At 46.1% G+C, this 57,671-nt stretch carries 55 protein-coding genes (2 of these 55 cut by a window edge); 31 read left to right on the top strand and 24 right to left on the bottom strand.

Annotated elements, in window-relative coordinates; translation table 11 throughout:
- Positions 1–800, top strand: the 3' portion of a protein-coding gene (ctlX, locus tag FK220_RS02545; RefSeq protein ID WP_152572706.1) for a citrulline utilization hydrolase CtlX. The gene continues 130 nt to the left of window position 1, outside the view; only the last 800 of its 930 coding nucleotides appear in the window; its start codon lies off the left edge, out of view; the stop codon is at positions 798–800.
- Between the two features lie 45 nt (positions 801–845).
- Here the strand turns inward: ctlX and FK220_RS02540 are convergent, their stop codons facing one another.
- From FK220_RS02540 to FK220_RS02525, 4 genes are all read right to left on the bottom strand, one after another.
- Positions 846–3,107 carry a xanthine dehydrogenase family protein molybdopterin-binding subunit gene (locus tag FK220_RS02540; RefSeq protein ID WP_152572705.1) on the bottom strand — a complete coding sequence of 754 codons (2,262 nt, stop codon included), beginning with the start codon at positions 3,105–3,107 and terminating at the stop codon, positions 846–848.
- Positions 3,108–3,127: 20 nt separating this feature from the next.
- A complete protein-coding gene (locus FK220_RS02535) occupies positions 3,128–5,389 on the bottom strand; it encodes a xanthine dehydrogenase family protein molybdopterin-binding subunit (protein ID WP_152572704.1) in 2,262 nt (753 codons plus the stop codon).
- Positions 5,390–5,406: 17 nt separating this feature from the next.
- The gene (locus FK220_RS02530) at positions 5,407–5,874 is read right to left on the bottom strand and encodes a (2Fe-2S)-binding protein (RefSeq protein ID WP_152572703.1); all 468 of its coding nucleotides are present in this window, start codon (positions 5,872–5,874) and stop codon (positions 5,407–5,409) included.
- Positions 5,875–6,080: 206 nt separating this feature from the next.
- Positions 6,081–6,527, bottom strand: a complete 447-nt coding sequence (locus tag FK220_RS02525) for a nuclear transport factor 2 family protein (protein ID WP_152572702.1) — start codon at positions 6,525–6,527, stop codon at positions 6,081–6,083.
- Between the two features lie 215 nt (positions 6,528–6,742).
- On the opposite strand from FK220_RS02525, the gene FK220_RS02520 reads away from it, so the two are divergent.
- A complete protein-coding gene (locus FK220_RS02520; RefSeq protein ID WP_152572701.1) occupies positions 6,743–7,648 on the top strand; it encodes a helix-turn-helix domain-containing protein in 906 nt (301 codons plus the stop codon).
- 114 nt (positions 7,649–7,762) lie between these two features.
- Positions 7,763–8,854, top strand: a complete 1,092-nt coding sequence (locus FK220_RS02515; RefSeq protein ID WP_152572700.1) for a hypothetical protein — start codon at positions 7,763–7,765, stop codon at positions 8,852–8,854.
- A 31-nt stretch (positions 8,855–8,885) separates the two neighbouring features.
- Here FK220_RS02515 and FK220_RS02510 read toward each other — a convergent pair whose 3' ends face one another.
- Entirely contained in the window at positions 8,886–9,830 is a 945-nt protein-coding gene (locus tag FK220_RS02510) for a helix-turn-helix transcriptional regulator (RefSeq protein WP_152572699.1), read from the bottom strand.
- A gap of 141 nt (positions 9,831–9,971) precedes the next feature.
- On the opposite strand from FK220_RS02510, the gene FK220_RS02505 reads away from it, so the two are divergent.
- Positions 9,972–10,646, top strand: a complete 675-nt coding sequence (locus FK220_RS02505) for a DUF975 family protein (RefSeq protein WP_152572698.1) — start codon at positions 9,972–9,974, stop codon at positions 10,644–10,646.
- Between the two features lie 19 nt (positions 10,647–10,665).
- Here FK220_RS02505 and FK220_RS02500 read toward each other — a convergent pair whose 3' ends face one another.
- The 4 genes from FK220_RS02500 to FK220_RS02485 all read right to left on the bottom strand — a co-directional run bounded on the left by FK220_RS02500 (position 10,666) and on the right by FK220_RS02485 (position 15,136).
- Entirely contained in the window at positions 10,666–12,126 is a 1,461-nt protein-coding gene (locus tag FK220_RS02500) for a BCCT family transporter (RefSeq protein WP_238718874.1), read from the bottom strand.
- A 55-nt stretch (positions 12,127–12,181) separates the two neighbouring features.
- Entirely contained in the window at positions 12,182–13,108 is a 927-nt protein-coding gene (locus tag FK220_RS02495) for a hypothetical protein (protein ID WP_152572696.1), read from the bottom strand.
- Complete coding sequence (locus FK220_RS02490) at positions 13,108–14,532, bottom strand: SDR family oxidoreductase (RefSeq protein ID WP_152572695.1); 1,425 nt, start codon at positions 14,530–14,532, stop codon at positions 13,108–13,110. Before FK220_RS02490 ends, FK220_RS02495 begins: the two co-directional genes overlap by 1 nt.
- A gap of 178 nt (positions 14,533–14,710) precedes the next feature.
- A complete protein-coding gene (locus tag FK220_RS02485; RefSeq protein ID WP_152572694.1) occupies positions 14,711–15,136 on the bottom strand; it encodes a hypothetical protein in 426 nt (141 codons plus the stop codon).
- A 207-nt stretch (positions 15,137–15,343) separates the two neighbouring features.
- Here FK220_RS02485 and argS point away from each other — a divergent pair, with 207 nt between their 5' ends.
- Together argS and FK220_RS02475 are read left to right on the top strand one after the other, a co-directional pair.
- The gene (gene argS, locus FK220_RS02480) at positions 15,344–17,131 is read left to right on the top strand and encodes an arginine--tRNA ligase (protein ID WP_152572693.1); all 1,788 of its coding nucleotides are present in this window, start codon (positions 15,344–15,346) and stop codon (positions 17,129–17,131) included.
- Between the two features lie 49 nt (positions 17,132–17,180).
- Positions 17,181–18,020, top strand: coding sequence for a zinc-dependent peptidase (locus tag FK220_RS02475; RefSeq protein WP_152572692.1), 840 nt, complete (start codon positions 17,181–17,183; stop codon positions 18,018–18,020).
- A 21-nt stretch (positions 18,021–18,041) separates the two neighbouring features.
- Here the strand turns inward: FK220_RS02475 and FK220_RS02470 are convergent, their stop codons facing one another.
- Complete coding sequence (locus FK220_RS02470) at positions 18,042–18,776, bottom strand: bacteriorhodopsin-like (RefSeq protein ID WP_152572691.1); 735 nt, start codon at positions 18,774–18,776, stop codon at positions 18,042–18,044.
- Between the two features lie 87 nt (positions 18,777–18,863).
- On the opposite strand from FK220_RS02470, the gene FK220_RS02465 reads away from it, so the two are divergent.
- On the top strand, positions 18,864–19,766 hold the full coding sequence (locus FK220_RS02465) for a Brp/Blh family beta-carotene 15,15'-dioxygenase (protein WP_152572690.1): 903 nt from the start codon (positions 18,864–18,866) through the stop codon (positions 19,764–19,766).
- Here FK220_RS02465 and FK220_RS02460 read toward each other — a convergent pair.
- From FK220_RS02460 to FK220_RS02450, 3 genes are all read right to left on the bottom strand, one after another.
- On the bottom strand, positions 19,763–22,288 hold the full coding sequence (locus FK220_RS02460; RefSeq protein WP_152572689.1) for a TonB-dependent receptor: 2,526 nt from the start codon (positions 22,286–22,288) through the stop codon (positions 19,763–19,765). The two genes, FK220_RS02465 and FK220_RS02460, sit on opposite strands and share 4 nt — an antisense overlap.
- Positions 22,269–23,180, bottom strand: a complete 912-nt coding sequence (locus FK220_RS02455) for a FecR family protein (protein ID WP_152572688.1) — start codon at positions 23,178–23,180, stop codon at positions 22,269–22,271. The genes FK220_RS02460 and FK220_RS02455 overlap by 20 nt, the downstream gene beginning before the upstream one ends.
- A 118-nt stretch (positions 23,181–23,298) precedes the next feature.
- Positions 23,299–23,811, bottom strand: a complete 513-nt coding sequence (locus tag FK220_RS02450) for an RNA polymerase sigma factor (protein ID WP_152572687.1) — start codon at positions 23,809–23,811, stop codon at positions 23,299–23,301.
- A 220-nt stretch (positions 23,812–24,031) separates the two neighbouring features.
- Between FK220_RS02450 and FK220_RS02445 the strand changes: the two genes are divergently transcribed.
- The 5 genes from FK220_RS02445 to FK220_RS02425 all read left to right on the top strand — a co-directional run bounded on the left by FK220_RS02445 (position 24,032) and on the right by FK220_RS02425 (position 28,916).
- Positions 24,032–25,405 carry a hypothetical protein gene (locus FK220_RS02445; RefSeq protein WP_152572686.1) on the top strand — a complete coding sequence of 458 codons (1,374 nt, stop codon included), beginning with the start codon at positions 24,032–24,034 and terminating at the stop codon, positions 25,403–25,405.
- A 58-nt stretch (positions 25,406–25,463) separates the two neighbouring features.
- The gene (locus FK220_RS02440; RefSeq protein ID WP_152572685.1) at positions 25,464–25,934 is read left to right on the top strand and encodes a hypothetical protein; all 471 of its coding nucleotides are present in this window, start codon (positions 25,464–25,466) and stop codon (positions 25,932–25,934) included.
- 248 nt (positions 25,935–26,182) lie between these two features.
- Positions 26,183–27,520: a signal recognition particle protein gene (gene ffh / locus FK220_RS02435; RefSeq protein ID WP_152572684.1), complete on the top strand. Its 1,338-nt coding sequence runs from the start codon at positions 26,183–26,185 to the stop codon at positions 27,518–27,520.
- A gap of 80 nt (positions 27,521–27,600) precedes the next feature.
- Complete coding sequence (locus tag FK220_RS02430; protein WP_152572683.1) at positions 27,601–27,975, top strand: four helix bundle protein; 375 nt, start codon at positions 27,601–27,603, stop codon at positions 27,973–27,975.
- Between the two features lie 50 nt (positions 27,976–28,025).
- Entirely contained in the window at positions 28,026–28,916 is an 891-nt protein-coding gene (locus FK220_RS02425) for a bifunctional 5,10-methylenetetrahydrofolate dehydrogenase/5,10-methenyltetrahydrofolate cyclohydrolase (RefSeq protein ID WP_152572682.1), read from the top strand.
- A gap of 50 nt (positions 28,917–28,966) precedes the next feature.
- Here FK220_RS02425 and FK220_RS02420 read toward each other — a convergent pair whose 3' ends face one another.
- On the bottom strand, positions 28,967–29,122 hold the full coding sequence (locus FK220_RS02420) for a hypothetical protein (RefSeq protein WP_166204743.1): 156 nt from the start codon (positions 29,120–29,122) through the stop codon (positions 28,967–28,969).
- Between the two features lie 119 nt (positions 29,123–29,241).
- Between FK220_RS02420 and FK220_RS02415 the strand changes: the two genes are divergently transcribed.
- From FK220_RS02415 to FK220_RS02370, 10 genes are all read left to right on the top strand, one after another.
- Complete coding sequence (locus tag FK220_RS02415) at positions 29,242–30,978, top strand: alpha/beta hydrolase-fold protein (RefSeq protein WP_152572681.1); 1,737 nt, start codon at positions 29,242–29,244, stop codon at positions 30,976–30,978.
- A gap of 174 nt (positions 30,979–31,152) precedes the next feature.
- A complete protein-coding gene (locus tag FK220_RS02410; RefSeq protein ID WP_152572680.1) occupies positions 31,153–31,917 on the top strand; it encodes a LytTR family DNA-binding domain-containing protein in 765 nt (254 codons plus the stop codon).
- Between the two features lie 90 nt (positions 31,918–32,007).
- Positions 32,008–33,078 (top strand): serine hydrolase domain-containing protein, encoded by a 1,071-nt coding sequence (locus FK220_RS02405; protein ID WP_152572679.1) that lies wholly within the window; start codon positions 32,008–32,010, stop codon positions 33,076–33,078.
- A gap of 258 nt (positions 33,079–33,336) precedes the next feature.
- Entirely contained in the window at positions 33,337–33,957 is a 621-nt protein-coding gene (locus FK220_RS02400) for a DUF2306 domain-containing protein (RefSeq protein ID WP_152572678.1), read from the top strand.
- Positions 33,958–33,996: 39 nt separating this feature from the next.
- On the top strand, positions 33,997–34,320 hold the full coding sequence (locus FK220_RS02395; RefSeq protein WP_152572677.1) for a hypothetical protein: 324 nt from the start codon (positions 33,997–33,999) through the stop codon (positions 34,318–34,320).
- Positions 34,321–34,899: 579 nt separating this feature from the next.
- The gene (locus FK220_RS02390) at positions 34,900–35,949 is read left to right on the top strand and encodes a glycoside hydrolase family 43 protein (RefSeq protein ID WP_238718873.1); all 1,050 of its coding nucleotides are present in this window, start codon (positions 34,900–34,902) and stop codon (positions 35,947–35,949) included.
- Positions 35,950–36,019: 70 nt separating this feature from the next.
- Complete coding sequence (locus tag FK220_RS02385; RefSeq protein ID WP_152572676.1) at positions 36,020–36,877, top strand: alpha/beta hydrolase; 858 nt, start codon at positions 36,020–36,022, stop codon at positions 36,875–36,877.
- A gap of 21 nt (positions 36,878–36,898) precedes the next feature.
- Positions 36,899–38,842 carry a S9 family peptidase gene (locus FK220_RS02380; RefSeq protein WP_152572675.1) on the top strand — a complete coding sequence of 648 codons (1,944 nt, stop codon included), beginning with the start codon at positions 36,899–36,901 and terminating at the stop codon, positions 38,840–38,842.
- A gap of 26 nt (positions 38,843–38,868) precedes the next feature.
- Positions 38,869–39,057 carry a hypothetical protein gene (locus FK220_RS02375; RefSeq protein WP_152572674.1) on the top strand — a complete coding sequence of 63 codons (189 nt, stop codon included), beginning with the start codon at positions 38,869–38,871 and terminating at the stop codon, positions 39,055–39,057.
- 1 nt (position 39,058) lies between these two features.
- Positions 39,059–40,030: an aldo/keto reductase gene (locus FK220_RS02370; RefSeq protein WP_152572673.1), complete on the top strand. Its 972-nt coding sequence runs from the start codon at positions 39,059–39,061 to the stop codon at positions 40,028–40,030.
- Between the two features lie 65 nt (positions 40,031–40,095).
- Here the strand turns inward: FK220_RS02370 and FK220_RS02365 are convergent, their stop codons facing one another.
- Complete coding sequence (locus FK220_RS02365) at positions 40,096–40,521, bottom strand: VOC family protein (protein ID WP_152572672.1); 426 nt, start codon at positions 40,519–40,521, stop codon at positions 40,096–40,098.
- A gap of 80 nt (positions 40,522–40,601) precedes the next feature.
- Positions 40,602–41,465, bottom strand: coding sequence for an alpha/beta fold hydrolase (locus FK220_RS02360; RefSeq protein WP_238718872.1), 864 nt, complete (start codon positions 41,463–41,465; stop codon positions 40,602–40,604).
- 398 nt (positions 41,466–41,863) lie between these two features.
- On the opposite strand from FK220_RS02360, the gene FK220_RS02355 reads away from it, so the two are divergent.
- Positions 41,864–42,223, top strand: a complete 360-nt coding sequence (locus tag FK220_RS02355) for a winged helix-turn-helix transcriptional regulator (RefSeq protein WP_238718871.1) — start codon at positions 41,864–41,866, stop codon at positions 42,221–42,223.
- A 20-nt stretch (positions 42,224–42,243) separates the two neighbouring features.
- On the opposite strand, the gene FK220_RS02350 is transcribed toward FK220_RS02355, so the two are convergent.
- The 3 genes from FK220_RS02350 to FK220_RS02340 all read right to left on the bottom strand — a co-directional run bounded on the left by FK220_RS02350 (position 42,244) and on the right by FK220_RS02340 (position 45,468).
- Positions 42,244–43,206 carry a YybH family protein gene (locus FK220_RS02350; protein WP_152572670.1) on the bottom strand — a complete coding sequence of 321 codons (963 nt, stop codon included), beginning with the start codon at positions 43,204–43,206 and terminating at the stop codon, positions 42,244–42,246.
- Positions 43,207–43,347: 141 nt separating this feature from the next.
- On the bottom strand, positions 43,348–43,896 hold the full coding sequence (locus FK220_RS02345; RefSeq protein ID WP_152572669.1) for a hypothetical protein: 549 nt from the start codon (positions 43,894–43,896) through the stop codon (positions 43,348–43,350).
- 57 nt (positions 43,897–43,953) lie between these two features.
- The gene (locus tag FK220_RS02340) at positions 43,954–45,468 is read right to left on the bottom strand and encodes a helicase HerA-like domain-containing protein (RefSeq protein ID WP_152572668.1); all 1,515 of its coding nucleotides are present in this window, start codon (positions 45,466–45,468) and stop codon (positions 43,954–43,956) included.
- Between the two features lie 109 nt (positions 45,469–45,577).
- Between FK220_RS02340 and FK220_RS02335 the strand changes: the two genes are divergently transcribed.
- On the top strand, positions 45,578–46,210 hold the full coding sequence (locus FK220_RS02335; RefSeq protein WP_152572667.1) for a 7-carboxy-7-deazaguanine synthase QueE: 633 nt from the start codon (positions 45,578–45,580) through the stop codon (positions 46,208–46,210).
- Positions 46,211–46,260: 50 nt separating this feature from the next.
- On the opposite strand, the gene FK220_RS02330 is transcribed toward FK220_RS02335, so the two are convergent.
- Positions 46,261–46,638 (bottom strand): DUF7079 family protein, encoded by a 378-nt coding sequence (locus tag FK220_RS02330; RefSeq protein ID WP_152572666.1) that lies wholly within the window; start codon positions 46,636–46,638, stop codon positions 46,261–46,263.
- Between the two features lie 86 nt (positions 46,639–46,724).
- On the opposite strand from FK220_RS02330, the gene FK220_RS02325 reads away from it, so the two are divergent.
- Positions 46,725–47,063 (top strand): YciI family protein, encoded by a 339-nt coding sequence (locus FK220_RS02325; RefSeq protein ID WP_152572665.1) that lies wholly within the window; start codon positions 46,725–46,727, stop codon positions 47,061–47,063.
- A gap of 1 nt (position 47,064) precedes the next feature.
- Positions 47,065–48,324, top strand: coding sequence for an RNA polymerase sigma factor (locus FK220_RS02320; RefSeq protein WP_152572664.1), 1,260 nt, complete (start codon positions 47,065–47,067; stop codon positions 48,322–48,324).
- 7 nt (positions 48,325–48,331) lie between these two features.
- Here the strand turns inward: FK220_RS02320 and FK220_RS02315 are convergent, their stop codons facing one another.
- Together FK220_RS02315 and FK220_RS02310 are read right to left on the bottom strand one after the other, a co-directional pair.
- The gene (locus FK220_RS02315; protein WP_152572663.1) at positions 48,332–49,210 is read right to left on the bottom strand and encodes a hypothetical protein; all 879 of its coding nucleotides are present in this window, start codon (positions 49,208–49,210) and stop codon (positions 48,332–48,334) included.
- A 49-nt stretch (positions 49,211–49,259) separates the two neighbouring features.
- The gene (locus FK220_RS02310) at positions 49,260–49,961 is read right to left on the bottom strand and encodes a class I SAM-dependent methyltransferase (RefSeq protein ID WP_152572662.1); all 702 of its coding nucleotides are present in this window, start codon (positions 49,959–49,961) and stop codon (positions 49,260–49,262) included.
- 74 nt (positions 49,962–50,035) lie between these two features.
- Here FK220_RS02310 and FK220_RS02305 point away from each other — a divergent pair, with 74 nt between their 5' ends.
- On the top strand, positions 50,036–50,533 hold the full coding sequence (locus tag FK220_RS02305) for a YkgJ family cysteine cluster protein (protein ID WP_152572661.1): 498 nt from the start codon (positions 50,036–50,038) through the stop codon (positions 50,531–50,533).
- 215 nt (positions 50,534–50,748) lie between these two features.
- Positions 50,749–51,588, top strand: a complete 840-nt coding sequence (locus FK220_RS02300; protein ID WP_152572660.1) for a sterol desaturase family protein — start codon at positions 50,749–50,751, stop codon at positions 51,586–51,588.
- Between the two features lie 93 nt (positions 51,589–51,681).
- Here the strand turns inward: FK220_RS02300 and FK220_RS20320 are convergent, their stop codons facing one another.
- A complete protein-coding gene (locus FK220_RS20320; RefSeq protein WP_152572659.1) occupies positions 51,682–53,130 on the bottom strand; it encodes a family 43 glycosylhydrolase in 1,449 nt (482 codons plus the stop codon).
- Positions 53,131–53,175: 45 nt separating this feature from the next.
- On the bottom strand, positions 53,176–54,429 hold the full coding sequence (locus FK220_RS02290) for an exo-beta-N-acetylmuramidase NamZ family protein (RefSeq protein WP_152572658.1): 1,254 nt from the start codon (positions 54,427–54,429) through the stop codon (positions 53,176–53,178).
- A 3-nt stretch (positions 54,430–54,432) separates the two neighbouring features.
- Here FK220_RS02290 and FK220_RS02285 point away from each other — a divergent pair, with 3 nt between their 5' ends.
- The 3 genes from FK220_RS02285 to FK220_RS02275 form a co-directional block, all read left to right on the top strand.
- The gene (locus FK220_RS02285; RefSeq protein ID WP_152572657.1) at positions 54,433–55,674 is read left to right on the top strand and encodes an ABC transporter permease; all 1,242 of its coding nucleotides are present in this window, start codon (positions 54,433–54,435) and stop codon (positions 55,672–55,674) included.
- A gap of 74 nt (positions 55,675–55,748) precedes the next feature.
- Positions 55,749–56,729, top strand: a complete 981-nt coding sequence (locus tag FK220_RS02280; protein WP_152572656.1) for a PLP-dependent cysteine synthase family protein — start codon at positions 55,749–55,751, stop codon at positions 56,727–56,729.
- A gap of 120 nt (positions 56,730–56,849) precedes the next feature.
- A protein-coding gene (locus tag FK220_RS02275; RefSeq protein WP_152572655.1) for a CotH kinase family protein crosses the window boundary here: on the top strand, positions 56,850–57,671 show its 5' portion. 585 nt of this gene lie beyond the right edge of the window; only the first 822 of its 1,407 coding nucleotides appear in the window; the start codon lies at positions 56,850–56,852; its stop codon lies beyond the right edge, outside the window.

Here is a 57,671-nt window from a genome sequence, read left to right as displayed (position 1 = left end):
CGGAGTTCGATGCCTTTGTAAATGTCTTAAGAGCGCATGGCGTACATGTTATCGTGGTCGACGATACCAAGGAACCGGATACCCCAGATTCCATATTTCCCAACAACTGGATTTCTTTTCACGCCAACGGTACGGTCGTGGTCTACCCTATGTTTGCAGAGAATCGCAGAAATGAACGGAGGGAAGACATCCTTGACTTATTGGAGGCAGAGGGCTTCCTAATCGATACCGTAATGGACTATACTGCTGCAGAGGAAGAAGGGGTCTTCTTGGAAGGTACCGGTAGCATTTTGAAAGACAGGGTGCATCAGAAGGCTTATTGTGCGCTATCCGAAAGGGCCCATGAAGAATTGTTTATCGAGTTCTGTGAAGACTTTGATTGTTTCCCCGTTATTTTTACGGCCAATCAAACCGTAAATGGAGAACGACTTCCCATTTACCATACCAACGTGATGATGGCCATGGCAGAAAATTTTGTGGTTATCAACCTCGATGCCATCGATGACAAAAAGGAACGTGCCGAAGTAGTGGGCCATCTAAAAAGGGACGGTAAGGAAATCATCCCCATAAACGATGAACAGATGCATCATTTCGCAGGGAATATGTTGCAGGTCATCGGAGCTGATGACCAACGCTTTATGGTGATGAGCACGGCCGCCTATAATAGCTTGACACCAGATCAGATAGCGACCATTGAAAAACATTGTGCTATTATCCACAGTCCCTTGGATACCATCGAGACTTGCGGGGGTGGTAGCGCCCGGTGTATGATGGCCGAGGTATTTTTACCCCGGAAATAGGCGGGCCTGGGGAAATCTTTGGTTTGGTTTTATCTCCAAGGCAAATCATCCCATCAACGGTGATTTATTTGAAAGAAAAGGTTGATGGTAGTATCTGTCTCCTGTTGCCCGGTACAACGCATTCGCCAAGGCGGCAAAAATAGGTGGAAAGGTAGGTTCGCCCAGACCGGTTGGGTCGATTTCATTTTTAACGAAATGCACCTCGATTTCCTTTGGGGCCTCACGCATTCGAATCATGCGGTAGGTATCGAAATTACTCTTTTCAGGGATGCCGTCCTTAAAGGTCAGCTCACCAAAAAAAGCGTTGCCGATACCGTCCACGATACCGCCTTCGGCCATATTTTTAGCACTATCGGGATTCACCACGATTCCACAATCCAACGCACAAAACACTTTTTGGACTACGGGCTTCCCATTTTCCACAACCACATCGAGCACCTGTGCCGCGTAGGAATTATGGCAGAAATAGGCCGATACGCCCCTACTTACCTTAGGCGCTGCTTTTTCCCAATTTGATGTTTCCTTTACCAACTTCAACACACCGGCATACCGATCTGCTTCGTAGTCATTATTCTCCCCGACTGGCCTATTCTTGGCCCTATCCAACAATTCCAATCGAAAATCGATGGGGTCTTTACCGGCAGCCTCGGCAACTTCGTCCAAAAACGATTGCTCGGCGCTGGCCATGAAATTGGATCGTGGTGCCCGGAACGAGCCTACCGTCAAGTTGGAGTCTATGGTCCATTCCTCGGCCAAATAGTGTTCCACGGCACCTGCGGGAAAGCGGTTCTCGGCCAATGGACTTTCCGGAATACCGCCGGCATTGACGTGATAGGCTATAAGGTTGTTATTGGCGTCGAGTCCGGCCCTCATCTTTGCCAGGTACGCCGGGCGATAGATACCATCGGTCATATCGTCCTCGCGGGTATAGATTAGTTTAATGGGGGCCTTCATCCTTTGCGAGATGAGTGCGGCCTCAACCAGCCAATGGGCGTAGGAACGTCGTCCGTAGCCGCCGCCCAGACGTGTCATTTGAATGTCGATGTTTTCCAACGGCATCCCCAGTCTGGCCGACAAGGTTTGTTCGGTAAATTCCGGTTTTTGCAAAGGCCCAATGAGTTCCGCTTTTTCGCTGGTGACGTCGGCAAAAAAGTTCATCGGCTCCATGCAGTTATGGGCCAAAAAAGGCGCGGTATAGGTGGCTTCTACGATTTTGGCAGCTTTTTTGAAAGCCGCTTCGGGATCACCATCCCTACGTTTGACCACCCCACCCTTTACCGCCATTTTTTCCATCTGGGCAAAATGATCTGCGGTACTTTCCATACCGGCAGGGGTGTGTTGTTCCCATTTGCTTCCGAACCGGTCGCGGGTTTCCGTTGCGTCCTCGATGGGTTCGCACTCGATTTTCAACGCCTTTTTGGCGTTTAGGACTTCCCAGGTCGAATTGCCTACTACCACGGCGACCTCATTAAAACTTCGGGTATCGAAAAAGGTCTTTTCATAGTCCTCGTTAAACACTTTGATGGTAAAGATATCCTTGATGCCCGGGAGTTTTCTGGCCTCGGTATCATCGATAGATTTCAATCGCAGCCCAAAAGCGGGGGGATGTACGATCATGGCAATGAACATGCCCTCTCTATGGATATCGCTACCGAACAAGGGTTTGCCGGTTACGATTTTGAGTCCGTCGACATTTTTTTTGGAAGTACCGATGATGTCAAAATCGTCTATCGACTTCAATGGTACCTCTTCCGGTACGGGAAGTTTGGCCGCCGCCGCCGCCATTTCACCATAGCCTACCGATTTATCGCTTCCACGATGATACAGTACGCCCGCTTCGGTGGTTACTTCCCCAACGGGCACCTGCCAAGCCTCTGCGGCAGCCGCTATGAGCATCTGCCTTGCCGATGCCCCTGCCAATCGTAAACCCGACCAGCCTCTGCGTATGGCCTGGCTCCCACCTATGAATTGCCGCGTAAACGCATCGGTATTCAAGGGGGCCTGTTCCACGAGGACGTCGTTCCAGTCTATGTCGAGTTCATCGGCCACGATCATCGGCATAGAGGTCTTTACATTCTGCCCCCCTTCAGGATTGGGCGATAGGATGGTGACCAAACCGTTTTCACCGATTTTCAAATATCCGTTCATCTCAAACCATTCCTCGGGCATTTCCTTGGCCGTCATGGTTTGGGCCTGCCTATCGGTACATGAATTCAAAAAGCTAAAACCCAATACGAGCCCACCTCCGGCCAAGCTGGTGTTTTTGATGAAGGCCCTTCTTCCGATTGCGGTTTTTTTAAGTGGCATAAGTGCGATTAGTTTTAAGGTTATCCTACCAAGGGAGGTCTGTCCGAAACAAACGGTTGCCGATAATGCCGTCTTCCCGTCGCCTTGTAGAGCGCGTTTGCCAAAGCCCCGAAAACAGGGGGGAAGGGGGGTTCGCCCAATCCGGTGGGGTCGATTTCATTTTGTACAAAATGAACCTCGATGTGTTTCGGGGCCTCGCTGTGACGAATGATTCTATAGCGGTCAAAATTGGTTTGTTCCGTGCTGCCATTCTTAAAGGTAAGTTCCCCGTACATGGCGTTGCCCACCCCATCTACAATAGCGCCCTCGGCCATATTGGCCGCCGCATCGGGATTCACTACAATACCGCAATCAACGGCACAGACCACTTTTTCGACTTTCGGGCTGTCGCCTTCCATGACCACATCGACCACGTGGGCGGCGTAGCTATTATGACAGAAATAAGCGGATACTCCCCTATGGACTCCTGCGCGAGTTTCACCCCAGTTCGCTTTTTCACGTACCAGCTTCAATACCCCGGCCAAACGGTCTGGCTCATAATCGTTTTCTTGTCCCACAGGATTATTTTTGGCCCTTTCCAATAACTCCATCCGGAAATCGATAGGGTCTTTTCCGGCAGTTTCGGCCACTTCATCCAAAAATGCCTGTTCGACCCCGGCCATAAAATTGGAACGCGGAGCCCGGAATGCCCCGATGGTGATATTCGAATTGATTTCCCACTGTTCCGCCAAATAATTGTCGACGGCCCCTGCGGGAAAACGATTGGCGAACAAGGGTGTCTCGGGGATGCCGCCTGCCTTTACGTGAAAGGCCACCAAGTTGTTGTTTTCATCCAATGCGGCCCTATAGGTGGCGTAGTATGCCGGTCGGTAAATACCAAAGGTCATATCGTCTTCACGACTATAGACCAATTTCACGGGTGCTTTTACCTCTTTGGAGATGAGGGCCGCCTCTACGGCATAATGCCCATAGGCCCGACGTCCGAAGCCACCACCCATACGTGTCAGCTCAATGTCTACCTTTTCAACGGGTATTCCCAAACGGGCGGCCACGGTAGGTTCGGTCAGGCCTGGTGCCTGTAGCGGTCCTGCCAATTTCGCCCCTTCGTCGGTCACATGGGCAAAAAAGTTCATGGGTTCCATACAGTTATGGGCCAGGAAGGGACAGCTATATGATCGTTCGATAACTTTTGCGGCATTTTTGAAGGCGGCTTCGGGCTTCCCATCTTTACGTGCGGTTGTTCCCGTTCTCGTTGCCATTTCGGTCATTTTTTGGTAATGGGCTTCCGTGCTCTCCAGACCTTTGGGAACCTTCACTTCCATTTCGGTACCAAAACGATCCATTTTGAAGGTCGAATCGGCAATGGGTTCCCATTCCGCTTTCAGGCGTTTTTTGGCGTTCATCACCTCCCAGGTGGTTTTACCCACAATGGCGATGAGACTGGTAAAGGCATTGGTATCAAAATAGCCTCTTTTAAAACCATCCTCCATGGTCTTTATTTCCAATACGTCGACGATTCCCGGCATGGAACGTACTTCGCCGGCATCAAATGATTTCAACTGAAGGCCAAAGGCGGGTGGGTGTTCGACCATGGCGATCAATGCACCTTCGTACTGGTAATCGGTACCGAACAAGGGTTTTCCCGTTACGATTTTTTTGTTTTCCACGCTCTTTTTCGAAGTGCCGATAATGGTAAAATCCTTTATGGCCTTCAAAGTAACCTTTTCGGGCACGGCTAATTTTGAGGCGGCGGCTGCCATTTCGCCGTAACCCGCCGAATTTCCGGATGCATCATGACTCAAAATGCCCTCGGAGACCGTGATTTCGGCAACGGGTACCTGCCATGCCTGTGCCGCGGCTTCCTTTAGCATCTGTTTGGCGGTCGCCCCGGCCATTCGAAGTCCTTCCCAGCGACGACGGATGCCTTGGCTGCCTCCGGTGAATTGCCTTCCATACAGATTGGCGTCGAAAGGTGCTTGTTCTACCAACACATCTTCCCAGGCGACATCCAGTTCATCGGCCAGGATCATGGGCATGGAAGTAATGACTCCTTGCCCAAATTCAGGGTTGGGCGCCATGATGGTTACCAGTCCGTTCTCCCCGATTTTGAGATAGGCATTGATCTCAAACCATTCCTTGGGCATTTCCCGAACGGCCATCGTCTCTGCCTGTTTGGGTTTACAGGCGTTTAAAATGCTAAAACCCAAGACCAAGCCACCACTGGCCAAGCTGGTATTTTTAATAAACGCGCGTCTTCCAATTTTTGTTTGTATCGGTCTCATTGTTCCCGTTTTTTGGATTAGGCGTTCGTTTTGGTAGCTGCTGCGATTTTAACGGCTTTCTTGATACGCGTGTAGGTGCCGCAACGGCAGATATTGCCGTTCATCGCCATTTCGATTTCCGAATCGGACGGGTCCGGATTTTTATCCAGTAAGGCTGCCGCCGTCATAATCTGCCCTGCCTGGCAGTAGCCACATTGGGGAACATCCACTTCGAGCCATGCCTTTTGCACCGGATGGTCGCCATTTTCCGAAAGGCCTTCGATGGTGGTGATTTCCTGATTGCCTACGGAAGCCACCGTAAGCATACAGGCTCGAACGGCTACGCCGTCCATGTGCACCGTACAGCTACCGCACTGCGCAATTCCGCAGCCGTATTTGGTGCCGACTAATTGTAAGTGGTCTCGCAGCACCCAAAGTATGGGCGTGTTCGGATCTACGTCTACCTGCTGCGTTTTTCCGTTGATGTTTAAATTAAATGTTGCCATGATCGTAAAGATTTCCTTGAAGTTATAAATTATATTGAATGTCTGTGCTATTAAATTCAACCTTCATCGCATTTAATATGTTAAAGTTTTTACGGTATGCTTAATCTAAAGAATTCCTTGAACGCTCTGCCCGCCCCTGCCAGAATATGTTCGGGAGGGCGTGCCGCTCGAACCGGCCTCCAAGATAATCGGTTCCGAGAGTTTTTTTAGTGTTCGATTTCATGGGTGTCGCGCACACTGCTAAAGGTCAGGTCGAGCAATTTCCATTCGTCGCCTTCCTTTTGATAGAATTCCGTTACGGTAAACTCGTTTTTAACGTCATTTCCCCTAACGTGGGCGGTAAGCGTAATGCGGTTCCAGAGTACGGCGGTGTCATCCCCGAACGTTTCTACCGCTACGTCATGAACCTCGGCATTTTTATACCAAATGCTTCCCGATTCGATGATTTCGAGCTCCCGGTCCTTTTTCCAGGAACCGCTCATGTGCACAAATTTTGATTTGTCATGGAAAAGGGTTGCCAGTTGGTCCACATTTTTATCGGCCATCCATCGCCATTTTTGCTTGGAGAGTTCCTTGATTTCTTCTTTGATCCCTTGTGCAAAGGATGACGCACAAATTAGGGTCAAAAAAAATACGGATAGAAAATTTTTCATTTTTTATATGTTTAAAAAGTTACTACTGAATGATTTTTTAATTTGGCATGATCATGACTTTTCAACTCGTCATAAACAAGCTGTTCAAAGCTATGGAATAGTTAAGATAGTCGAGTTACCCCATTTACGGATTTACCTACCATTTTTACTGATTTGGACGTGCTATCGGTCTTATTTACAAAACTTTAACTAAATTCGGAAAAAGAAAAATGCGTATGGCTTCAACGAAAGATTTGGTAAAGGTGGATGACTATTGCTCCAAATTCAATCTGTCAACTTTGCATCCCCTAGTCAGTGTACATGACCTTTCGGAGGGCACCATTGATAGGCGGGAACATGTCGATGCTGTCCGATATCATTTCTACGGTATTTTCCTGAAACAGGGGGAGGGCTGTATTTTAAGATATGGTCGTCAGAACTATGATTACCAAGATGGGACCTTGGTGTTTTTGGCACCGGGGCAGGTAGTGCATGTCGGACATATCGATGCTAATTTTAAACCGTCGGGTCATGCGCTTTTGTTTCATCCAGATCTGCTTCATGGCACCCACTTGGCCAAAGCGATTAGCGACTACAGTTTTTTCTCCTATCTATCTCATGAAGCACTCCATATCTCAAAAAAGGAACGACAATTGGTGCTGGACCTCTTTGATACGATACGAACGGAACTTTCCCAAGGAATAGACAAGCACAGCAAAGAAGTCGTCGTAGCCACTATCGAACTATTTTTGAAATACTGTATGCGATTTTACAATCGGCAGTTCATTACCCGGGAAAAGGAAAACCTTGGAGTAATCCAACGGTTTGAGATTTCGTTGAATTCCTATATTCAATCAGGAAAAGCCAGAGAGCTGGGAACCCCTTCGGTCAGCTATTTTGCGGAGGAAGAGAATCTGTCTTCCAATTATTTTGGCGACTTGGTGAAAAAGGAAACCGGAAATTCGGCCCAGGAGTATATACAGGCCAAGCTTATCGATATAGCGAAGGAAAGGGTCTTCGACCCTGCTAAATCGATCAGCGAGATTGCCTATGAATTGGGATTCAAGTATCCACAACATTTTAGTCGTTTGTTCAAGCAAAAGGTCGGCTATTCGCCGAATGAATTTAGGAGTTTGAATTAAACGGCTATGTACATTAGCTCTTTTATGACAATAAAACCAAGCGTTTCTACGTTGGTGCATTAGGTGTTTTCAGTTATGAAATTCAGGTGTTTTCTGCTTCTTTTAATCTTGTTCGTGTCTTGTACAAACGGCGAAGTTGAAGTTGTTCAAGAAGAAGTTTCCGAGATTGAGCCCCGTTCATTTTATATGGGTTTTACCGGTTTCCCGTACGATCTGACCATAGAATCGCAGGTAGACACCTATGAGCAGGTAGCCGCAAATGGGGATATCTTTTTGAACCATTTAGATCATGGGGTTCCGTGGGACGAAGCACTGAACGATTTGCCCTTTCCGGAGGAAGTACAAAATACCCTGGAAATTACCCGAACCGGTTTACAACCGGGGACAAAGGTTTTACTTACCGCAACGCCTACCTCCCAAGATAGAAAAACCCTCTCAAGATATTGGAACAACGAGGGTGCCCATCAAGATTTGCCGGTAAATTGGCAGGGTAAATCCCTGGACGATCCCGAAGTGGTAACGGCTTACATCAAGTATTGCAGACGAATCATCGATGAGGTACGACCGGACTATTTTGCCTACGGTATTGAAACCAACGCCACTTTTAAAAAGGAGGATGCCGAGTTCAACGAATTCCTTTCCTTGATCGATACGGTGTATACCAGCTTAAAAACGGCTTATCCAAACCTACCTATTTTTTTGACCTTGCAAGATCAATCTTTTGAAAATACAGATGAGGAGTTGTTGGAAACCTCAAAAATGTTATTGGAATTCTCCGATTTTATAGCGATGAGTTCGTATCCGTTTTTAGACTATTCCGATTTACAGCGAGATGCAGACCCCGCATTGTTCGAAGACGACTGGTTGGCCGATTTCAGAAATCTTGATCCGAACAAGCCATTTGCCATATCGGAAACGGGTTTCTGTGCCGATGACCTACTCATCGAAAATTTAGGGATTGATATAAAGGCTTCCGAAGAATGGCAGGCCGAATATATAAACAAGCTCTTCAACGCTGCCAACGACTTGGATGCCGAATTCGTTCTTTGGTTCGTTTTTCGCGATTATGACGCCATTTACGATAAGACCCAGAATCCGCCGGATATTTTAAAGATATGGCGCGACAATGGGTTGTTGGACGGTGACGGAAAGCAGCGTCCCGCTTTTGCTCGGTGGCAAGAATGGAAAGCCCTATCGAAGGATTGATGGATTTCATTAACCGTTTTAGTCCTTTGGATTACCCATTGATCATCTGCACCAATTTAAGCCTGCTGTTGATGCCGATTTTGGTGTAAATTCTATGGGTATGGTCCTTAACCGTTTGTAGACTTATGAATAAGTCATCTGCAATCTGTTGATTGGTTTTACCTTGGCAGATTTGGTCGATTATTTCCTTTTCACGTTTTGTGATTTGATATTTCTGGAAAAGCAGGGCTCTCTTTTCCTCGTTCAGATATTCGACCCGTACGGGGGAGAACACAGCATCGGACGTAAGCCTTAGGTAAAAAAGTGGTACAAAGTTCGATAAAAAATAGAGCAGTAGCAAGGGAGCAAAGATCCATGGATCGGTATCGTGAAATATAAGAACAACGCATCTTAGGGTCAACCCTAATAGTACAAGCAGTGCAAATCTGGTGATGATATTCCTATAGGACATTCTGTACTTTTTTGAATGGTATACCACCATGCTTACAAAGAAAACTATAGGCACCGTGTCTAAAAACAATACCAATCCGATTTGGATATCTATCAGTTGATTTCCAAGACCCCAATAACTCGTATCCAAAGTCACCAATAAGCCCCCAAGGGCGATGATTATTGCCAATATGATGAAATGAATTAGCCAAAACTTTTTTTTTGGCTTCACCTCTACCAAGGAATATCCCATTTTAACAAGCATTATCCAAGAAATAATAAGAAAGGGAACTCCTAATATCGGCAAAAAGTTAGCGACCATTTCGATCATCTCACCACCTGTGTCTTTTGAGGAAAGAAAGCTTCTCATAAAAATCTGTGCCCAGATTCCATAGAATGAAAAACCAAAAAAAGTGATTAGATAATAGAAATAGTCCTTGTGGAATTTAGTATAGTAGGTAGTCGTAAACTGATGGCCGAACCAAATACTGGCAAAGGCTATTGCAATAGAAAAAACAAATACTATGAAGTAGGTTAGGTCTAGCAATTGGTATGGTTTATAACTTAAAAGTACCTAAATACCCTTAACAGGATTACATACCTTGGTAGTGATTTTAAAATCACTACCAAAGTTGGAAGGAATCTTTTCCTGGTCCCTTTATATTTACCGAAATAAAATACCAAAAAAATGGAAACAACCAAGGAAAGAAAGCCCGAGGCGAGCATTATAGGTAGTTATAGATTTGGTTGGCAGCAGTTGTGGAAGCACTTTTTGTACTTTTTTCTGATTCTGCTTATCGTAGCGCTTGCGGAATCACCGGCTTCTATGGCCCAGAAGTCCGAATTGGAAAATGGAGGCGTGTCGTTCGTTTGGCAAATGCTTTCCGCCGCCTATGCCCTGTTGTTGCTTCCTGTTATCACCTATGGGGGCAATCTTTTGTATTTAAGGGGGATTCGGGACGAGGAGATTGATTTTTCAGAGCTGTTTGTTGGGTTTCGGGAAAAGTACCTGCCCATCGTCTTGGCAAATCTCATAAAGTTCGCTCTGGTTGGTATCGGCCTTGTTTTTCTTATCATCCCAGGTGTCATCCTGCTCTGTCGCCTGGTCTTTGTTTCTTTATTGGTCATGGACAAGGATATGGAGCCCATTCCCGCCATCGAAAAAAGCTGGGAAATGACCAAGGGCCATGGATGGAAGATTTTTGGAATGGGGCTGCTGGCCATACCCGTGTTCATAATTGGTCTGGTCTGCTTTGTAGTAGGTGCCGTCGTCTCGGTAATGTGGATTTACGCGGCCTTTACCGCATTATATCATGCCATCGATTTAAAGGATCAGCAACGATTGCTGGAGGATGGCTTCTAGAACGGCGATAATTCATGTCTTACCGTTTGAGATTTTTAATCCCTTCAAACAAAAAAATTGCGGTCATGACTACCATAAATAGGGCAAACGGTAAGGAGGTAATAATGAGCAGTTTCTGAACTGCCTGCAATACATCGATATCCGGTTTTACATTTCCTAGAACCAGCAGGGCCATGGTGGCTAACAATACGAATACCGACCATAGCAGCCGATGTCGTTTGCTGGGATGCTGTTTTCCTTTATCGGTGAACATGCTTAGAACAAAAACGGCCGAATCGACCGAGGTGACCAAAAAGCTAATCAACAAAAAGATGGTAACGAAGTTCAGCACCGTGGCGAAAGGATAGTGTTCAAAGAACACAAAAATGGAAGAGAAGACATTCCCAAATTCATTCTGGTATGAGCCCCAACTTTCAATCAGTTCAAAGGCGGAGGCCCCGAATACCGAGAACCAGAAAAAGGTACCCAGTGAAGGGATGATCATTACCCCCAACAACAGTTGACGCAGCGTTCTTCCTCTGGAAATACGGGCGATAAAGATGCCCGTAAACGGCGCCCAGGCCAGCCAAAAGGCCCAGTAGTAAAAAGTCCAATCGGTCAAAAAGCCCATTCCCGGATCATACCTCCCTATTGCCAGGCTCATGGGCACAAAATCGATTACGTAATGAAAGGTGGCTTTGGCAAACGATAGAAGAATAGCCCCCATGTCACTGGCAAAAAACACAAAAAGTAAAATGATGAGGGTAACTAGGATATTGAATTTGGAGATGACCTTAATGCCCTTGTTCACTCCCTGCCAAGCCGAGTAAAAGGCAATCGATGAAATAACCGTTGCTAGCAGGAGGGTAGTGCCCAATCCAAAATCCCCGTCGAAAAGGTGGTTGAGGCCGCCGTTGATTTGGGCGGTACCCAATCCGATAGCGGCGATTAGACCAAAGACGGTAGTAATAATGGTCATGATGTCAATGCCATTCCTCGCCAGCTTATTGGTAATGGTATTGTCGATGGCCGAACTTACCAGCACTTTTTTCTTCCGTACAAACAGGGCGTACCCGATGACCATGGCAAAGAGGCCGTAAAAGGCCCAGGCGGTAAAACCCCACTGGTAAAAGGTGAATTCCAAGGCCAGGATTTCCGGTTCCAGGTTGGAAGGAAAAGGGGGGTTCTGCTGCATGAAAACGGGCTCTTGCACGGCACGTAACAAAATACCGGCTCCCATCCCTGCACTATAGAGCATGGCCGTCCACGCCCAGAGCGAATGTTCGGGTCGTTCATCGGGTTTCCCCAATTTTCGCTTGCCCAGGGGAGAGAAGGCAACCCCCAGTAGTAAGAGCACGCAACCCAAGCCTAGATAGAGATAATAATAGCCGAAATACGCCCGTACCCAAAGGGATGCCTGTTCAATCACTATATAGCTTGCTTCGGTCGCAAAGAATACCACGAGCGTAAACAAGAGGATGATTCCTATGGAAAGAAACAAAAGCGGGTTTTTGAGTTTTGGGAGTCCAGACAATGGTTCGTAGGGTTAGTTTGTTTTAACGCGGTTTGTAGATGAGGGTAAAATATTGGCTCTGACCCAAGTCCGACTCCAACACCGCCTTATATTCCTTGGAATCGCTTTCAATCAGGATGGCCGCAGTATTGGGTGCTACCTCCCCGAGATTTTCGGCATATAGGGTGATACTATTGGTGCCCGGTCGTAATCGCACCTTAAAACCTTGTTTCTTTCGCTTCAGGGGTAGTTTTTCTACGACAATCTTGTCGTTGAGGTAGATGGTAACCACATCTTTGTCGATGTTTCTGTGATCATAAAGACTAATAAGAACATCCCGTTGCCTAACCGTATAGCTTTTATTACTGTCGATTAGTTCCCGTTCCGCCAGCTTTTTGGGCCGCTCCGTTAGTGCCGAGACGGTCGAATCATCGGTCTCGTTCGTCTCGATCGGTTTTACAAAAACCCCCGTAACCGTCACATCTTTCCGAAAGTCGATCGGGACCCGCCCTAAGCCGTTTTTCTGAAGTGCAATGGTAATAAACTGATAGAGAGTATCTGGCCGAATGATAAACGTAAAATGCCCGCGTCCCGTAAAGCTTGGGGGTGGCCTTACTTCCAAGGTCGGTAAGACTGCATTCGATTCGACCAAATCAAAAATATCTTCTGACACCCTTTCCATATGTTTCGAAGGGAATATGTTGATAGGATACGAATACCCACGATCGTCGAGTTGCCTACCGATAATCCAAAAACCTACTTCGTACGCCCTATCTGGATACAAGGGGGTATCGAGCTCCACACTTAAAATGGACTCATATCCGTCGGGGGCCAATTTCGGGATACTCAGCTCGGTGATTTGAAATCTGTACTCCGTGGTATTCGATTCTTTTCGTTGGCTACGGACAAGGGATACCGAAATCGATACCACGATGAAGAGCAGAATGAAATTTTTTGATTGCAGAGGCATCAGGCTTTGGCAATATTGCGGATCATTCCGCCAAAGATAAAGTAATGAAAAGGAACGATGCTGTACCAGTACAATCTTCCCCGAAGACCCCTCGGCCTAAAAGTGGCGGTCTGATACAGAATGTTTTCCTCATCGATCTTAAACTCGAGCCAGGCCTCACCAGGGAGTCGCATTTCGGCGAACAGCAATAATCTACGCTCTTTTTTATCGGCCAACAGTACCCGCCAAAAATCGAGCGAGTCACCTGGGTACAATTTGTCGGGATGGGTACGCCCCCTTCGTAGGCCTACCCCGCCCCAGGCTTTGTCGATGAGCCCCCTTATTTTCCACAACCAATTGCCATAGTACCAACCGTTTTCGCCACCGATTTTCCAAATATTTTCCAGGACACGTTTTGGATCATCCACTTTTAACCTTTGCTCGTCCTTAAGGACCCCGAACTTGGGAACCTGAATGAATTTACCCAAGTCTTTATGAAAACGCCCACTGACCATGCTGTCTTTCCAACTACTGACCACCAAGTTTTGCTCGATTTTTCTAAAAGCCATTTTAATCGCCTCCATATAGGTATGGGGTTTAATTCCCAAAAGTTCCTGCAGCCGGGTATCCTTGGCGACCACTTCGACCTTCATACTATCGACCAGGTTTTTCGCCAGTTTATAGGAAGTGGAGGTCACAAAATACAACCAGTACGAAGAGAGTTTGGGGGTCATGATGGGTACGGTTACGATCCAATTTTTAAAACCCCTTGCCTTGGCATATTGCTGCATCATTTCTTTATAACTCAATACATCGGGACCGGCAATATCGAAAGCATCGTCATAGGTCTTTTCATTCCCCAATACACCAGTCAAAAAAGTGATGACATCGCGAATCGCAATCGGCTGGGTTTTGGTCAGCACCCATTTTGGGGTAATCATAAAGGGCAACTTTTCGCATAGGTCGCGAATAATTTCGAAGGAAGAGCTCCCCGAGCCCACAATGATCCCGGCTCTCAAGACCGTTAATGAAAACTTTCCATCGGAGAGAATGTCCTCCACATTTTTACGTGACTGTAAATGCTTGGAAAGATGCTCCTCGTTGGCGATACCGCTGAGGTAAATCACCTGTTTCACCTGTGTGTTTTCTAAATATGTATTGAAATTCCGGGCAGTGGTCGCTTCCATTTCGTCGAACTCCTTGGTCGAAGAGCTCATGGAATGAATCAAAAAATAGGCTGCTTCGATGTCTTTGGGAATCTTTCCATCGACCACTTCCTTCAAAAAATCGATTTCTACCACTTCGATTTTGGAACGGGTTTCCGCATCGACGGACAGTCGCTCCTCATCCCTGACTGCGCAAACTACCTCATGCCCCATTTCGAGTAGCTGGGGCAATAAACGCATTCCGATATAACCATTCGCACCGGTCAATAAAATCTTCATTTATTCTAGGTTTTGTTTAGGGACTCCTTGTTGTTTTACAGGACTTCCGGCCGATGATGCAATAGAGCGCTAAGAGCAAAGAAGGAATATCGATGGATAGCCATATTTTGCTTCATTTACCAGGAGTGTCATTTTGGTGCCACGTACCAGACCCCGGGTCTCGCGTCTGCTACGTATTTCACAAATCCTCAATAGAGGTCGGTGCGTTATCGGCTTTATAATCCAACATTTTTCGAAAAAATTTCTGCACCGCCTTGGTATCTGCCTGCACCTTGACGAAGTGATTGTCCCGGTACACCGAATAAATGGCCAAATCGCCTTTGTAAACCGTGAGTTTGTAATAGGGAATGATCAATGCAAAGGTTTCCAGCAGCGAACGAAACCGCAGGATGATTCCTTTGGGACGCAATTCTATGTTGCAGGAATCCCTATTGTTGTCCAAAATCAACAGATTTCTGATTTCCACGCTAGACTCCGTAATGAATAACTTGGGTGAACCGATACCCCCCATGGCCCAGCGTTCCTTGAGTGTGAAGGGTTTGCCCACCGCCTCGTCGATTTTTTTAGTGATTTCCTTATTGTTATAGGATACATTTACGAGCATTTTTTTCTTTCAGTAATTTTTTATAAAGTTAACCTAAAAAATGGGATTTTCAGGTCGCTGTACCTGGTACACTTATTCGTAAAGGGTTTCTTATACCTTGGTAGTTACTCCGCATAATGACAGATGAAATCGGTGCCGATTGCGGTCCTCTTTCGCGGGGAAAGCCCAAAAAATGATTAGTTTTGCAGGCTTATAAGTGTTGAAAATATGAACATTCAGAAGGTATTGGAAGCAAAGGTCAAGGAAGCGGTTCTTGCTGAATTTGACACGGAATTGCCAACGGTAGAGTTCCAACCTACCCGGAAAGACTTTGAAGGGGATATCACCGTCGTGGTTTTTCCCATGCTTCGTTTCGTAAAAGGAAATCCGGAACGGATCGGCGACCAAATCGGTACATTCCTGGTGAAGGAGGTCGAGGCGGTGGCCGACTTCAATACGGTAAAAGGTTTTTTGAACATTGTTATCAGTGATGCTTTCTATCTCCATTTTTTCAATTCGATCAGGGACCAAAACGACTATGGGTTCGCAAAGCAAATCGGGAAAGATGCTGTAATGGTCGAATATAGTTCGCCCAATACCAACAAACCGCTGCACTTGGGGCACATTCGAAATAACCTCCTAGGGTATTCGGTGGCCGAAATTTTGAAGGCTTCGGGAAAAAAGGTATATAAGACCCAAATCATCAATGATCGCGGCATCCATATCTGCAAAAGTATGCTGGCTTGGCAAAAGTGGGGCAATGGGGAAACACCTAGAAGTACTGGACTAAAGGGCGATAAACTGGTCGGAAACTATTATGTGGCTTTCGATAGGGCCTATAAGGAGGAGATGGCAAAAATGATATCCGAGGGTATCGACCGTCAAACTGCCGAAAAGGAAGCCCCGATTTTGTTGGAAGCCCAAAAAATGCTCCAGCAATGGGAGGCGGGAGACAAGGAGGTCGTTGCCCTTTGGAGAACAATGAATAGCTGGGTGTATGAGGGCTTTGACGAAACCTATAGGAATCTAGGGGTCGATTTTGACAAGCTGTATTACGAGAGCGACACCTATTTGTTGGGAAAGGATGTGGTGGCAGACGGACTCGAAAAAGGGGTTTTTTACAAAAAGGAAGATGGCAGTGTGTGGATCGATTTGACCGACGAGGGCTTGGATGAAAAAATTGTATTGCGTTCCGATGGCACTGCGGTCTACATGACCCAAGATATCGGTACCGCCATACAGAGGGTCAAGGACTATCCCGATATCGGGGGCATGGTATATACCGTTGGCAATGAGCAGGACTATCATTTTAAGGTACTGTTTCTAATCCTCAAAAAACTCGGTTTTTCCTGGGCGGAAAAACTATACCATCTTAGTTATGGGATGGTCGATTTGCCTAGTGGTAAAATGAAAAGTCGGGAAGGCACGGTGGTCGATGCCGATGATTTGATCGATGATATGACAGCGACCGCCGCCGGTATTTCAAAAGAGTTGGGGAAACTGGAAGACTACTCCGAGGAGGAAAAACAGCGACTGTACAAAATTATCGGTCTCGGGGCGTTAAAATATTTTATTCTTAAGGTAGACCCTAAAAAAAGAATTCTTTTCAATCCGGAGGAGTCTGTGGATTTTCAGGGCAATACCGGTCCTTTCATTCAGTATACCTATGCACGGATCCAATCGATATTGAGAAAGGCCCATCAGAACAAAGTGATTTCAACGGCCAAAATCGAAAAGCTCGATAAATTGCATCCAAAGGAAAAGGAATTGATCAAACAGTTACAACTATTTCCAGAAACGATTCGGTTAGCGGCCGAAAATTACAGTCCGGCCTTGATTGCGAACTATACCTATGATTTGGTGAAGGAATTCAATTCCTTTTATCAACAGGTATCCATTCTTGGGGAGACCGACGGACCAAAAAAAATCGTTAGGGTACAGCTTTCGAAGAAGGTAGGGGAAGTCATCCGCTCTGCTTTTCTACTCTTGGGCATCGAAGTACCCGAGCGAATGTAAGCAGTCGAATCGGTACAATTAAATCGGGTTTTCGAAGTTGTTATAGCATATGGTTGCCCCAAAGATCTTTGCCATCCTGGCAGGACTCTATATCATCGGTTATGTACTGTATATCATTTACTATGCGGTCGGGCTCTACCAGTTCAATCCTTTTGTGAAATTGAAACCGCTTACCCGCCAGGAGCAAGCCTTTTTAACGGAAAACTTCCCCATTTATGGTAGATTACCGTTAGAACTGAGGGAAAGATGTGAGAAACGAATCGTTTGGTTCCGAAGTAGAAAAAAGTTTGTTTTTTACGGAAAAGTCGCTCGACGGGCCGACGTTCCCCTGCTATTGAGCGGTACCGCGGTGTTGATGACCATGGGACTTAAAAACTATCAGATGCGGCGGTCGTTGTTGCGACTCATTGTTTATCCATCACGGTACTATTCCAGGATCAATAAAAGACACCATTTCGGAGAATATAATCCGCGGTTAAAGACCTTGATATTCTCGGCGGAGCAGTTATGGAAGGGCTTTGAAGTTCCACATGATAATGTGAACCTTGCGGTACACGAATTTGCCCATGCCCTTATTTTTGAAATGTACAAGAAGCGAACATGGGAGGCAAGGAAGTTTAGAGTGGGACTTCACAAGATAAAAGAACTCTTTCTGTTGGAAGGTTTCGTTGACCGGTTGGAGACTACCCAATATTTTCGAGAATACGGAATGACCAATTTACAGGAGTTTTTTTCGGTAGCCGTGGAACACTATGTGGAGACCCCGGAAAAATTTTATGAAGACTTTCCCGAATTATATGCGCTTATCAAAGGAATGTTGAAGTTTGAATTTAGACCCCTTGATACCAATAACGGAAAAAAGGCCGCTCCGGGGGGAGCGGCCTTTTAACAACCAACTAATTAACGATAATCAGGCTTCCACTTTCGAAGTGGCAATTACCGCTAAATTATAAACAACCAAACCAAATCCTATTTTATTTATGGCATCGCCTATGTTGTATATCACGTCCATATTAAGGCCAGTAAAGATACCTTCGTACCAGCCTGGGGTTCCTGCCATATATCCAATCGGATAAATAGCCCAACCTACCAACACAAACCAGCATAGGGTCTTGTGCGCACTGAGGACAGCACCTCCGGCTTCCACAGCCAATTTTTTGGCCGAACCGAACCAGATTTCGTAAACGATGATGAAGTAAGCGATACCGGAAATTAGCCCCCAGAACCACGCTTGATCACGATAAACGGCTTCACCGAAGTAGCCGGTTACCAGCATCACTACCGATAGGAATATCAGTCGCCACATCAACGACCTTTTGGCTCCGGCCACCTTAAGAATCAAATAGAACTCCACACACATTAGCGGTACGGTCAAAACCCAGTCCACATAGCGAAAGAAGGTAGGGGACTCACCAATGGTGGCCCAGTAGTCACGCATATACCAATAGTGTACTGCCGCGATAAAGGTGATAAGGCCCGATACCAGGATCGAAGTTTTCCACTTGCGGTCAAAATTGTTCATGGAAAGAAAGAAAAAAGCAGAGGCGGCCATCATGGCCATACACCCTACGAAGAAGGTGAAACCCACGTAATCATCCGTTGCCATTTTGGCAACGAGTGGTAAAGAAGTCATTAAATTTCCCATAATTTATGAATTAATTGTTTTTGTTTAAGTAAATTTACTAATACTTAAACATTATAGTTTAATTATTTTGTTAAAATTTTAAACAGAATGAAAAATGAACCTCTTTATTTTTCTAAATTGACCAATATTGCCATTGTGGCGACCTTCTTTGCCTTGTGGATAGCCATTTATTTCAGTAATCAGGTAGAAAACACCCTGGCCTATGTATTGATCCTTACTTTTGGGATGTTGCACGGGGCCAACGATTTGAAACTGATACAGAAGAGCACAAAGGAAGCCACGGGGGGAACCAGCTTTGCCGTGGCCCTTTCACTATATGTCTTGGTGGTTCTGCTAGGATTCGGACTTTTTTATTGGTTTCCGTCCTTTGCCTTTGTTTTGTTTATTGTGGTAAGTGGTTATCATTTTGGGGAACAGCATTGGGTTTCCAAGATAGACTCGACGAGCTTTTCGGTCCGGGTTTTTTATCTGTCGTACGGACTATTGGTACTCGGAATGCTCTTCGATGTGCACCAAGATGCGGTCACCGAGGTTATCGATAAGATTACGGGCCATCAAATACCTGCTGATGTATACCAATGGCTACTATGGATTTCCGCGGCTGTTTTCGCGCTCCTGTATTTGTTTCTATATACTAGGAAGAGCATCCATGCAAATTTGATTAAGCAATTGTTTTTCCTACTCGTTTTTTTCGTTGTTTTCAATACCGCCTCATTGTTATGGTCCTTTGCGATTTATTTTATTCTTTGGCATTCGCTTCCATCCATCGCCGACCAAATCATTTTTTTATATGGAAATCTCAGTAGTGACAGTTTTCTAGGTTATGTGAAGTCTTCTTTTATCTATTGGCTGGTAGCTGCGGTGGGCGCCGGCTTTTTATTATTTTTTCTAAAGGACGATATGGAGACATCGCTGTCTTTCTTCCTAGCTTTTCTAGCGGCCATAACTTTTCCGCATGTGCTCGTCATCGGTCGCCTAAACCACCATTAGAAACGCACCCTAAAACTAATATTGGGCGTCAACCCGAGGGAACCATTTTCCACTTTTTCGATTTCTTCCTCCGGGTTTAGTCGATAAAAGGTGTTGAAGATGTTTTGGCGGTCTGTAAAATTCAGTACCGATGCACCCACGGTAGCAGCGATACCTTCCCCGATCTCAAAATCGTATATCGCCGAAAAATCAGCTCTTACATATTCGGGAAGCCTACTAGTGTTCGGTTCCGAATAATTGATTCTAGCCGGAAAGAAACTCGAGTCGATGGGGTCGTCGACCAAGGGCTCTGTAAAGGGTTTACCCGTTCGGTAGTTGAGCCCTATGGCGAGCTTTACCTTCCCCAAGGTATAGGTTCCGGCAAGCGTAACGGTATGCCGCACATCCAAATTGTTCGGGAACTCCGGGGGTACCTCCGTTTGAAAATAATAATCATTGAGGTTATAGGTATAGCTTCCCCAAATACTATAGGTATCGGTTTTCTTGTTGATCAGAAACTCTAATCCCTTCACATCGTATTGACCGATCTCGCCGTTAAACTGGTTTTGGTTCTGAAAACCTTGGGTATCGGTACTGATCCCTTTTACTTCCTTATAGAAGCCCTCAAGCCCTACGAATAAGTTTTCCTCATCATAATTGACTCCGAAAGATCCCTGTTTGCTTCTCGTGACCGGGAGGTTCACCCCATCGGAAATGATCCATCTTCGTTTCTCGATGCCCAAAAAATTCTGTTCCAGATCGATAATTTGGTTCGTGACCTGACTTTTGAATTCGCCCAAGGCAATGAGTTTCCACGACCGGGCTATTTCGTAATTGATATTCAATCGGGGTTCTGGTATAAAATCCTCAAAACTTTCGGGATTTTGGTAGTAGTTGAGTCGCACCCCTGCCTTGGCAAAGAACTTTCGATTGGGAGACTTATAGGCAATCTCCGAAAAAAGGGCATGGGCTCGCATGATGCGTTTCACATTACTGTCAAACGGAGGCTGCGTCACAAAAGCTTGGTTGGTGATGCCCGTCTCGGTAAACTGATAGCCGTTGAGCCAATCAAGACCCCTATTTAGTTGAAGGGTGGTATTCATCCTGACTCCCGTCTCTTTTACCTGGTTTACCTGAATTAGTTGCTGTATGGGATTGGGATACCTATTTTGGGCCTCCAGATCATAACGCGTATGGTAGAGATTCAAATACGTGGAAAACTTCCCGTTCCAATCGCTTGAAAGGCTACCACCGAACGAAAGGTTGGTCTGATCGAGACTGCTATCGGTCGATAGGTTGGTATCCGTTGTGAGCCTCGAATAATCAAGGCGGTTATTGATATTGATAAAACTAAAGCGCGCTTTGTGCTTATTACCCAAGTCGTACAATAACTTTCCGGTGAAATCGTAGAAATAAAAATCGGCGTCCTGATCAACAACTTGGGTGTCCTGGAAAGCCCTACTCGAAAATTGGTTGTAAGTCGGAGTATCAAAAAAATCGGTGAGGGAACGGCGCGCCGAAATTTGAATGGCCAAATTATCGCGTAGGGGTATTTGTGCATATACGTCGCCGCTGATTAGGTTAAACCCGCCCCCGCCAAAAAAATCCGCTTCGATGGTGTCCTTGGTACGCATATCGATAATGCCGCTGACCCCATCGCCGTATGCGGCGCTCGAACCATTCTTAACAATCACCACTTCATCGGTCAAGTACGGATTAAAGGCTGATATCAGTCCAAAAAAGTGCCCGGATTGATACATTTTGATACCATCCCATAGCAACAGATTTTGGTCATTGCTACCCCCGCGAATGTTGATGTCCGAAACGGTTTCGTCGATACTCTTTACCCCGGGTAGTGCCTGCACCGTCTGTAACACATCCGGCTCTATTGACCCGGGAAGGATTCCGAAGTCCGCTGTATTCAGCAAGATACTCGCATCGGTCTGTTTGATGAGACCCGTAGTAAGGAACTTATAGACCACTACTTCTTCCAATTGGTTGTAAAAGGGAGCTAGCAAAACATTTTTACAGGGATTGCCCATTAACAGCTCTTCCGCCTCGACAAAGAGGGTCTTATATCCTAAATATTTAATCTGGAGGATGGCTTTTCTGGGGATGTCTTTCAGGGTAAAATATCCTTCCGTATCCGTGACGAGACCTATTTCGCTGTCCAATACCTCCACCGTGGCTCCAGGAATCGTATTCTCCTCAAAATTATCGAGGACCCTAGCGCAGATATCTACTGTCGTGCTTTTGGCAAGGGCGTAGTAGCGATCATTGAGTTGCTCGATCTTAATCTGGGTCTGCAAGGTTATGTGGTCGAGGATCTGCTGTAGTTCGGTGGCGCCGGGAACCGTGATTTCGATGGTTTGGATATCCTCGTCTACATAGGAGAACTTGATATCAAAATCTTCCTGCAACCGTTCGATGAACGAGATAAGCGAAGTACGGGTACCCGCTTCCTGTGCCCTTATCCCGAAGGAGACCAAAAAAAAGAGTAGATATACAAAAACCAGTACTGGTTTAAGGGGTGTTTTCGGCATAGAATAGCACTTTATTCCCCTCAAATTTAAACTTTATTCGGGAAGGAACGCTAATGCTCTGCAAGGCCAATTCAGCATCCATATTGCTAAACGTACCCGTGTACAATTGGTCAAGGTCAACATTTTCGGTAACGACCTTGATGTTGTGTTGTCGTTCAAATTCATCCAATACATAGCGAAGTGGAATACTCTTGAACGAGCTTTCGCTATTTACCCAGGATGGTACTTCGGTATTCGGGGAGTGGGTGTCTACAAGCGCCCCTTTTATGGCGACCAAGGAAGTACCAGCAGGAAGCCGCTTTTCCTGGCCTTTGAACAATACGCTTACCAACCCTTCAAAACAGGTGACCTCAAAAAAGTCTTTTCGGTGCTCTACATTGAATTGGGTGCCCAAAACGGAAACCGTTCCCGCGTCGGTAGTTACGGTAAAACGTTTTCCTTTTGCCACTTTAAAAAATGCTTCACCATCCAATTCGACGTTTCGTTGCGACTCCCAATTTTTGGAATTGTAAGAGATTTGTGAATCGGCATTAAGGATTACTTCCGAATTATCGGGAAGCACTACTTCTTTATGTTCGGCATATTGGGTCGTGACTTTTTCCCCCAGTGTGTTCAAATAGAAGTAGGAAGCTGTTATCAATACGGAGATGGCGGCCGCCACTTTCAAGAACTTTTTGAACGGATTTAGCTGCACTACTTTGGTTTCCTGCAACGTACGTTTGTTCTTGACGGCCATCAAGGCTTGTTCCCTGTCGAAATGGGGAGCTTCCAAACGCTCCGAAACCTCCCGGATACGGTGATAGGTGGCGTACGCTTCGGACTTTTTAAATTCCGCTAGCTCTGCCTCCGTAAGCTCATTGTTTAGCCATTTTGCCAAATAGTTATCTTGCATAATTTCCAGCTTTACTCTTTATGTAACAACCACTTTTCAAAAAACCCTACTTTATTTATTTGAGACTCAACGTTCAAGGTTCTAGATGGTATTGCTTACCCGGTGAAATTTGAACCTTTCAAATTCCATCAATTTTTTCCCTCAAGGATTTTAGGGCAAGATGCATTCGTTTTTCAATCGCTTTTACACTTACTCCTTCCAATTCGGCAATTTCTGCATATTTCTTTCCATCGATCCTATTTAATAGGAAAGTAGTTCGCTGATTTTCGGGTAGGCGGTTCAGGGCCCGGTCCAATTTTTGCTTGAACTCAGCCTCTTCCATCAAATACTCAGGGGACTCGTTCGTCGTCTTTAGGGTCTTATCGGCATATTTTAGGCGTACCTTTTCGGCCTTGATTACATTGAGATATAAATTATTGGCTACGGTATATACAAAAGACTTTGCTTTGGCGGGGGAGACCTTGGCACAATTCTCCCAAAGCTTTACAAATGCCTCTTGCACAGCATCATGGGCCTTTTCCTCATTGCCGAATTTATAATAAATATAGTTGAAAACCGTTTTTGAAGTATCGTTGAAGATGGTACCGAATACCGATTCTTCACAAACATTATCATGGTTTTTGGTTTCCAATGGAGGTTGGATTTTAGTTTCGTATCAATTAATTCGGCCCGTAAACCGATTATTTTTTCTGTTTTTTAGAAAAAGGCCCATGACCGATAAAATAGGGCATAGGACCCATTAGATAACGCCGGTTTTACCAAAGATATTTCAAAAAAGTTTAAGAATCTTGGTAGGGTGTTTTTCAGATGGGTTGTTTTAGGACTGAAGTAACAACAAATTCCAAATCATTATGAAAAAGTATTTTAAATCTGCGATGTATGCTGGCCTACTTGCTGTCGCTATGACCTTTACCGCCTGTCAAACCGATCCGGTGGATAACCAGGAACCTAACGAGGAAACCACTATGGTAGCGAGTTCGGCAACGGCCCAATTGATAGCGCGAACCGCCTCGAACGACGGCTCTTTTGACAATATTGTCGATGGTTCTAGTTGTTTTGATATCCGTTTTCCATATACCGTTTCAGTGAACGGTTTGGAAATCACCATTAATTCTGAACAGGATCTTTACTTAATTGAAAAGATTTTTGATGCTGTTGATGGGGATGACGATATTTTGGACATTATCTTTCCCGTTACGGTAACCTTGGCGGATTACTCTGAAATAACCATCGAGGGTGTCGAAGATCTTCGTGAACTTGCCGCGGAATGTACCGAGGGCGGTGACGATGACGATATCGAGTGTATCGACTTTATATATCCAATAACGCTGTTCACTTTTGATATCAATTCACAACAGACCGGTAGTGTTACCGTTGAGAGCGACAGGGAATTAAGACGATTCTTTGCTGGCTTGGGTCCGAACGACCTTATCGGTATCGATTTCCCGATCGAGCTCGAAATGTACGATGGCACCAAAGTAACGGTAGATAGCTATCAGGAGTTGGCGGATGCCTTGGAGAGAGCTAAAAATGCTTGTGACGAAGACGATGATGATGACTACAACGATGACGATTTCACCAAGGAGCGTTTGGATAATCTTTTGGTCGAATGCCCATGGTGGGTAAGGGATGTAAGAAGGGATAATCTGAACCAAACCGATCAGTATCTGGAATACCTCATGAACTTCACCGAGGATGGTACGGTTACGGTAACGGGTTCTGCGGGTGGAACGGTAACCGGAACCTGGGAAACACGAATTACCGATTGGCGTGTGGCGTTGGTTCTCGAATTTGAGACCATGATCGACTTTAACTTGGAGTGGTTCGTGTATGAGATCGATGAGGACAAGATCAAATTGTTCAAAGGAGACCATGATAGGATTGTCTTGGAAACTGCCTGTGATTACGAGGAGGAACCCTGTACCGACGACGACATTGTCGCTAATCTGTCTGAATGTATATGGATTGTCGCAAACGCGGAAGGTTCTTTCTTGTCGGAGTTGACCTTGGATTTCTCCAACATGAACATCCATGTGCGTAATCCCAATGAGATGGTGGTCGATGAAGGAAATTGGGAAATCGATAACGGCGTACTCTACTTTAACGATTTGAGCATGGAGATGGCCAATTACATAGGGGAATGGATAGTCATCGATTGTAGGAGCGATCGCTTAGAGTTAAAACGTGGCGATGAAATCCTAGTGATTGAAAGGGAATGTAACTAAAAGGTTTTGAACACCCGATGGCCTTTGGGCATCGGGTGTTCCCTAAAAGCAATAAAAGATGAAAAAGGAACTGATAAACCTGATGGCATTCTTGTTCATTGTGCTCGTCTTCAAGTCCTGTACCAGTGATGATAATGATACCGATACGATCAACGCGGCCGATATGGAAGCGGTAAAAACAGCGGTGACAGCCGGTGAATGGATGATTACCTACTATTTCGATTCCGATAAGGACGAGACTTCCGACTATACGGGATTCATCTTCACTTTCGGTTCCGACGGTGTTTTACAGGCCAGTGATGGTACTATGGCACTTACAGGAGCATGGTCGGTGACCAGTTCGGATAGTAGCGATGACGATAGCATTGAAGACGACATTGATTTTAACATCGTCTTTGCTTCGCCCGAGTTGTTTGAGGAACTCAGTGATGATTGGGATATTGTCAGCTATTCCAATACCAAGATCGAATTGATCGATATCAGCGGGGGCGACGGTAGCACCGACTACCTCACTTTCGAAAAGATGTAGATCTTTTACCCCACACCTTTTTTGCCCCACAACTTGAGAGCGTCCATTGAAAGATGGGCGCTTTTTTTGTCTCCTTCCCAACCTCCCAAGGGAGGTAACGGTTTCCCACCTCTCGGAGCTTGTTCGAAACGGAACCTGCGCACCCTTCCTTTCATGGGGGGCGGTGGAGGGACATATTTTTTGGGTAGTTTCCTCCTTGTTCCCATGGTTATTATTAAATTTGCTTTTCTTCAAAATCAAGCAAGACGATGTTCGATAATTTAAGTGAAAAGCTCGATAAGGCACTACATGTTCTTAAGGGACATGGGCAAATAACTGAAATTAATGTGGCGGAGACTACTAAGGAGGTCCGCAGGGCCTTATTGGATGCCGATGTCAATTTCAAGATTGCCAAGGAATTTACCAATCGGGTAAAGGAAAAGGCCTTGGGTCAGAACGTACTGACGACCCTACAGCCGGGCCAATTGATGGTGAAGATCGTTAAGGACGAACTTACCGAATTAATGGGCGGCGAAACCGAGGGGATCAATCTATCGGGAAATCCATCGGTCATTTTGATGTCCGGGTTACAAGGTTCCGGTAAGACCACCTTTTCTGGTAAACTGGCGAATTTCCTAAAGAAAAAGAAGTCCAAGAACCCCCTGTTGGTCGCATGCGACGTATACCGACCCGCGGCCATCGACCAGTTGCACGTGGTCGGGGACCAGATTGGGGTAGAGGTCTATTCCGATAAAGGTAATTCAGATCCGGTGGCTATCGCGAAAGCGGGGATCGACCACGCCAAACAAAACGGGTATAATGTCGTAATTATCGATACCGCAGGCCGTTTGGCCGTAGATGAAAAGATGATGGACGAGATTTCGGACATCCATAAAGCCATACAGCCCCAGGAAACCCTCTTCGTAGTAGATTCCATGACAGGGCAAGATGCCGTCAATACCGCCAAGGCCTTTAACGACATCTTGAATTTTGATGGGGTGATCCTTACCAAATTGGACGGTGATACCCGTGGCGGTGCCGCAATCTCGATTAAATCAGTAGTTGATAAACCGATTAAGTTTATCGGAACAGGGGAAAAGATGGAAGCCATCGATGTCTTCCATCCTTCTAGAATGGCCGATCGTATCCTAGGTATGGGCGATGTGATTTCATTGGTAGAACGGGCACAGGAACAGTTTGATGAAGAGGAGGCTCGAAAAATCCAAAAGAAGATTGCCAAGAATAAGTTCGGTTTCGATGATTTCCTGAGCCAGATTCAACAGATCAAGAAGATGGGGAACATCAAAGATTTGATGGGAATGATTCCAGGTGCTGGAAAAGCGCTTAAGGGATTGGATATCGATGACGATGCATTCAAGCATATCGAGGCCATTATACACTCAATGACACCCGATGAACGCTCGAATCCGTCAAAACTGAACGCAAGTCGTAAGAAAAGAATCGCAAAAGGGAGTGGCCGTACCATTCAAGAAGTAAACCAGTTGTTAAAGCAATTCGACCAAATGGGTAAAATGATGAAAATGATGCAAGGCGGCGGCGGTAAAAAAATGATGCAGATGATGGGAGGCATGAAGGGGATGCGGTAGCAGTTTGCATTTCGCAGTGGCAGTTGGCAGTGGTGGTATACATGAGCAGTGGCAATTATGACCTTATCTTATGCTGGGAAATGAGTTTTAAAACATTAGGGGGATATAAAAAAGCATTTTCATTGGCAATGAGAGTGTTTGAAGTTTCAAAAGCCTTCCCCAGGGAAGAGACATACTCGTTAACAGACCAAATACGAAGATCTTCGAGGTCTGTATGCGCAAATATGTCGGAAGCATGCAGAAAAAGGAGATATGTAAAGCATTGGATTAGTAAATTAACCGATTCTGATGGGGAGAATTCAGAGACCTTAGTATGGCTCGATTTTGTGAAGGCTAGTAAGTACATTAATGAAGAAACATACTACCAGCTTACTGAACAAAGTGAAGAGGTCGGTAAGCTCATTAACTATATGATCAATAATCCAGGTAAGTTTGGAGTAAAGCCGTTAGAATAAATTTACCTCTGACACAAACTGCAAACTGCCACTGCCAACTGAAGACTGAAATGAAAATACTAGACGGAAGAAAAATATCCAACCAGATTAAGGAAGAAATCGCTGCCGAGGTTGCGAAGATGAAAGAACGGGGTGAAAAAGTACCACATCTAGCCGCTGTTCTAGTCGGAAACGACGGGGCTAGCCTTACCTACGTGGGAAGCAAGGTGCGTTCCTGTAAAAAAATCGGTTTCGAATCGACCTTGATACAGATGCCGAGCACCACCTCAGAACTGGAACTCCTTAAAAAAATCGACGAGCTGAATCAAAACAATGACATCGACGGTTTTATCGTACAGTTACCATTGCCAGATCAAATCGATACCCAAGAAGTAATCATGGCCATTGACCCCGACAAGGATGTCGACGGGTTTCACCCAACGAACTTCGGGAAAATGGCATTGGACATGAGCACTTTCATTCCAGCGACACCCTTCGGTATTTTGGAACTATTGGAACGCTACAAGGTAGATACCAAGGGCAAGCATACAGTGGTCATCGGACGCAGCCATATCGTTGGGCGACCTATGAGCATCTTGATGTCCCGCAAAGGTTGGCCCGGCAATTCTACCGTTACCTTAACGCATAGTCATACCAAAAACATCAAGGACATCGTTTCCCAGGCCGATATCGTGATATCTGCCTTGGGGGTTCCCAACTTTTTGAAAGCCGATATGGTAAAGGAGGGCGCGGTGGTCATAGATGTGGGCATCACACGCGTTCCCGATGATACCAAGGAAAAGGGGTATTATATTACCGGAGACGTCGATTTCGAGGATGTAAGCAAGAAGGCATCCTTTATTACCCCGGTACCCGGTGGTGTAGGGCCTATGACCATTGCCATGCTCTTGAAGAATACCCTGTTGGCACGTGAACGCCATCGGAGTAGGGGCAAGAGCTGACCTGCCTTGGTAAGGACCACTGGAGCGATACTACATTGTTGATGGCATCGTCACTGCCTTTGTCCATATTCAATAGGGTTCTTTGAACTTGATTCGTCTTCTTCCGGAGTGAGGACCTCCAGATCGGTGTATTCCTCATCATTGATACAGCTCGAGGTCGAGAAGGTGAAAGTGAAGATAAGTAAGGCACAAAATAGCTTCTTCATCTTAGTGGTATTAGGAAGGTTAAAACAAGAATTCGGGTTTTTTCTACAACGCTCGAATTTGGATTTTGGTATTTGGAATTTCCCCGAAAAGCCCTACCTTTTCTACAAATAGCCAGACGATGAAAAAAGTCCTACCGCTTTGCACGCTCCTATTAATCGGTTTCATAGGGTGCCAACCCAAGACCAAAAAGAAATCCGAATTCGCTATAAAGGTTTCCTTTTCCGAGGCTGCCAGTGACCAGGCCAAGGACGGTCGACTGTTATTGATGCTCTCCAACAACGAGGAAAAGGAACCCCGTTTCCAGATTAATGACGGACTCAACACCCAATTGATTTTTGGTATGAATGTGGATGGCATGGTGGCAGGGGAACAGAAGGCATTTGACGATTCTGTCTTTGGTTTTCCCTATCCAAGCTTGGCCGAGGTACCCCCCGGTGAGTATCAAGTACAGGCCTTATTGCACGTGTATGAGACTTTTGACCTCTCTACCGGGCAGACCGTTAAATTACCGATGGACAATGGGGAAGGCCAACAATGGAATCGCTCCCCAGGAAATCTCTATAGCAAGCCTTTTAAGATAACCGTGACCGAAAGTGGTATACCGGATGTGGAAGTTGTTATGGATCAGATAATTCCTCCTATCGAAGAACCCGAGGACACCGAATGGATTAAACACATCAAAATCAAATCTGAAAAGCTATCGGAATATTGGGGTAGGGATATGTACCTGGGGGCCCATGTACTTCTTCCGAAAGGATTCGAAGAACATTCCGAGGCAAAGTATCCTTTGATGGTGTTTCATGGTCATTTCCCCTCCGACTTTGGCGGTTTCCGAACCACTCCGCCCGATTCGAACCTGGAGCCGGAGTATTCCGATCGCTTTCAATTGGAAGGCTATAACATCATACAACAGCAAGAAGCCTATGATTTTTACAAACGTTGGAACGAACCCGATTTCCCACGTTTTCTAATTATTGAGATTCAGCATCCCACCCCTTATTATGACGATAGCTATGCGGTCAACTCCGCCAGTCAGGGTCCTTATGGTGATGCCATCACCTACGAGTTGATCCCCTATATCGAAAAAGAGTTTCGGGGCATCGGTGAGGGCTGGTCCCGCTTCTTATATGGAGGTTCCACGGGAGGTTGGGAAGCTTTGGCCGTGCAGGTGAAATATCCGGAGGAGTACAACGGCTGCTTTGCCGCCTGTCCCGATCCCATCGATTTTCGCGCGTATTGCCTCACTAATATTTACGAGGATAAAAACGCCTATTATTACGACAGCGACCATAAGCAACTGGAAGTGCCCAGTCATCGTGATTACCTCGGTCATGTGCAATCGACCCTTCGGGAAGGCAATCATCTGGAGTTGGTCCTAGGCGATAAAAGTCGATCGGGACAACAGTGGGATATTTGGGAAGCTACGTATTCCCCTCAGGGCGAAGACGGTTATCCGGTGCGTATCTGGGACAAGATGACAGGCGATATCGACCACCAAGTGGCTGAATACTGGAAGGAGAATTACGATCTTCGATATATTCTTGAGCGCGATTGGGATCGATTGGGGGAAAAGCTTCGTGGCAAGATCCATATCTATTGCGGTGATATGGATAATTACTATTTGAACAATGCCGTTTACCTGATGGAAGATTTTTTGGAAAGCACTACCGACCCTTACTATGGGGGCGAGGTGTTATATGGGGACCGGGCCGAGCATTGCTGGAATGGCGACCCGGAATTGCCCAATGCCATCAGCCGCCTGCGCTACAACAGCATGTACGTTCCCAAGATCATGAAACGAATTGCGGAAAGTGCGCCTAAGGGGGCGGATCTGACCAGTTGGCGGTACCGGTAGTTTGTGCACAATACATACCAAGTATCGAAGCGGATATCTTAGACTGGCTATAGCTCGTGATGATAAATTTAGGTCTGTATCGAAGCTGGCGCTTTAGGTAATGGCCGCGTCATGATTTGACATTTTGTGTAAACCAAGTATCTTGCTGATTCAAAAGTATATAGTATCCTATACATGATGTCTCCCTTACAGTTGAATACCTCCTATAAATACCATGCTTTGGTCGCTTTTGGAATCAGCCTTTGGTTGGTAATTTTCCTAGTGGTGATTGCACCCTTCGATGCCGCCGACCTGTCTTTTCGAATTCGATTACAAATCTTGCCGTTTTATGGGGTTATTTCATTTTTGTGCTATATGCTGCTGGTTCCCCTGCAAAATTGGATTTTTAAGAAAAAGGGGAAATGGACGATCGTCTTGGAAATTCTATTTGTCGTCCTGTATAATTTGATTGCACTGTTCGGATGCTTTGCCTACTACCAATCGGATGTAATCAACGGCGATTATCCTTTTGAAAAGTTTACCTTCGAAGTATATTACCCCATTTTCTTTATCCTTTTGTCAATCCTTATTTTTGCGCGTTGGTTCTTAAATCGTAAAGTACGGGGTCTTCCAACCGGACAACTTATTATAAAAGGGGATAACAAGTTGGACGTTTTGAAAATCTGCCCTACCGATCTCGTCTGTGTTTCCAGTGCCGATAACTATGTAGAGGTCTGCTTCCTAAAAGAAAACCGAGCACAAAGAAAGTTGCTTCGAACTACCCTAAAGAATGTTCAGGCCCAAGTCCCCGATCTAGTGAGGGTGCACCGCTCCCATTTGATCAATCCAATCCATTTTAAAGAATGGAAAGGAACCAACACCATTGCCCTTACCCAGATGGAAGTCCCTGTTTCCAAAAACTATAAGGAAGCTATTTTGGACGTCGTCCTTCGTCCCTAAAAACCGCAAGTTTATCCCAAACCCCTTAAAATTTAGGACAAAATAAGCGCTCCTCTTTAGTTTTGATCATCAACAAAAAATAAATACGTGATGTCAAAGTATGTAGTGCTAGTAGTGGCCGTTTCCATTTTCCATTTCGGAACCGCCCAAAATAACGAAGCCGATAGCCTTTTACGGCAGCTGGTTTCCAAAAAGCATGTTGTAGGGGCTTCCGCGGGCTATTCGGTCGGTGGTGAAATCTTATGGCAACAGGCCGTGGGCTATGCAGACCGGGAGGCGGATAAGAAGTTTGAGCTTCAAACGATTACCAGGCCTGCTTCGATTGCCAAACCGATGACGGCCATTGCCGTGATGCAACTGGTAGAGCAGGGAAAGGTGGATTTGGATGCGCCGATTCAGACCTATATTCCGTCCTATCCCAAACAGCCCAAGACCCAGATTACCCCCAGGCAGTTGTTGTCGCATACCTCAGGGATAGATGGCTATAAGAATGTAAGGGAAGCACAGACTACAAAAAATTATGAAGACTTGACAGCGGCCGTTGCCGTCTTTCAGGACCGAAAGCTACTCTTCGAGCCGGGCACGCGCTATAGCTATAGCACCTATGGCTATGTAGTTTTGGGATTACTGATTGAAAAAGTCTCCGGGGACACCTATGAAAACTACATGAAGAAAAATATTTTGGACAAAGCAGGAATGCAGCACACGGGAGTTGAAAAATACGGGGTACCCGTTGAGAACAAATCGAAACTCTATCAGTGGGGTAAAAAAGGCAAAATTACCGAGGAAGCGCCCAACAATCTGAGTAATCGCATCCCGGCCGGAGGTTTTTATACGACCATGGGAGACCTATTGAAATTTGGCCATGCGGTGTTGAACCACACCTTGGTCAGTAAGGCTACCCTGGAGTTGATGGGGAAACACCATAGCTTGGAAAAAGAAAACAATGGCTATGGCTTTGGCTGGTTTTTGTACGGCAAAAAGCCAAACGAAGGGGCGATTTTAGGGCACAGTGGAACACAGACCGGATCCTCTTCCCAGCTTTTTATTGTTCCTAGCAAACAGGCGGTGGTCGTGGTACTGGCCAACACCTCGAGATCTTGGCAAGCGGTCATCGGAACAGCTGCCCAACTGATGAACTTGGCGCTACCAAAAGACTAAGCGTAGGTCTTCCAACATAGTTTTCCCGTTGCCAACCTAAGAGCCAATTTTTTGATGGGTACGAACTGAAGCACGGTGTGTGGTTCCAAGGTAATATTGCATTCATAAAGGACTGACCAAAAAAAAAGTCTAAATTCACTAACTTTAACTGGTGTTCTTGTACGCTTTACGTTTTTGCTAGGGCTCGAATCACAGGAAGTAGATGGGTCATGACCCACTGGTGAAATCATCCAGGCCGGGACCCAATAACCCTAAACCATGAATACCACTAACAAAGTAGCCTGGTTCGTTTTCGCGGTTTTGGCCATCTGTATCGGCCTGTATCCGACGATGTACCTTTTTATAGATAGGGATATCGGGTTGTTGGCTTCCAAGAGCGATGCCCTCTTGGCAAATCCGGCATGGAATATCGGTTTTTACGGTCATATCTTTTTTGGTGGACTGGCCTTGTTGGTCGGCTGGTCGCAGTTCAGTAAACGATGGCGAAATTCCTACCTGCAAGCGCATCGTACGATTGGAAAGATTTATGTGGTCGCTGCCTTGATCAGTGGTATTTGTGGGATATTCATCGCTTTCTATGCTACGGGTGGTATTATAAGTATGCTGGGCTTTTTATGCTTGGGTGTTTTTTGGGTATTCACGACCGGTAAGGCCTATTTGGCCATTCGAAAAGGGGATATTTCGCTACACCAAGGCTTTATGATCTACAGTTATGCGGCCTGTTTTGCCGCGGTCACCTTACGCATTTGGTTGCCATTGCTGACCATTGCCCTCAGCGATTTTGTCACCGCCTATCGCATTGTGGCCTGGCTCTGTTGGGTGCCGAACATAGTTTTCGCCTTTGTTTGGATACGTAGAAAAGGTCTTATCATTGGATAACCGTTATAGAAATAGGTAGACTTTGGTAAAGAAAACGGTATGTGGAAAGAAAAACTAAAAATCTACGACGCCCTAGTGGCCAAATGCCCCCGATTTGAACGCAAGGGAAAGACAATGCCCTATACCTCGGCCAACGGTTATATGTTTTCGGCACTTAACAAGGCAGGCGAAATCGGCATCCGATTTGATAACGAACGACAGGAACAGCTGATGAACGAATGGGGCAGCACGCTCTACAAATCCTATGGAGCGGTAATGAAAGGCTATGTCCTGGTGCCCGAGTCGATGCTGGCCGATTTGGATGCCCTGGCAGCCTACCTCGATGAAAGCTACGACTACGTCATGACCCTGGAACCTAAATAACCTGACCTTCCCAAGAGGCTTTTTGGCTACTAACCGCCCAACAAGTTTAATGATGGGCATTAGTCTGTTTCAGGAACGATTCGCCATAGAGCCGTCTGAGGGGCCATCGGTAACTTAGGCAACGGTACGATTTTTCCCGAATTACGATATAGAAGGCGTTTCTTATTTAAAAACCCGATGATAAAGGGTCCTAAGTACTTTGTAAAACCGGTTGTCGTGGTTCGTCTTATTCCAATAATCGGTCAAATCGAAGGAAAAAGGAATCGTCTGATATATGGATGGATGATATTTATACTCTTTCATTTGGGGGTACAATTTATTTGTGCTGCAAAGTTCAAACAAGCTTTTTGGAAGAAGTGCAACAGAATTTTCCAAAATATGTGCTATTTTACCCCTTCTTCCTATAAATAGCCAATTTATAGTTAAAATAGAACGTTTGTGGTCTTGGGATAAAAAAATATGGTCTTAAAGGAGTGTTTGCCCTTAACGTTTCAAATCGACGAAACTAAGGTAAAGAAAAAACGAGGTGAATTCATACCTTTAGCACGACAGTAAACCTATCAAACAGAAAATTTCCGGATGAAATACATCACTTTGCTATGCTTGGGTATTTTGGTTTTGGATGGCTGCAAAGAGACTCCAAAAATGCAAGAAGCGAACAATCCTGCCCAAGAGGATGGCCTAACGGCCGGGAATCCCATCTTCCCAGGGTGGTACGCCGACCCCGAGGGTGTGGTTATCGGTGACGAATACTGGGTGTACCCTACCTATTCGGATGACTTTGAAAAACAGGTGTTTCTCGATGCCTTTTCCTCCGAGGACCTTGTGCATTGGCAAAAACATGCCCGCATTTTGGATACCACCATCATCAAATGGGCGCGGCAAGCGCTTTGGGCTCCCTCGATGATTGAAAAGGAGGGTCGCTATTTTCTTTTTTTTGGCGCCAATGACATACAGCGTCCCGGTCGACCTTCGTACGATCAGAACAACGATATCAATCATTTTGGAGGCATCGGGGTGGCCGTCGGGGACTCCCCTGCCGGACCTTTTACCGACTATTTGGGCAAACCTTTAATTTCCGACTTTTACAATGACGCCCAACCCATCGATCAGTTCGTTTTTAAGGATAAGGATGGTACCCATTACCTGTTTTACGGTGGCTGGGGTCATTGCAATTTAGGGAAGCTAAACAATGACTTTACCGGTTTTATCCCTTGGGACGATAGTTCCCTTTTCAGGGAGGTGACCCCGGAAGGTTATGTGGAAGGTCCTTTTCTATTCCTACGAAACGATATCTATTATTTTATGTGGTCCGAAGGCAATTGGACCGATGGCAGCTATAAAGTGGCCTATGCGATGGCCGATGCGGCTACTGGTCCATATACCCGTGTCGGTACCATCTTGGAATCCGACCCCAGGATAGCAACCGGTGCCGGGCACCATTCCGTCATCAATATCCCGGATACCGATGAGTGGATCATGGTATATCACCGTCGTCCGATTCCCAATAAGGACCGCGACCATCGCGTTACCTGTATGGACCGGATGGAATTCAATTCCGATGGTACCATCCGACCGGTACAAATGACGTTCGAAGGGGTCACATCGGCACTGCTTCCCAGGCGATGATCAGTACAGCCATTTGTTTGCCCGATAGGATTTCTTATCTTGTATTCCGCATAGATTAACCCGCTACAAAATGAAAAAGTTTGTGCTCACCTCCTTCTTGGCCCTAGGGATATGTTTTATGGTATTCGGACAGACCGGAAAAGTCTATGATAACCTTTCACTCACCAGTAAGATCCTCGGTATGGAACGGAACTATGCGGTGTACCTCCCTCCCGATTACGGGACCTCGGAACGCAGTTATCCGGTTTTGTACCTGCTACACGGTGCCACTGACGACCACACGGGATGGGTGCAGTTTGGGGAAGTACTGCATATTGCCGACAAGGCCATTCAAGAGGGAGCTGCGACCCCCATGGTCATTATAATGCCCGATGCCGACACAGGGCGGATGGGATACTTTAACCAAGGGGATTGGAAGTATGAGGATTTTTTCTTTCAGGAGTTGATGCCCCATGTCGAGCAAAAGTACCGAATCAAGGGAGAAAAAAGATATCGTGCCGTGGCCGGACTCTCCATGGGCGGGGGCGGATCGTTCATGTACGCCTTGCACCATCCGGAACTGTTTTCATCGGCCTGCCCTTTGAGCGCCTATGTGGGGCCCCTTACAATCGGGGATTTGAGGGAACGCCTAAAACGGACGGACACCAAGTTTACCGAGGCGGAAATCGAGAAGTATTTCAAAAGGCACAATGCCTTGGAATTGCTGAAGACCGTCCCTGTGGCCGACGTGAAATCCGTTCGCTGGTACATCGATTGTGGCGATGACGATTTTCTGTACGAGGGCAATAGTCTGGTGCACATTGCCATGAAAAAGAAGGAGATTCCACATGAATATCGGGTACGCGATGGCGGGCACAGCTGGACCTATTGGCGAGAGTCGCTTCCTACCGTACTTCGGTTCGTATCCGATGCATTTCATCAATATTAATAGTAATCTTAAAGCATATCCATGAAAAAAATACAGTTGATTTTGATGTTGGCACTATCGTGTTCTCTCCTGGCCCAAGCCCAAGAGCGTCGTGAAGTGGGAAACATGGTATTGGAGGAGGTACCCCCAATCCCCGAAACCATTAAAGAACGGATCCAACAATATCAGAACACACGATCGGCCTCCTTTGCCGATTGGATACCGGGTGATAAGGGGATTCTGATGGCTACCCGTTTTGGTAATACGACCCAGTTACACAAGCTTGAAAAGCCGGGCTCCGCCAGAAGCCAGATTACTTTTTTTAACGAGCCGGTGGGCGGAGGAACCTTTTGTCCGCACACCGATTACAACGGTTTTCTATTTACAAAAGACAGTGGGGGCAATGAATTTTCCCAGATTTACTGGTATGATATGGATACCAGAAACTCGACCATGCTGAGCGATGGCGAATCGGTCAACCTCGGCTTGAACTGGTCGAACAAGGGAGACCAGTTTGCCTTTACCTCCAGCCGTAGGAACAAAAAGGATTTTGATGTCTATATATCGAATATGGCCGACCCGAAAAAGGCCGAAATCAAGATCGATAAGGGTAATGGCTACTGGATTACCGCAGACTGGTCGCCCGACGATTCCAAATTGCTGGTATTACAATACTTATCGAGTACCAAATCGAATTCCTACATATTCGACCTGAAAACCAATGAACTGAGCCCTTTGAACAATGCCGAAAACGAAGCGGTTTTTTTAGCCTTGGCATGGAACAAAGAAGGAAATAAGATTTATGCGGTGTCCGATGCCGGAAGAGAATTCCAAACCTTGGTCCAGGTCGATGTTGCCTCTGGGAAGATGACCTATCTGACCGAATCGATTCCGTGGGATATTGATGAATTTGCTGTCAATAAAGAACGAACAAAGGCAGCCTTCACGGCCAACGAAAATGGATACGCACAACTGTATCTGATGGATTTGGGGGATAACAGCTACTCCAAGGTGGGAAGTCTTCCGGTAGGGCAGATCTATGGATTGTCGTTTCATCCGGAAAAAGAGCAACTGGCATTGGTCTTAAATACGACAAAAACGCCAGGCGATATCCACACCTTAGACCTGAATACCATGGCCCTTACCCGTTGGACCTATAGCGAGGTGGGCGGATTGGATACCGAGTCGTTCCCCACAGCTGAATTGATACAGTATGAAACCTATGATGCAGTAGACGGCGACAAAAGAAAAATCCCAGCCTTCGTTTACAAACCTGAAAAGGGCGATGGTCCCTATCCAGTGCTGATTTCCATACACGGAGGACCGGAGGGGCAGCACGTCCCCTATTTTTCCTCATTTTATGCCTATCTGGTCAATGAGCTGGGCATTGCGGTAGTGGCCCCGAACGTGCGAGGTTCTTCGGGCTATGGGAAAAGCTATTTGAAATTGGATAACGGGTTCAACCGGGAAGATTCCGTCAAGGACATTGGAAAATTGATTGAGTGGGTCCAAGAACAACCCCAGTTTGATAGTGGGCGCATTGCGGTCTACGGTGGTTCGTACGGAGGGTACATGGTTTTATCCTCCATGTTCCATTACAACGACCAATTAAAATGTGGGGTAGACGTCGTGGGAATCAGTAATTTTGTGACCTTTTTGGAGAATACCGAGGAATACCGCAGGGATTTGCGACGCGCCGAATACGGTGATGAGCGAGATCCAAAAATGAGGGAGCATCTGCTCGCCATTTCGCCGACCTCCCATGTCGAGAAGATTACAAAACCCTTATTTGTAATACAAGGTGCCAACGATCCTAGGGTTCCTGCCTCCGAATCGGAGCAGATGGTACAGTCGATACGGGAGAATGAGGGTGCCGTTTGGTACATGTTGGCCAAGGACGAGGGCCACGGTTTTAGAAAGAAAGACAATCGGGACCGAATGACCGAGGCGATCGCCCTGTTTTTGAAGGAAAACCTAATTGATTAAGACCATCAGGGAAAGCAATTATTAAAATGAATGTAAAAAAACTGCTTGTGCAAGTGCTGGTGGCCATGGTACTTTTTGTCATCATATCGGTCATCCTGGAAAAGCAATATACGATGAATGTAGTACTGGATAAATCACAAAAGGCCGTGATTTTTGGAATTATCTACGGAATCATCATTTGGGCAGGGCAAAAATTTAGAAACAAAAAAGAATAAAATGAAGTATAGAAGATTTGGCAGAACCGATTGGCAGGTAAGTGAAATTGGCTACGGCATGTGGGGCATGGCCGGATGGACAGCGTCCGACGATGCCCAGTCGGCGAGATCGCTCGATTTGGCGGTAGAGAACGGAGTTAATTTTTTTGATACGGCCTGGGGCTATGGTGAAGGGCATAGTGAGGAGTTGTTGGGGCAGTTGGTACGCCGACATCCCACCAAAAAACTATATACGGCCAGTAAAATCCCTCCCAAAAATTTTCAATGGCCGGCACGACCTGAGTATACCTTTGACGAATCGTACCCTACGTCCCATATTATGGAGTATACCGAAAAAACGCTCAAAAATTTGGGAGTGGAACAACTTGATTTGATGCAGTTTCATACTTGGGACGAGGGGTGGTCGCATCGTGAAGAGTGGCAACGTGCCGTGGAAGACCTAAAGACTTCGGGTAAGATTGCGGCCATGGGAATCAGTATGAACCGCTGGGAGCCCGAAAATGGTATCGAGGCGCTGAAAACGGGAAAAATCGATGCGGTACAGGTTATCTATAACATTTTTGACCAGGCACCGGAAGATGTGTTATTCCCCTTTTGCGATGAGAACGATATCGGGGTAATCGCGCGTGTTCCCTTCGATGAAGGTACTCTCACCGGTACTATCACCAAGGAGACCACTTTTCCTGAGGGCGACTGGCGCGGCACCTATTTTGTACCCGAAAACCTGATTTCAAGTGTAGAGCATGCCGATGCATTGCGACCGCTTGTACCGGATACTATGACCATGGCCGAAATGGCGCTCCGCTTTATTTTAATGAACGACACCGTGGGAACCGTTATTCCAGGAATGCGAAAGGCGCGTAACGTATTGGCCAATACGGCTACGAGTGATGGTAAGGGCCTATCCCCTGAATTGCATCAAGAATTGCGCAAACACCGTTGGGACCGAACCCCGACCGAATGGTCGCAGTGAGGGGGGTCAAAAGTTGTTGTTTCTTGGCTTGACGACAATTAACGGGCGGTAATTGGCAGATTCGCTTACTTCGCAAATAGCTGACCCATGTCTTTAAACGCCTTGAACTCCAGCGCATTTCCAGCGGGATCTTTAAAGAACATCGTCGCTTGTTCCCCTACCTGGCCTTCAAAACGAACGTAGGGTTCGATGATGAACCGCACCCCTTTTTCTTTTAATTCCCTTGAGAACGATTGGAAGGTATCCCATGGCAATACCACCCCGTAATGTGGTACCGGCACGTCGTGACCGTCTACGGGGTTGTGGTGCAACCCTTCGCTTTCGGTTTTGGGCTTGTAGTGGATGACCAGTTGATGCCCAAATAGGTTGAAATCGACCCAATGGTCGCTGCTGCGACCTTCCTCACAGTTCAGTACCTCGCGATAAAAGGCGCGGCACTCGGCTAGGTTGTGTACAGGGATTGCGATGTGGAATGGAGTGATAGTTTGCATAAAAGTATTCTTTACATCCGATAGGGACCGTTCATTTTTGGTATAAAGTTTTTTTGAAGCTCCCCGAAAATACACTATTGTCACGACTTTAGAAAGTCAATAATTTGGTTGCGCACCTTGTCTTGATGTAGCGAATGACCCAACCCCTTCGTCTTGACAAGCGTGCTGTCTTTCCAGTTGGCATGCACCTGTTCGGAGCACCGGATGGAAGCTATGGCGTCGAATTCGTCATGAATCAAGAGCCCTGGAACGGTCAGTGTTTTGGCGAATTTGGAAGTGGAGAAGTCGTTTGGCCGAAAGTTGAATTGGTAGTCAAAGTAGTTCTCCAGACTTTTAACGACTTTTTTGTTTAATCCCAAGGTAATTCGGTATTGCCTTAAGAAGTCCGATAGTTCGGAAGGGGCACCTAACGAAACCAGTTTTTCGATGTCCGGATTGTTGAATTTGTACTGGTTATAGATCATGGTCATGCCTCCCAACGAATGCCCGATGATGTATTTGGGCCGGTAGGTTTCGATGACCTTTTGGGCACACTCGGCGTACAGGGGTGCATTGAAAAGAGTACTACCGGAATAGCCGTGGGCAGGGGCGTCCATGGCAACGATATTAAAACCCTCGTTCTCCAGTTTGGGAATGAAGCTGCGCCATCGATAGGTATTGCTCTCCCAACCATGCATCAACAGTAGGGTGGGGCCTTTTCCTTGCCACCGATATGTCTGAATGTGAAGGTCGTTCACCTCCAAAATGGTATCTTTTGCCTTTTCCAAATACGATTTCTGCTGGGGTAGTACCTGCCCTTTTCGCGGCGTACAAAAGAGTCGGAAAGCTTTTTCCGTAGCCTTTTCATGGGAAAATAACGCCAACGTGTTGAAATAGTGGCCGTATGCTAAGGGAATATATTTATTTAGAAGCTGTTTCATTTCGATTGCGAAGATAGTTTTCATTGTATTTATTGGACTCGATGCTCTACGGCTTGTCCTCCCAACATCCGGTTTTCGGGTTCTTCCGCTTCAAGGAGCACCCATATGGACTTTCGAAACCCTTCGTTCCGCCTCGCCTTATATTTCACCCACAAACGGATGCTTTTTTTCTACAGTTCCCGTTTTTCTTTTCTCGATAATGCCCCCCGATAGCATGTAACGGTTGCAACTGGCCTCCGATTTTGTTCAAAGGAAAATATAAGTTACTTTTGGTAACCTGCTCTTTATTTCATATCGAAAATACAGCTTTTTTTGATTGCTCACTGCAGGTGATACGAACTATAGTAAGTATATAAATGGAAACTATTACTGAAAATCAGAAGCTTAAGGTCGCAAAAAAAATAAAAAAAATGTTCGGTCACATGAAACGGAGCGAAATGGAGTACTGTCCCATTCGGGATGTGATGGCGCTGGCATCTGACAAATGGAGTATCCTGATTATTTTGTATTTGGGTTATTATCCGGTGCTGCGCTTTAATCAATTAAAAAAGAAGGTCTATGGTATTTCGAACAAGGTGTTGAGCGAGCGCCTAAAGGTTTTGGAGTCGGACGGCTACCTCTCCCGAACCCTGTATCCCGAAGTGCCCATAAGGGTGGAATACGAATTGACCGATTTTGGGCATTCCTATCTGCAAAAAATATTGGACTTAAGCGAATGGGTAACCACTTACAGCGATCAGATCATGGCGAATCGTAAGAAGTATGCCAACGCTCAGGGTTGAGGGTTGAAAAATGAACGTCGTCAGTCAGCGACCCGGTTCCAGATGTCGAGGTACATTTTCCAATCGGGCCCCACTTTTTTCCAAACGATGACATATTTACCCTGCCAATCCGAAATTGTTCCATCCGTTGATTTGCTGGATCCTTTGTAGTAGCCATAGTCATAGGCGTAGTTCCCAATGATATTGATTTCTTCCGTGGTAGTTTTGTGATCCATGATTTGGACACCCTCCGGTAAGACCCATCGTTGTTTAATGGCCTCCTTCCCTTCGATAATGCGGGAATTGTTTGGAAAAATTTTTCCATCCTCCGTATAGATCGCGGCCATTCCATCGTAGTCTGCCTCCATATAGGCTTTTGAAAAGTTTTTGGCGGTCGCCAATATTTTTTGTTTCTCACGTGCGTCCGCTTTCGATTCCCTTTTTGTACACGATATTTTCCACGTAGGAAACACGACCGTCTCATCCTTGGAGACCCATTCTCCGGCCCACTGATATCCCTCGGAGTTGATATCGGAAAAGGTCAACCGATAAAAACCATCCATTCCGTTGGGGGCCTTTTGATTCCTGTACAACACTATGTTCCCCTCTTCATTCTTGGTGCCCTCCCAGACCGGTAAACTCGTAGAAGGCGCCCCGGAGCTGTAATAGTGTACGTACCAACGTGTACTATCCGCTATGAATTGTCTGATGCTTCCGGAATGTCCCCCGTCCGCTTTGAGCGTTTCATCCTGTACGGCCATCCCGTTCATGATGTATTTGAATCGCCAAACCATGTCCACCGGTTCGGCCCAAGTCTGGTCGGCTTTTCGTGTCACCGACTTACAGTCGCACTCCCCGATAAGTGGTGCAAAATCCAATAATTGCTGGGGCGCTTTCGGATTGGGGAGTCCGAAGGGATACTCCGATGAAGGTTCATATTCGTACTGCGCAAAGGCCATTAGGGAAAAGCAACTAAAAAGAAATGAAAGATAATTTGGCTTCATGATGCGGTCGTTTCGACACAATTTAATGAAATAGGATAGATGATGGCGATGTCTTTGGAATTAATTAACACCGTGTTCATTTGGGATGCAGGGGCTCCAAGGTCTACATGTTCACTCGCTACCTAAGTCGGTGTCCGAACGCTAGTCCCACCCCAGCATCATATACTTGATCTTGGCCTTGTCGGGTATCTGTACAGCTTCGATATTAACGCTAGAAGCATAGCGCAGACTACTGGGCAGCTCTTCCTTACTGATCGTGAAATATACGTTGCTTTCTTTTACCAGTACCAATACATTATTTCTCGAGGTGATTACCTTTTTAATGGTGTAGGCGTCCTTAATATCCTTGAACGTACTGTTGATATTGATTCCTTTCCCTGTCTTGTACCGGTCATCCTCGAAGCGTACATTTTCGATAGTGGGAATACTGTCGGCGCTGGGGGTCAAGGTCAGCAAATGGGTGCCTCCTTTCTCGTAAATCCTTATTTTTTTTGCCTTATTGCCCAGTCCAAGGCGCAAGGTATCCTTGACAACCGAATCTTGGGCATAGATCAAATCGATATCCCTGGCAAGACTCTCCTTTTCCAAAACACCCACCTTGGTGTCGGTAATCAAAAAGGTGGTGTCGATTTCCTCTTTGCAATTCAAAAGCAAAAAGGCCAACATCAAGACTGAAATGCTATGCTTCATAGATCAATTTTGTTTTGTACGTTGGTATTTTATCGCTTGGGAACTTTACTACTGGATTTATCGCAACACTTTTTTGAGAATGCCCAGAACACCACGGATGAAGGTCGCGCTGGTCAGTACTTTTACGACCGGATCCATACCGGTGCCTCTTCTCCGCGAACTTCGTCGTGCGGGTCTTTCCCTTTCACGTTCCGCCTCTTTTTCTGCATCGGCTTCCGCTTTTTCAATTTTTTCGTTCAGCATCTCATAAGCACTTTCCCTATCGATGATTTCGTTATATTTTCTTACGAGTTTGGAACTGTCGATGACATCTTTGAGTTCTCCATCGGTAAGCACATCCATTCGGCTCATAGGGGCTCTGAGCAATGTGGCGGCGAGTGGGGTAGGGCGTCCTTTTTCATCAAGGGCCGAAATCAGCGCCTCTCCGATTCCTAGGGAGGTCAATACCTCCTTGGTATCGTAATAGGGCGATTCGGGATAGTTTTCCGCCGTGAGCTTAATGGCTTTTCGATCTCTTGCGGTAAATGCACGTAAGGCATGTTGTACCTTTAGCCCTAACTGCGCCAGTACCTCATTGGGCACATCAGTAGGGTTCTGGGTAACGAAATAGAGGCCTATTCCTTTGGAACGAATCAGTTTTACAATACTCTCTATTTGGTCGAGAAGTGCTTTGGAAGCCTCATTAAAGATCAAATGCGCTTCATCGATGAACAAAATGAGTTCTGGCCTATCACTGTCGCCTTGCTCCGGAAAGGTCGCATAAATCTCGGCCAATAAACTCAGCATAAACGTGGAGAACAATTTGGGCCGGTCCTGGATATCGGTCAAACGGATAATGTTGATGTAACCCCTACCATTTTCATCAACGCGTGTCAGGTCGTCGACCTCGAAAGACTTCTCGCCAAAAAATAGGTCGGCGCCCTGTTGTTCCAATTCGATGACTTTTCGCAGAATCGTGCCGGTGCTGCTAGTACTAATGCGACCGTAGTCTTTGGCAAATTCTTTTTTGCCCTCCCCGGTGGCATACTGCAGCACTTTTTTAAAATCTTTTAAATCAAGTAACGGCAACTTATTGTCGTCACAGTACTTGAAAATCACTGCGACGATGCCTTCCTGTGTGGTACTGAGGTCTAAAATTCTGGAGAGTAGCACCGGTCCGAACTCCGAAACCGTAGCACGGAGCTTTACACCATCCTGTTCCGAGAGGGAAAGGATCTCCACCGGAAAACTCTTGGCCTCGAAAGGCAATCCTATCTTGGCATGCCGTTCATCGATTTTGGGATGCCCCGGACTGGGCTGTGCCAGGCCGCTCAAATCCCCCTTTAGGTCCATCAATAACACGGGAATACCCTTGTCCGATAGATTTTCGGCGAGTACCTGAAGGGTTTTGGTCTTTCCGGTTCCTGTTGCCCCGGCGATCAGCCCATGCCGGTTCAGCGTTTTTAGGGGTACCTTCACCAAGGCATCTGTAACCGCCTCCCCGTCCAGCATGGCGGCACCCATGGTAATGAAGTCCCCTTTGGTGGTATAGCCCTTTTCAATATGGCTGAAAAATTCGTCTTTGCTACTCATTTGGAATGAATTTGGTATAAAAATAGGGCAAAATTGCATAATCAAAGTCATTTTGGAATTTGTGTTTCGGAATTTGTGTTTTGGAACCGACAAGACCTATCTTTGCCCAATGGTAAAGAGTGAAGTACTCACATTGGTCGATCAAGGCCTACGGTTGCCGTTGATGGAGGAATTCTACACGATCCAAGGGGAAGGATTCCATAAAGGTACCGCCGCCTATTTTATTCGAGTAGGTGGGTGCGATGTGGGTTGCCATTGGTGCGATGTGAAGGAAAGTTGGAATGCGGACACCCATCCACCGACCGATATTCTGCATATCGTTAAAAATGCCGCAACCTATTCCGATACCATCGTAGTTACTGGTGGGGAGCCCCTTACTTGGGATATGGGCCCCTTGACGGAAGCCCTCAAGGCCAAAAACCTACAGACCCATATAGAGACTTCCGGGGCCTATGTGCTTACCGGCACCTGGGACTGGATATGCCTATCCCCAAAAAAGAACAAACTGCCCGTAGGCACCATCTACGATAAGGCCGATGAGCTAAAGGTGATTGTCTATAACAAACACGATTTGATTTTTGCGGAAGAACAGGCAGCACGGGTCAATAAAGATTGTATCCTGTACTTACAACCCGAATGGAGTGTTCGGGAGAAAGTGACCCCCTTGATCGTCGACTATGTGATGCAAAACCCGAAATGGAAGGTATCGTTGCAAACGCATAAGTACTTAAATATTCCGTAGATGGTTGGCAGGGGTGTTCCCTTATGGCCCATATCGGTACCCTCTGGCGGTTAGGAAACTATTTTATGCAACTCCTCTCCCACCTTGTCCCAGTGCTGTCTGAACATCCCTTTCATTTTCCAATAGACCAATGGGGTGATGATGCGATCTTTAAACCGCTTTTTCCCCATTTTTTCCAAGATGGCCTGTACCAACCATTCTTCCTGAAATCCGTCCCATACACCTGCCACCGATAGCAAGTTGGTATAAAGCACCGGAAAGACTTCCTCCCGGTCTATCTTTCTAACTTCTTCGAAGGAGTAGTTGCTTTCGGCAATGGTCCTTGCTATATGTTTAAAATGATACTCCTGTAGCTCGGTATCGAGATACATATCGGAGAGGGCTATCCAGATTATTTTTCGTTCGTCGATACTGTCAATTGTTCCCATAGCCCTACAAAGTACATTTTTTTAATTTTTTGTCCCTTATTTTTACCCTGGCCTGTCTATAGTACGAACCAATAAATTAATTACGTATGAAAAACTTTATGATTTTGATTCGAGAAGATGCCGCTATCATGGCGAACATGTCCGAGGCGGAAGCCCAGGCGGAGATTAACGAGTACATGGCCTGGGTAGAGGAAATGGCGAAAACCGACAATTATATTTCCGGAGATCCCTTGGAACCTGTGGGCCGCTATCTCAAAAAGGATACAATACATTCAGACGGACCATTCATCGAATCGAAGGAAGCGGTGACGGGATATGTACTAATTCAAGCCAAGGATATAGCCGAAGCGGTGGAATTGGCAAAGCAGTGTCCCGTTTACAAGCATAATGGTGCCGTGGAACTACGACCGATTATGAAGTACTGATTTGGAAAAATCCGAAAACATCAAAAAGGAAGTGGACCGATTGTACCGTGAGCTTTACGGCAAATTGGTCGCTTCCTTGGTTTCTTTCTTTCAACTTTCCAAGATTTCGTTGGCCGAGGATATTGTTCAGGATACCTTTTATACCGCTATAGGCCAATGGCATGAAAAAGGCCTGCCTACCAATCCAAAAGCCTGGCTTTTTCGGGTCTGTAAAAACAAAACGATTAATGCGCTGCGAAGAAAAGATGCACAGTATCCCACATTTAGGGATAACTATACGGAGCAGACCGATAAAGCGAAGATCGCCCAGCTGTTTTTGCCCCATCAGATAAGGGATAGTCGATTACGGCTCCTTTTTGCTACCTGCCATCCCAACCTGTCGCCAAAGTCACAAATTATTTTAACCCTAAAGACCTCTATCGGGTTTCGGATGAATGAAATTGCCAAAGCCTTGGATATGAAGACCGAAGCGGTCAAAAAAAGTCTTACGAGGGCAAAGAGACAGCTGAGAGAACAAAAGTTACCCTTGAACGTTCCGTTTGTCCTGCAATCCAGAGAAAGGTTAAACAGTGTACATCGTGTTCTGTATTTGTTGTTCAACGAGGGATATAGTGCATCAAATGGAGCAAGTTTGATTCGAAGGGAATTGTGTTTGGAAGCGACAAGACTGCTAAAGGCACTTTTGGGGGAGCCACATATTTCGAATGCCGACACCCAAGCACTTTATGCCCTAATGCTCTTTAATATTGCCCGTTTTGATAGTCGTGTAGACCAATACGGAATACCTGTGGAATTGGAATCCCAAGATCGGTCACAGTGGGATCAAGAGATCATACGGTCGGGTATTGTCCATTTCAATGAAGCACGAAAAGCAACCACTTGGTCTTCCTATCATCTTGAAGCAGGAATAGCTTCGCTTCATTGCTCGGCCGCTTCCTTTCAAGACACACGATGGGATGCAGTGCTAGGCTTGTACAATAGGTTGTTGCAGCTCAATTCCGGTGCCCATATCCAACTAAACCGTTCCATCGCACTATTTTACTCCGGCAATCGGGGGAAAGCTATCGATGAGGTAGAAAAATTGAAAGGGATGGAGCATCATCATCTGTATTTTGCGACTTTGGCCAAGATGTACGCCCTTATGGGAGAGGAAAAAAAGGCCATCGACTATTATTTGGATGCCCTATCATTGACCCAATTGGAGGTGGCGCGGACCTTTATCCAAGATAAGATTCGGATGTTAAAGGGAACTTTCGATTAATACCTCGTTACCTTCCTCCGTTGGCCTGAAGGTCCAACACGCATTCCGCATCCAGGTCAGGGGCCACCGCTTGGCCTTTGGATACGTTTTGTTCGAGCATCCGTAAGACACTCTCCCCGCTGAGCGAACAAGCGGATTGCAGCCCGTCGATTCCACTTTTGGAAGTTTTGGCAATGGCCCTCGAGGAAGGGCTGAATTGCAGTTCGGCACGCATTAAACACCCTTCTACATTGCAATGGTTGGGTGCTTCCGTATCCTCATGATCGTTTACCGGGTCGCTTCCCAGGTTGACCAGTCCGAACAAATGGCCAAATTCATGGTTCACGGTAGCGCCTTCTACATCGGAGTCGGAAATAAAAAGGCTCCGGGCGGCCAATCTTCGGACCGTTACTTCGTGAATGACCATCGAGGTATTTCGATAGACAGCGCCGAGGGTTACCAGCCCTTCTTCCTCGTCGTCGTCCACGGAAGGGGCATCGGCGAAATAGATATAAACCGCCAAGGTCTCCCCATCATTATAGGCCGTACGGTTCTCACTTTCGAGATCGGCGATTTCCTGAAGCGTCAAATCTTCCTCGCCGGGAGAAGGCAATTCCAGGTAATCGATTTCGATATCCACTTTAAATGTGTGTGTACTTAGATAATCGACAAACTCGTCCATCGCGGTCGCAGTAGGTCTAAAACCTTCCACGTAGGCGATTTCTATCAACAATTTGCTAAAGCTGTCATTGGAAAGAAGATCGTTGGCAGAATCACCGCTGCCCAACAGATTGGCGGATTTATCGATCGTCACCGGTGTTTCTATCGGCGCTGGATCGTCATCGTTGGAACATCCAAAAACGACACCCACAAACGACATCAAAATGAGAAAATGGTTCTTTTTCATAGCCTATTTCATTTTTGACTGTAGCAATATAACGCAAAAAACGTGCCCACTAGTACTTTCTAGGGCTCAATCTGGCCAAATAGTCGTAATGTTCGCCATCACCTACAAGTTCACAACTGAAATCATGGGCTTTAGCGATTTCTTCCAGCACCCCATAGGAGACGTACAGCCAAGGAAAGGAGGGTCCGGTCATACCTTTGTACTGTATGGTAAATGTTACTTCGCCATAGTAATGTTCCCATTCCTGGGGTTTGTCCCCTTCATCGAACATGTAGATGATATCACTTGAATCCAACAATAACTGTCCGCCGGGGCGAAGCAGTGTTTTCAAATGGTCCAAAAAAGGACCTAGTTGTGCCAGGGTTCCAACAATACCGATGCCGTTCATCAACATCAGAAGCGTATCGAACCGTTGGCCTTCGTAGCTGCATATATCGCAAAGGACCGTTTGTCGAACCCCCCTTATTCGGCACGTTTCGATGGCGCCGGGGGAATGGTCTATAGCGGTGACGTCCAGACCCCGTTCCTGTAGAACAAGGCTGTGACTCCCTGCCCCACAGCCGATATCCAAAATACGGCCTTCGCAGCCTTTCAAGGCCTTTTGTTCCAAAGGGGGCATTTGTTGGAAATTCCGGAACAAATAGGGCAGGGGCATAACGTCTTCTTCCCCCAGGGAAGAAAATGTGATCAGGTCTTCGGTATACGCCCCTTTTTGGTAATCGAGCAAAGCAGTCCCAAAAATATCTTCCATAAGCCATGATATCTCATACAAAAATGCCGCTTTATTGTATTTCTTGCCTAGTTTTGAAACAATAATCGGTAGTCATGAAGGAAATCATCGAGCAACTTCCGGAAAGAGCTCGTCAAAATCAATCGGAAAACAAGAAGTTTTTTACCAAGCTTAGAAAGAAACCGCCGAAAGTTTTGGATTATCTGATGCAGGAATTGCATACGGAGGAATTCAAGAAAACCGATTGCCTGGAATGTGCCAATTGCTGTAAGACTACGGGTCCGCTTTTCACCAATTCGGATATAGAGCGAATATCCAAGCATTTTCGGCTAAGGCCCCAACGGTTCATTGAGCGCTATCTGAGACTCGATGAAGACAACGATTACGTACTACAGGAGCTGCCCTGTGCTTTTTTAGGGGACGATCATTATTGTTCGATCTATGAGGTGCGCCCCAAGGCCTGTCGTGAATTTCCGCATACGGATAGGAAAAAGTTTCATCAGATCAGCCACCTGACCCTGAAAAACGTCGCTGTTTGTCCGGCTGCCTTCAACATCGTCGAAGAAATGAAAAAGCGATTGAAGTTGAGGTAAATTGTTGGTAGTGGCTGTTCGTAGTCCACGGTGTCGTTATTCAAGGTTCACAGTGCAGTCTTTTTCTTTTGGAGCGCCCGGCATTCCAAATCCGGTTGGCGACATCAATTTATTTTTCGCATTGGTATTTGATTTTGGAGTTTACATTTGTATTGGGTTTTTTAACTTCTGCCGGAACTTTTTAACTAGCAGACGAAATTTGTAACTTTACAGCTATGGAAACGCTGATCACCTATTTCGAAAATATTCCCTCTACACATCGAAGTGCCCTGTTGGTTGGGGGAATCACTCTCTTTTGGCTATTGGAAGGTGCGGTGCCTCTTTTTAAATTCAACTATAAGAAGTGGCGACATGCCCTGCCCAATTTCTTTTTTACCCTCACTACCATCATTATCAATTTTGCGTTTGCCTTTCTGCTACTGAAAACGGCCGATTTTACGGTAGCAAACGACTTTGGAATCATCAATTGGTTGCCGGTCATGCCCTTGTGGCTGTATATTCTCCTAGGACTGTTGTTGTTGGACCTGATTGGTGCATATCTGGCGCATTTGGTGGAGCATAAGGTCAAGCCTTTGTGGATGATCCATCTGGTGCACCATACGGATCATAATGTTGATACCACGACTGCCAACCGACACCATCCTTTGGAAAGTGTCATTCGATTTACCTTTACCCTCTTTGGTGTGTTCCTGGTTGGGACGCCTATCGGGATCGTGATGCTGTACCAATCACTTTCCTTGGTATTGAGTCAATTCAACCACGCCAATATCAGGTTGCCTAAAAAAGTGGATGATGCGCTGAGTTGGTTCATCGTTTCACCCGATATGCATAAGGTACACCATCATTATGTACTTCCGTATACCGACAGCAACTACGGGAATATCTTTTCGATTTGGGACCGTTTGTTCGGTACCTATATGAAGTTCGACCGGGAGGCCATTGTCTATGGGGTAGACACCTTTCCCGATGAGGTAGAGAACGCCAGTATCACCGGACTTCTAAAACAACCCTTTCATAAATACCGCAGGCCGACTACGGTGCAGTTAGACGAATGATTGGAACAGGGCAGATCCCTGATCTGATGCTCTAGTGTACGTTATAGCATTTAGAGTGCTATCCGTTTTTGAAACGGGACACCGAATAATACCCTATCTCAGGGTAGCCTGCCATGAATCGACCCACTTTAGGGGCTGTATGGTTCCATCCGCATTAAAACGCAAGGGGTCGCTCCAGTATTGGTAATCGTGTCCTTTGGTATTGTCAGAGGCCGAGCCCCATAAATCACCCATCCAAATAAACTGCTCCCCATTGGCGGTATTTAATGTCATCACATAGGTTTGTTGTGCCGGTATGATAGGTCTTTGTGGTATATCTTTTCCGGTAAGATAGCTAGTTGCAGGAATGGTCGTATCGTCGGTGGCATTTTTTAAGAGTTTTACCTCGTTGACATATGCATGGTCATACACATAGTCATTACCAAGGCTAATCCGAAGGCGGTCGGTGTTGATTTTGGAAAAGCTGATCAGTGCCTTTTCCTTTAGGGCCGATTGGATTATTTCCAAAGACACGGGTTCGGTAGCTTTCCATTGCCCGTTGTTCCAATGGGAGATTTCGAATTTGGGTGTCACGATTTCCGGATGTACCCTAGGATTATTGACATCGCCACAATTTTCCGGTCTATTTCCCGTAAACAAATGTATTTCTATTCCACTGATTTCACTGGGTTCCTTAAGCACTGTTTCCAAGTGATGGAAACCTTCCTTGGTCTTTGTCAAGGTTTCATATTTAGTACCGGTGAGCACTCCATCGTTCAATACCAAGGATGGGGTTCCAGGATAACGATTGATGTTCCCGGTATAGACATAATCGGTCATGGGATTTTCCGAAATGTATACCCTTGCACCGGAGCCATAATTACAAAAACAACAAGTATGATCCGTAAGTAAATAATACTTTCCGTTTCGTTTGAACTGGGAACCCGCTTCCATGTGTTCGGCTATGATTCCGCCATTTTGCATGGAGGAAGATAGATAATCGTCGCTCAATTTTTCGATGGATACCTGATGGTTCTGAATGGTATTGTAACTGATATAGGCGGTTTGGTCATCGTCAACAAAAAGACCGAAATCGCCCAACCCCACCTTGGAACGAACCATTCTAACGTTGTCGTTTACAATTTTAAAAGGTCCCGTTGGGGTATCGCTGGTGGCTACCCCGAAACGTCCTTCCCACAATTTGGGATACCAATTGTACCAGAGCACGTATTTTTGGGTCTTTTGATTATAGATGACATGGGGTCGGTAGTACACCCCTATCGGTTGGTTTTCAAGTAGTTTCCCTTCCTTTTTCCAGTCCGTAAGATTCTTGGAGCTGTAGCAATAATAAGTATTTTTATGAGTGAATCCGTTGGTGTTTCCGTAGGCGGTCCCATACCAATAGAAGCGATTTCCGAACTGGATGACCCTGCCGTCGTGGGCATCGACCACTGCTCCCTGTTCATCGAGTTTAGGCAGGGTGTTATCGATTTGTAACGTCTGCCCATAAGCTGCTAGGGCGAAAAAGAATAAGAGCGTTGTCGGCAGTGAAGTCAATCCCATGGTTTTAACTTTGATGTATTTCTCTTTAATGGTAACGACCGTAGTTCAATCGTATAGCAAATATTTTTCCCGTAGCTTTTTAAATCGGTTCAAATCGTTTTGCCAAGTTGCCTTGATGGCTTCTTCGGAGAGCCCTGCTTCGATTTGTTTCTGTAGTTTTTCCGTACCCGCGTGTTTGGTGAACCCTTCTGTATTGAACATTTTGCCGGGGTCTTTCGCATTGCGGTAGGCATCGATTACCCATTCCAGGGACACTTTGTTCATTTTTGGGTGTTGGGATAAGTCTTTCCCGTAACAGGTTTCCCCCTGGTGTTTGGGGTTTTTGGAACCAAAATTGGGTGTTGGGATATAGTTGAAATCATATTTTTCGGGCGTTAAAAAAGGAGCCCCGTAACGTTGAAACTGAAACTCGGTCCCCCGCCCCGCATTGATATTAGTGCCCTCAAAAAGACCTAGACTGGGATACAGGTTGATCGACACATCGTCGGGTAGATTGGGAGAGGGCCGAATGGGTAGGCTGTAGTCCGAGTTATGGTCCCAGTTCTCCAAAGTGACAACGGTCAAATCCGCTTTATTACCGCCCTCGAGCCACCCTTCCCCATTGATCATGGTGGCATATTCCCCGATGGTCATGCCATAGACCAACGGAATTTCCGTCATGCCTAAAAATCCGGTGTGTGCTTTCTCCATGGTAGGTCCGTCAACATAGTGGGCATTTGGATTGGGACGGTCTAGCACTACTATAGGAATTCCGTTTTCGGCACAGGCCTCCATCACTAGTTGCAAGGTGGCAATATACGTGTAGAAGCGTACTCCGACATCCTGAATATCGAACAATACAAGGTCAAGGTCTTTTAATTGTTCTTTGGTAGGTTTCCGATTCGTTCCGTAGAGCGATATAATGGGGAGGCCAGTTTTCGTGTCCGTGCCATCGCTTACCTTCTCCCCTGCATCTGCTTTTCCCCGAAATCCATGTTCGGGCGCAAAGACTTTCCCAATATTCACCCCCAGGACAAGTAAGGAATCGATCAAGTGGATATGAGGTCGCGGTTCTTCGGCCTCCCCTTTAAAAATAACGCTGGTCTGATTGGCTACAACCCCTACTTTTTTCTCCCGTAATAAGGGAATATATTGAGTGGTGCGATTGGCGGCGACCACTATTTCCTGTATGGAGTCGGCGTTTATTTTCTCTGGAGCCTGTTCTGTTACCGTGTTCTTTTGCTTTGATGGGTTTCCACAGGCCGAGACCCACAAAACCCACAATAAAAATGTACTTTTGACAGCGGAAATAAATGCCATAGATTGAATTTTGAATTTTACATCGCCAAGCGACTTATTACAGGCAAGGAGCATAAAATTAGCATATCCGCCCCAATAATAAAAATTGCTATTTCGGCCATCGCCATTGGTCTTGTGATGATGTTGATCGCCATCGCCACCGGCGTCGGGCTCAAGTATAAGATCCGGGAGAAAGTCGCGGCCTTCAACGGGCATATTCAAATTTCGAATTATGACAATAATCGGTCCGAAGTGTCGGTGGCACCCGTATCGATCCACCAGGATTTTTATCCCGAGTTTACGACCGTAGAGGATGTTTCCCATGTTCAGGCGGTGGCGATGAAGGGCGGGGTCATCCGTACGGAGGTCACTTTCGATGCCTTTATCGCAAAGGGGGTCGGTGCCGATTACCATTGGGATGTTTTCAGGGAATATCTGGTAACGGGAAGACTACCCGATTATTCCGGAGAGATCAGCGAAGAGGTATTACTGTCCGCATTGATGGCGAATCGTCTTCGGTTGGAAGTTGGCGACACCTTTTATGCCTTGTTCCCAAAACAGGAAGATGCCCTCAAAGCCCCTAACCAACGAAAGTTCACGATCGTGGGTTTGTATGACAGTGGTTTTGAGGAGCTGGATAGCAAATACATCTTCACCGATATCCGCCATATTCAACGGATGAATAAATGGACGCCCGATCAAATTGGAAATTTCGAGGTTTTTCTGAACAATTTTGATGATTTGGACGAAAAGGCAAGGGAAATTTATGGAAAGACCCTTTCGAACCTGGATACAAGGAGCATCAAGGAGAGCTACTTTCAGATTTTCGAATGGATCGGACTGTTCGATTTCAATATCGCCATTATCATCGGCATTATGATTATCGTGGGGGGAATCAATATGATAACGGCCCTTTTGGTACTTATTTTGGAGCGTACGCAAATGATCGGGATTTTAAAGGCCTTAGGCAGTTCGAACTGGAGTATTCGAAAGATATTTTTGTACAATGCCGCCTATCTGATCAGTATCGGACTCTTTTGGGGCAACCTGATCGGTCTCGGGGTATTGTTGTTACAACAACGGTACCGCCTGTTCAAGTTTCCCAATCCGAAGGAGTATTATATCGATTATATTCCGGTACATCTCGATATATTCACTATCATCATATTGAATATCGGGGTGTTGTTCCTGTGTTTGTTAATGCTTTTGATTCCCTCCTATATTATCACTAAAATAACCCCTGTAAAGGCAATCAAGTTTGAGTAAGTAATCCCTTGTAAAGAGATGCGACGCACAAGATAGGAAGGTATGATCGCTAAATTTAGAATAGATAAGATACCATGAAGTACGCAGAAAATATATTGGAAACTATCGGGCAAACCCCCTTGGTGAAACTAAATAAATTAACCGCCGAACTACCATGTTTGGTGTTGGCCAAATACGAGACCTTTAATCCCGGAAATTCGGTAAAAGACCGTATGGCCCTCCAGATTGTGGAAGATGCCGAGGCTTCGGGTATTTTAAAACCAAGCTACACCATTATCGAAGGTACCTCCGGAAATACCGGAATGGGCCTGGCTTTGGCAGCGGCAGTTAAGGGGTACAAACTGATTTGTGTACTGAGCGATAAACAATCCAAGGAAAAAATGGACGTGTTACGGGCGATGGGGAGCGAGGTACACGTATGCCCCACCGATGTGGCGCCCGAAGATCCACGAAGCTACTATTCGACCGCAAAGCGCCTGGCAACGGAAATCCCGAATTCATGGTATGTGAACCAGTACGACAATCCCTCGAACTGCAGGGCCCATTTTATGAGTACGGGTCCTGAAATATGGGAACAGACCGAGGGAAAAGTCACCCATTTTGTGGTAGGGGTCGGTACCGGGGGTACCATTTCAGGGGTGGGTTCTTATCTGAAAATGAAAAATCCCAATGTAAAGGTTTGGGGTATCGACACTTATGGTTCTGTCTTTAAAAAATACCACGAGACCGGAATCTTCGATAAAAATGAGATTTATCCTTATGTCACCGAAGGCATTGGGGAAGACATTCTTCCAAAAAATGTGCGTTTTGAGATCATCGATGGTTTTACCAAGGTAACGGATAAGGATGCCGCTGTCTATACGCGACGCCTTGCCCGGGAAGAAGGAATGTTCTTGGGGAACTCGGCCGGGGCGGCCGTCAAGGGATTACTTCAATTAAAGGAGCACTTCACGAAAGACGATGTAGTGGTCGTCCTGTTTCACGATCATGGCAGCCGCTATGTGGGTAAAATCTTTAACGACGATTGGATGCGCGAAAAGGGCTTTTTGGATTAGTTTCGTACCTTAGTTTGGCGGTTGTTGCATTGTTTTGTTGTCTATTTGTGGGAATCTATGGAAAGAGTGCGCGTACAGATAAGAATAATCAACTTTGTAAAGAACCATAAAATTGCACCGATGTCCCGAAAATGTTCCCTTTTTGAATACTTGGTCCGAGTTACGGGCTGTCTTCTCTTTGCATTCCTGATTTTCACCTGTAGCAAGGACGATGCTCCGCCACCGGTCGAGGGGGAGGAAGAACAGCCGACCGTACCTACCAGCTCCGGTGATTTGCCGTTGATGGTCATTAGCACTCCGAATAATACCATCGTCGATGAGCCAAAGGTGAATGGCGAAATGACCGTCATCAAAAGAGGGGAACTATTGTTCGAGGGCAATATCGGTATCGAGATACGGGGTGCCTCCTCCCAATTTTTCGATAAAAAGTCATACGGTTTGGAAACCAGGGATGCCAGCAATCAAGATTTGGACGTTTCCCTTTTAGGTTTTCCGGAAGAGGAAGACTGGGTATTGCATGGCCCGTATAGCGATAAGTCGTTGGTGAGGAACCACCTGATTTACGGGTTGGCACGGGATATGGGGCGATATGCCAGTCGAAGCGAACTCGTGGAACTGAATTTGAATGGGACCTATAGGGGGGTGTATGCATTCATGGAGAAGTTAAAAAGGGACAAGAATCGGATTGCCGTTTCCAAACTCACCAGTGATGAGGTTTCGGGAGAAGACCTTACCGGAGGCTATGTTCTTAAAATCGATAAACTATCCCGTTCGGACAATGGGCAATCCTACACAAGCGCGAATTCGTTTGAATCCCGGATTGTACCGCCTTCGGCAGGTATGGGGCAAGCGATCAACTTTGTATATGAATATCCCGAAGCGGAGGATATTGTGCCCGAACAGCAACAGTACATTATTGATTATGTAAGCCAGTTCGAGGCG

The organism is Pelagihabitans pacificus, from assembly GCF_009371985.2.
GTDB lineage: Bacteria > Bacteroidota > Bacteroidia > Flavobacteriales > Flavobacteriaceae > Pelagihabitans > Pelagihabitans pacificus.
This window is presented reverse-complemented; position numbering and strand designations above follow the sequence as displayed.

Coding starts and splice junctions, on each gene's coding strand:
- FK220_RS02540 (WP_152572705.1), bottom strand. CDS start 3,107: ATGCCACTTAAAAAAACCGCAATCGGAAGAAGGGCCTTCATCAAAAAC.
- FK220_RS02535 (WP_152572704.1), bottom strand. CDS start 5,389: ATGAGACCGATACAAACAAAAATTGGAAGACGCGCGTTTATTAAAAAT.
- FK220_RS02530 (WP_152572703.1), bottom strand. CDS start 5,874: ATGGCAACATTTAATTTAAACATCAACGGAAAAACGCAGCAGGTAGAC.
- FK220_RS02525 (WP_152572702.1), bottom strand. CDS start 6,527: ATGAAAAATTTTCTATCCGTATTTTTTTTGACCCTAATTTGTGCGTCA.
- FK220_RS02520 (WP_152572701.1), top strand. CDS start 6,743: ATGGCTTCAACGAAAGATTTGGTAAAGGTGGATGACTATTGCTCCAAA.
- FK220_RS02505 (WP_152572698.1), top strand. CDS start 9,972: ATGGAAACAACCAAGGAAAGAAAGCCCGAGGCGAGCATTATAGGTAGT.
- FK220_RS02495 (WP_152572696.1), bottom strand. CDS start 13,108: ATGCCTCTGCAATCAAAAAATTTCATTCTGCTCTTCATCGTGGTATCG.
- FK220_RS02490 (WP_152572695.1), bottom strand. CDS start 14,532: ATGAAGATTTTATTGACCGGTGCGAATGGTTATATCGGAATGCGTTTA.
- FK220_RS02485 (WP_152572694.1), bottom strand. CDS start 15,136: ATGCTCGTAAATGTATCCTATAACAATAAGGAAATCACTAAAAAAATC.
- argS (WP_152572693.1), top strand. CDS start 15,344: ATGAACATTCAGAAGGTATTGGAAGCAAAGGTCAAGGAAGCGGTTCTT.
- FK220_RS02475 (WP_152572692.1), top strand. CDS start 17,181: ATGGTTGCCCCAAAGATCTTTGCCATCCTGGCAGGACTCTATATCATC.
- FK220_RS02470 (WP_152572691.1), bottom strand. CDS start 18,776: ATGGGAAATTTAATGACTTCTTTACCACTCGTTGCCAAAATGGCAACG.
- FK220_RS02465 (WP_152572690.1), top strand. CDS start 18,864: ATGAAAAATGAACCTCTTTATTTTTCTAAATTGACCAATATTGCCATT.
- FK220_RS02460 (WP_152572689.1), bottom strand. CDS start 22,288: ATGCCGAAAACACCCCTTAAACCAGTACTGGTTTTTGTATATCTACTC.
- FK220_RS02455 (WP_152572688.1), bottom strand. CDS start 23,180: ATGCAAGATAACTATTTGGCAAAATGGCTAAACAATGAGCTTACGGAG.
- FK220_RS02445 (WP_152572686.1), top strand. CDS start 24,032: ATGAAAAAGTATTTTAAATCTGCGATGTATGCTGGCCTACTTGCTGTC.
- FK220_RS02440 (WP_152572685.1), top strand. CDS start 25,464: ATGAAAAAGGAACTGATAAACCTGATGGCATTCTTGTTCATTGTGCTC.
- ffh (WP_152572684.1), top strand. CDS start 26,183: ATGTTCGATAATTTAAGTGAAAAGCTCGATAAGGCACTACATGTTCTT.
- FK220_RS02430 (WP_152572683.1), top strand. CDS start 27,601: ATGAGTTTTAAAACATTAGGGGGATATAAAAAAGCATTTTCATTGGCA.
- FK220_RS02425 (WP_152572682.1), top strand. CDS start 28,026: ATGAAAATACTAGACGGAAGAAAAATATCCAACCAGATTAAGGAAGAA.
- FK220_RS02420 (WP_166204743.1), bottom strand. CDS start 29,122: ATGAAGAAGCTATTTTGTGCCTTACTTATCTTCACTTTCACCTTCTCG.
- FK220_RS02415 (WP_152572681.1), top strand. CDS start 29,242: ATGAAAAAAGTCCTACCGCTTTGCACGCTCCTATTAATCGGTTTCATA.
- FK220_RS02410 (WP_152572680.1), top strand. CDS start 31,153: ATGATGTCTCCCTTACAGTTGAATACCTCCTATAAATACCATGCTTTG.
- FK220_RS02405 (WP_152572679.1), top strand. CDS start 32,008: ATGTCAAAGTATGTAGTGCTAGTAGTGGCCGTTTCCATTTTCCATTTC.
- FK220_RS02400 (WP_152572678.1), top strand. CDS start 33,337: ATGAATACCACTAACAAAGTAGCCTGGTTCGTTTTCGCGGTTTTGGCC.
- FK220_RS02395 (WP_152572677.1), top strand. CDS start 33,997: ATGTGGAAAGAAAAACTAAAAATCTACGACGCCCTAGTGGCCAAATGC.
- FK220_RS02390 (WP_238718873.1), top strand. CDS start 34,900: ATGAAATACATCACTTTGCTATGCTTGGGTATTTTGGTTTTGGATGGC.
- FK220_RS02385 (WP_152572676.1), top strand. CDS start 36,020: ATGAAAAAGTTTGTGCTCACCTCCTTCTTGGCCCTAGGGATATGTTTT.
- FK220_RS02380 (WP_152572675.1), top strand. CDS start 36,899: ATGAAAAAAATACAGTTGATTTTGATGTTGGCACTATCGTGTTCTCTC.
- FK220_RS02375 (WP_152572674.1), top strand. CDS start 38,869: ATGAATGTAAAAAAACTGCTTGTGCAAGTGCTGGTGGCCATGGTACTT.
- FK220_RS02370 (WP_152572673.1), top strand. CDS start 39,059: ATGAAGTATAGAAGATTTGGCAGAACCGATTGGCAGGTAAGTGAAATT.
- FK220_RS02365 (WP_152572672.1), bottom strand. CDS start 40,521: ATGCAAACTATCACTCCATTCCACATCGCAATCCCTGTACACAACCTA.
- FK220_RS02360 (WP_238718872.1), bottom strand. CDS start 41,465: ATGAAAACTATCTTCGCAATCGAAATGAAACAGCTTCTAAATAAATAT.
- FK220_RS02355 (WP_238718871.1), top strand. CDS start 41,864: ATGAAACGGAGCGAAATGGAGTACTGTCCCATTCGGGATGTGATGGCG.
- FK220_RS02350 (WP_152572670.1), bottom strand. CDS start 43,206: ATGAAGCCAAATTATCTTTCATTTCTTTTTAGTTGCTTTTCCCTAATG.
- FK220_RS02345 (WP_152572669.1), bottom strand. CDS start 43,896: ATGAAGCATAGCATTTCAGTCTTGATGTTGGCCTTTTTGCTTTTGAAT.
- FK220_RS02340 (WP_152572668.1), bottom strand. CDS start 45,468: ATGAGTAGCAAAGACGAATTTTTCAGCCATATTGAAAAGGGCTATACC.
- FK220_RS02335 (WP_152572667.1), top strand. CDS start 45,578: ATGGTAAAGAGTGAAGTACTCACATTGGTCGATCAAGGCCTACGGTTG.
- FK220_RS02330 (WP_152572666.1), bottom strand. CDS start 46,638: ATGGGAACAATTGACAGTATCGACGAACGAAAAATAATCTGGATAGCC.
- FK220_RS02325 (WP_152572665.1), top strand. CDS start 46,725: ATGAAAAACTTTATGATTTTGATTCGAGAAGATGCCGCTATCATGGCG.
- FK220_RS02315 (WP_152572663.1), bottom strand. CDS start 49,210: ATGAAAAAGAACCATTTTCTCATTTTGATGTCGTTTGTGGGTGTCGTT.
- FK220_RS02310 (WP_152572662.1), bottom strand. CDS start 49,961: ATGGAAGATATTTTTGGGACTGCTTTGCTCGATTACCAAAAAGGGGCG.
- FK220_RS02305 (WP_152572661.1), top strand. CDS start 50,036: ATGAAGGAAATCATCGAGCAACTTCCGGAAAGAGCTCGTCAAAATCAA.
- FK220_RS02300 (WP_152572660.1), top strand. CDS start 50,749: ATGGAAACGCTGATCACCTATTTCGAAAATATTCCCTCTACACATCGA.
- FK220_RS20320 (WP_152572659.1), bottom strand. CDS start 53,130: ATGGGATTGACTTCACTGCCGACAACGCTCTTATTCTTTTTCGCCCTA.
- FK220_RS02290 (WP_152572658.1), bottom strand. CDS start 54,429: ATGGCATTTATTTCCGCTGTCAAAAGTACATTTTTATTGTGGGTTTTG.
- FK220_RS02280 (WP_152572656.1), top strand. CDS start 55,749: ATGAAGTACGCAGAAAATATATTGGAAACTATCGGGCAAACCCCCTTG.